The following is a 57,671-nucleotide window of genomic DNA, read 5'->3' on the forward strand; positions in this document are numbered from 1 at the left end:
TAAGCATGCCAGAGCAGGGGAAGTACTGCTAACTAATTTTGGCTGTAATGCAGGGGTGGCCTCAATTATAGGAGCACACCATGGACTTGCAACAAATGATGCCAAAAGTGAGGCGATAAATACCTATCCCAAATACTACGGTGCAAAAGTTGCACAATGGACTAAGGTACAGGCACAATTATTTACAATAGCATTGGAGCTGGGAGAATATCAGTTGACAGCAGAAGAAATACCATTGATTTCTAAATCGGCACAAGTAGTATTGTGTGGATTATTAATTATGGCTGACTGGATTGCCAGTAACGAGACATTTTTTCCTTTAATTGATTATGAGCAATGTGCTGATCATATTGATGAAGAGTGTAGGATTATTAGTGGCTGGCATAAATTTAAGTTAACAGGTCATTGGCAAAGTAAAAACTTAAATAATTTGTATAAGGATAGATTTGGTTTCACGCCTAATTTGATGCAACAAACTGTAGAAAGTATTGTAAAAGAAATAAAAAGTCCTGGATTATTAATTATCGAAGCTGAAATGGGACAAGGAAAAACGGAAGCAGCATTAGTGGCAACAGAATATTTTGCCAACAAAACAAATTGTGATGGTGTATACTTTGCTTTACCTACTCAGGCAACTTCAAATAGTATGTTTGTTCGCTTGAAGGAATGGATAGATTGTTTAAATGATGGTTTTGGGCATTCTGTTAATTTAGCTCATAGTAATGCCTGGTTAAATGATGATTTTACTGAGTTGTCACACATAGGTTCTAAAAATGGCATGATATATGATGAAGATGATAACTTGAAGAAACATACATCGTCTTATATTGAAATAAATGACTGGTTTACTGGACGAAAGCAAGGATTATTGGCTGATTTTGTGGTAGGAACTGTAGATCAACTATTGATGATGTCGCACATAAGCAAACATATATTCCTGAGACATTTAGCATTCTTAAATAAGATAGTTATAGTAGACGAATGTCATGCTTATGATGCATATACCGACGAATATTTAAAAACAACACTACGTTGGTTGGGCGCGTATCAGATACCGGTTATTCTCTTATCAGCTACATTGACAAGAAGTTTAAGAAAAACGTTAGCGGAAGAATATGCCAAAGGAGCAGGTAATATAGAATTAACAGAAAGTATCTTATCATTAACATATCCGCTTATTACGTATACGGATATATTAAATGATCGTGTTAATGTTTATAATACAACTGTCAGGAACGAAAGAGTTAAGAATATTGATATTAAATTCGTTGAAGGGGAAATAACCGATAATCTGAATTTGGTAGAAAAGTTGTACTATGAGGGCGGTTATATTGGCATTGTGGTAAACACAGTAAACAAAGCACAGCAGTTATATGGGCTGTCTAAAGAGAAATTTGGTTCTGATAATGTTGAACTGTTTCATTCCCGGTTTTTAGCAGCAGATAGAAGTAAACGTGAATCTGCATTGATCAAACAAATTGGCAAGAGTAATAAGAATCACAGCAAGGCCCATAAGGTTATTATTGGTACACAAGTATTGGAGCAATCCTTAGATATTGATTTCGATGTGCTGATCACCGAAATTTGCCCTATTGATTTGTTCTTTCAACGTATTGGGCGTTTGTTCAGACATACGGTAATAAGACCAATGCATAAACAGCGGCCATTGTGTTATATAATGGGGGTAAGCAACCAAGGAAAAGTTGAGGATGAGGGAAGTTTGCACGTGTATGATCAGTATATACTTGAACGTACATATGAATTACTGCATGTACGCCAAAAAGTTACGTTGCCAATCGATATTCCTTCTTTAATAGATGCAGTGTATGAAATACAAGATTTTAATGCAGAGAATAAAGGTTTGTGGAAACTGTGGCAGGAAAAAATTGAAAATAAGGGAAATAAATCTCGAGGATATATGATAGAGTCACCTAAAAAGTTAAATAAATTGAATAAAACATTAATTGGTTTTACTAAAAATTCAGATTCAGACAATGATGATACTGGTGTTCGTGATAGTACCTTAAGTCAGGAAATTATCTTATTGCAAGAAAAAAATAAATATATATATTATTTTGAAGGGGAACAAGTACCGGAAGAACAAACTGCGCAACGGGATAAACGAATTGCTTCCCAATCGGTGGGGTTGCCACGAATACTTATAAATGATACCGTATTAGAAAGTATTAAGGAAACGACAGTTCGTTGTGGTTATTTGTTTAATAATTCGCCGGTATTAAAATATGCGCTTGTAATGTTGGTGGATGAAAAAGGACAAGCTGAATTTGGCGATTATATCGTATCTTATTCTAAGGAGGAAGGATTGACATATGAACGACAAAGAATTTAACCTGCTAACAGAACCTTGGATTAAAGTATTAAAGTTAGATGGCAATGAAGATATGGTTTCACTTAAAAACGTATATGAGCATGCTCATGAATACAGAGCCTTAGCTGGTGAGGCTGTTACGCAGGATGTGGCTATGCTACGATTTTTGTTGGCAGTGTTACATTGCGTGTATGAAGGAAATGATGCGAATGGTAAGCCATTGACAGATGCAGAAGATACTGATGATATTTATGATACGTGGCATAGTTTGTGGGAATGCAAACGATTTGAAGTGAGGCCTATTCATACGTATTTAGACAAACATAGTGAGCATTTTTGGCTGGTACATCCCCAATATCCTTTTTATCAGGTTAGTGAATTCAGGAAAAATGCCAAAGTGAAGAAAGTCAGTCTAAATAAACTAATTGGTAACATAGCAGAGAGTAATAATAAAAGACGCTTATTTAATCACCGACCTAATTGTGAATCCATATCTATGGCAGAAGCAACTCGTTGGTTATTAAACTTACAAGCTTGGGATGATACTTCTAATAAAGGCGGATCAGGTACGGGTTGGTTAGGACAAATAGGTTCTATCATGATAGAAGGAAATAATATGTTTGAAACACTTCTTCTTAATTTGATTCTAGTGCCAGATGGTTCAGAGGGGATATGGGGTAGGGGAGAAGCAATTTGGGAAAGACAGCCTGTTAATCATAAGGTGAAAATACCATTACCAGCTAATCCCAAACTTTTATTAACGTTACAATCCCGCTGTGTGAAATTACGGTGTAAGGAACATTGCGTAATAGGTTATGTGACGGCAGATAAAGATGCCGGGGAATATTTTGCAGACAATAATAAACATTTGTGTTTTGCAGAACAATTTACTACATGGAAAGAAGTGGGACATAAAAACAAAAAAGAAATAGTCCCTATGAAGTATTCTATTGATAAGCGTTTGTGGCAAGGGTTTGTCAGCTTGATTACTTTAAAACAACAAACAAGTGGCAGACATAATCCTGGTATTCTGGCATGGTATAGCAAATTGGTCAATGAAAGATACTTACAAGGAACTAGGATAGTAAAAATAGTGTGTGTAGGCATAGAATATGGGAATATGAATATGTCTGTACTAACCAGTGTAGTTGATACACTGGCCTATCCGGGTAATCTTTTACAAGAACGTTATGATAACTGGGGAGAACGAATTATTGCGATTGTTGCTGTTACTGATCAGTTGGTAGGGGCATTAAAGCGTTTTGTAAGTGATATAGGCTTAGATAATCAGCATATATCTGAGCAAACTTATGCAAGGTTAGATACACCATTTCGACGCTGGCTGATTAATATTAATCCTGATCAGGACGATATTGATGAAGATATGAACCAGTGGTATATGCAGGCACAACATATCATAAGAATGTGTGGTAAAGAAATAGCTGGCCTTGAGAATAACTCCCGCTATATACGTTTAGTAACTTCTAGGCAGGAAAAGAAACGCAAAATTAGTGTATTAAGTGTCAGTGAAGCATATAACGATTTTTTATATAGAACACCGAAACAACAAGACAAATTAGCTAAGCTTAAATAATACATGAAGGGAGAGAACATTGATGGGAAAAACAAAACTGTTGACAAATTTTGTAACACAAAGAGTGGAACAGTGGTCTCATACGCTGACACATCCTGCTACAAGAGTTGCTTTAGCCAAGTTAAGACGCGGCTTGGGTAAAAAACCAGGTACATTGCCAGATTTATGGGAATATACGCTTGAAGGTTTAGATGACGAATTATTGTCTCATACAGAAAATCCAACTTATGAAGAATGGGCTATTTATTTAGCCTTAACCTTATATGCATACCATCAGCGGGGTCAAACAAGGAGTATGCATAAGCCCGGTGCCAGCTTTGGTGATGCGATGCGGTTGCTTGCTACGGAAGGCAGCATTGGTAAGCGTAGTGAAGCAGTAACACGGAGAATGCAGGCATTAGTGAGCGCAGATAGCATAGAATCTATTGCTATTCATCTGCGTAGTTTAGTGGGGCAGTTGCGTTCACATGCTATACCTTTAGATTATGTTCTGCTGGCCAAAGACCTTTATGGTTTACAATATGAGGATAGTAAAGATAAGATCACTTTGCATTGGGGACAAGATTATTACAAAAAATATGTAAAAAAAATGGAGGATGAAAATCATGACTGAAAATTTCAACCAAGGGAAACGATTATTCTTAGATATACATGTTTTGCAAACAGTACCGCCTTCTTGCATTAACAGAGATGATACGAATTCACCCAAGACTGCTGTATATGGCGGAGTAATGAGAGGCAGGGTCAGTTCACAGGCTTGGAAAAGAGCGGTGAGAAAACAATTTGTGGAACAATTACCCGCTGATAAAGTAGGAATTAGAACTTTACATTTAGTTGAATTATTAACTAAGGAATTGATGGGAGAAGGAAAAGAAGCTGAAGAATCTGAAAAAACGGCTCGTAAGCTTTTATTAATTGCTAATATAATTAATAAAAAGGAAATTGATGAAAAAACAGAAGATAATGAGATGGACAGTACGGATAATGTTAAGGCGTTATTCTTTATCAGTCCGGCACAAATCAAAGCGATGGCTCAATGTGATTTAAGTGAATTAAATATTGCAGAAGCCAATGTCCAAAATGTACCTAAAAAATCCGAAGAATTAGAATTAGCGAAAAAAGAATTAACTAGGGCAAATAAAAACTTGACCAAGAAATTACGAGAAGCTATTAATGTTGCGCCAACTATTGATATGGCTTTATTTGGCCGGATGGTAGCGAATGATCCTACGATGAATGTAGATGCCAGCTGTCAAGTGGCCCATGCTATCTCTACTCATAAAGTTAGTACGGAATTTGATTATTTTACTGCAGTAGACGATATTCAGGAGGCTCAGGGGGAAACGGCGGGTGCTGGCATGATTGGTACGGTGGAATTTAATTCTTCTACTTTGTATCGGTATGCTACTATTGCATTACATGAACTGAATAAACAACTGTCTGATAATAAAGGTGCTGTAGCTAAAGCGGCAGAGTGTTTTGTGGACGCCTTTATTCGGTCTATGCCCACGGGTAAGCAGAATACCTTTGCTAATAGAACGTTGCCTTTTGCAGTTATGGTAACTTTGCGGGAAGATCAACCAGTTAATTTAGTTGGTGCTTTTGAAAAACCGGTTGTTGCGAACGGAGGATATGAAACTCAATCTGTTCAGGCTCTTGACCAGTATGCCAAATCTGTTTATGCTAATTTTGTATCTGCTCCTCAATATAGTTGGGTGATAGGGGATACAGATTTAAAAGATTTAGGGAAAAAGACTGCATTAAAAGATTTACTTACTGATGTGGAACAGGTTATTAAGGAGCAATTATAATGAAAACATTATTATTGTTGTTTAATGCTCCCTTGCAAGCTTGGGGAGCTCCTGCTAAATTCGATTATCGTGAAACAGAACGGGAAGTAACAAAAAGTGGTATGGTGGGGATACTTGCTGCGGCTTTAGGAAGACGGCGCAGCGAGCCGATAACGGATTTGGCAAAACTCAAATTTGGTGTGCGGGTATTGCGAGAGGGACATGTGTTTTATGATTTTCAGATGGTTACAAATCCTGATAGAGCAGCAGATAATACATTAAAATATAGTTATTATCTTGCAGATGCTGTATTTTTGACAGCTATAAATGGGGAAGATAATTTTATTTTTAAACTGGCGGAGGCTATTCGTAAACCATACTTTCCTCTCTATTGTGGACGTAGGTCCTGTCCGGTTACACCAGAATTATATGCGGGGATATCTGAATTGAGTGTGGAAGAAGCTTTAACAAGTTATCATCCAGTTATGAACAATGATACTATTCAACGATATATAGTCGATGTTGGTGCTGATGATAAGAATGCTGTATTGTCCCGTGATTTGCCGGTTACCTTTGACCGTACATATAGGCAATACCAATATCGGAATAAAAAAGAATATATGGACCAAATAACCCATCCAGAGGAACATGATGCTTTTGAAGCGGTATAAGGAGTGAGAAAATGTATTTATCCAGAATTGAATTATATACCAATAATCGCATAACACAAAAAATCATGTCTTCTCCATCACGGATTCATGGTGAATTGGAAAGGTGTTTTATCGGAAATAGGCAGAGTGCAAGATGGCGTATAGATCAATTACAGGGAAAGACGTATCTGCTATGCTTAAGTGAGGACAAACCTACTTATCCTTTTTCTAAAGCAGAGTGGGACATAAGGGATTATAATAACTTATTGTGTAAGTTGGCTGACGGACAGCAATGGTACTTTAAATTATGTGGGAATCCGGTAAAATGTATAAAAGGAAATAGGATACCCTTAGTAGGAGCAAATAACTGGGTAGATTGGCTGGCTAACCGTAGCAAAACCATGGGGGTTACTTTTCTTAGTGTGACCATTACATCATTTGATAAGCTGAAATTTAAAAAAAGTAACGCCGCAGTTACGTTACAGACAGTTACATATCAAGGAAGTTTGCGTGTTAATGATATTAATAAATTAAAAAATACATTAATACAGGGTATAGGACATGGTAAAGCGTATGGTTGCGGACTTTTAACCCTTGCATAATATTAGGAGATGCCATGAGTATAGATAAAGTCACACTGCAAGAAATTCCTGTAATTAAGGACAGAATTACCTATGTGTATTTGGAACATTGCAAAATAAATAGACAGGATGGGTCGATTACTGTTTTAGACATACGGGGAACAGTTCATATACCGGCAGCGGTATTAAGTGTTGTTATGCTTGGACCAGGTTCGAATATTACCCATAGAGCAGTACAGTTGTTAGGAGAAGCAGGGGTATCCATACTATGGGTAGGTGAGGAAGGAGTACGATTTTATGCTTATGGTTCTCCTCTAACACATAGTTCGAAGCTTTTGATACGTCAAGCTGCATTGGTCTCTAATGTTCATAAAAGAGCGGCAGTTGTCAAAGCAATGTATAAAATGCGATTTACTCATTTAGATGACAGAAATTATACTATACAGGAATTACGAGGAAAAGAGGGAGCACGTATGCGTTCCCTTTATCGGAAACTGTCGAAAGAATTTAATGTACCTTGGGATGGCAGAAACTATGATGTAGATAATTTTAGTGATGGAAGTCCAGTTAATCAAGCACTATCGGCAGGAAATGCCTGTTTATATGGTTTATGTCATAGCGTGATATTATCCATGGGATGTTCGCCAGGACTGGGTTTTGTGCATAATAGTCATGAACGGTCATTTGTATATGATATGGCAGATTTATATAAGTCTCAATATGTTATACCGTATGCTTTTCAGTTGGCTGCTCAGGCAGTAGAAGACATTGGTAGTGAAATGCGTAAGTTGTTACGGGATAAATTCAGAGAAAATAAGCTTATTGTTCAAATAGTAGATGATATTCAGTTTTTATTAAATGTGTCAAATGACAATTTGGTTCAAGCTAATCTGTTAACTTTATGGGATAATAAACAAAGCAATGTGCCCAGCGGTGTGTTATATACAAATGAGAATAATGTCGGAGGAAAAGGACAAGAATGATTGTTATAACTTTGACGAAATGTCCACTTAATTTAAGAGGTGATCTAACTCGGTGGTTATTTGAACTTGATACGAATGTGTATGTAGGCAAAGTTAGTTCGCGGGTGAGAGATCTTTTGTGGGAGCGTATTGTAAAAAACTTAAAATCCGGAATAGCAGTCATGGCTTATAGTATTAACAATGAACAAGGTTTTACTTTTAGAACCCATGGTAATACATGGAAGATTGAGGAATACGAGGGATTGCAACTAATGTTACGACCTAATTTTGAGCAAATAACTGCTGATATTGATCCCGATGCCTTAAAAAAAGGTGTAGCAGCTTTGCGTTATAAACATAGATACAAAGTAAAAATAAATAAAGACGCTGTGACTTTGAAGCAATCAAAAGTGTTATCAGGGAATTATTGGGTAGATAATTATGTGGCTTTTGATCTTGAAACTACGGGCCTTTCTGTCAAAAAAGATTGTATTATAGAAATAGGCGCTGTTAAAATATGCCAAGGTCATATTCAAGCAGAATTTTCTAAATTGATAAATATCGGAGAGACATTGCCGGTAATAATTGAAGAAATGACCGGAATAAATTCTAAGGAATTGGTTACTAAAGGTGAAGATTTATCATATGTATTAGATGATTTCATTGATTTTGTTGGTGATAATGTGTTAATAGCACATCATTCTGACTTTGATAAAAACTTTTTAGAAGAGGCACTGAAAAAAGAAAGAATGCATTTGCAGACAACTTATTTTGATACCGTCATGCTTGCTGAAGCTGTGCTTCCGCAATTAGTATCATATAAATTGGGTAACTTGCTTAAGTTTCTTAATATTGATAGTAAAATAAAACATCGTGCGTTAAATGATGCACGAAACGTATATTTACTTTATGAGGCGTTGAAGAAAATTAGTACTGCATCTGCTAAGAAGTAATAAAAAAAATAAGGAATTAATAAAAGCACTAAGTACTTATCAGCATTTTTTGCTATAGTCCCCGCGCAAGCGGGGGTGATTCTCACTTGGCAGATCAGGAGAGATTTTGAAGCAAATAGTCCCCGCGCAAGCGGGGGTGATTCCATTGTTTCCACTAACGACCTGTACGACACCGCATAGTCCCCGCGCAAGCGGGGGTGATTCTTGAGCAGAAAACGGATACACACGTTACGGTTGATAGTCCCCGCGCAAGCGGGGGTGATTCTATTCCGTTGTTTGCGATAGTTGGGAGTTGCACATAGTCCCCGCGCAAGCGGGGGTGATTCTATTAGCAAGTACATTTTCTAGTCCTTCTATTTATAGTCCCCGCGCAAGCGGGGGTGATTCTTTGATATCGTTGTTTACGGAATTACTGTGCAGATAGTCCCCGCGCAAGCGGGGGTGATTCCTGGTACCATCAGAGCCTCTGCGTGCATTGAGCATAGTCCCCGCGCAAGCGGGGGTGATTCCAGGCTTCATTGTTTCTGATATTTTATATTCAAATAGTCCCCGCGCAAGCGGGGGTGATTCTACTTAAATAGTCATATAGGCGGTCAGGGGATAGATAGTCCCCGCGCAAGCGGGGGTGATTCCAAATTCTTCCTGTCGTATTTCTTTGAAATGCGATAGTCCCCGCGCAAGCGGGGGTGATTCTTATTGCAATTAGAGAAATGCTAGGTATATCGCATAGTCCCCGCGCAAGCGGGGGTGATTCTAAGCTATTATACTGGTATGCGTATTGGAGAAGATAGTCCCCGCGCAAGCGGGGGTGATTCCAAGGGATACTGTACAATGACATTGCTAATAAAATAGTCCCCGCGCAAGCGGGGGTGATTCCACTGGCGGCGTTGGGATTGCTTTATGCTGCGCATAGTCCCCGCGCAAGCGGGGGTGATTCTTATTTTCAGATTAGAAGAAGAAGTTTATCAACATAGTCCCCGCGCAAGCGGGGGTGATTCCTGCTTCGATTGAATGCGGCGGTCGGCTGTCAGATAGTCCCCGCGCAAGCGGGGGTGATTCTAGTAGTGCTTGAAATATCAGCAGATGCACGGCATAGTCCCCGCGCAAGCGGGGGTGATTCTTAAAGGATAATATCTTAATGATGCTGGATAAGATAGTCCCCGCGCAAGCGGGGGTGATTCTAAAGCCCGTTGTTTCAACATAAGCCATTTTTAATAGTCCCCGCGCAAGCGGGGGTGATTCTCCGCTTATGCGCAGATTTGGTGCTTGATTCAAATAGTCCCCGCGCAAGCGGGGGTGATTCTGAAGCCTTAAATAATGTATATGCTATCATAAAATAGTCCCCGCGCAAGCGGGGGTGATTCTTTATTTTCGTTTTTTGCATAGACACCATACATATAGTCCCCGCGCAAGCGGGGGTGATTCTCACCCTTACACAAAGCAACTTGGGGATATTACATAGTCCCCGCGCAAGCGGGGGTGATTCTCATATTGTTTATATTTACTTTCCATTTTTTCTATAGTCCCCGCGCAAGCGGGGGTGATTCTCCTTGACACGGACTGCCACCTAATAATAAATCATAGTCCCCGCGCAAGCGGGGGTGATTCTAAATTTGAACGTGAAATTGAAGCTACAAAAGTATAGTCCCCGCGCAAGCGGGGGTGATTCTCCGTTACTACGACTTGGCAGTTACAAGCCCATATAGTCCCCGCGCAAGCGGGGGTGATTCTACGACTGTAATTCCAACGTTGCTTGGCATCAGATAGTCCCCGCGCAAGCGGGGGTGATTCCGCCACTGAATTCATGGCACGCAACAAAAATAAATAGTCCCCGCGCAAGCGGGGGTGATTCTACTCCAGCCTTCTCTTTGTAATTCTGTGTGATATAGTCCCCGCGCAAGCGGGGGTGATTCATAGACCTAAGCTCATAAAGCAATTAAAAGAAATATAGTCCCCGCGCAAGCGGGGGTGATTCTTGACTTAGACAAATACAACTATTCAGCGATAAATAGTCCCCGCGCAAGCGGGGGTGATTCATGGTGACACGAATGAAATGTTGGACGGTACATATAGTCCCCGCGCAAGCGGGGGTGATTCTTGTCCGTGTATCCTTATCTCCTTTTTATTATCATAGTCCCCGCGCAAGCGGGGGTGATTCTCGGCTTTGGAATCCTCAAAAACACCCCTGTTTGATAGTCCCCGCGCAAGCGGGGGTGATTCTCAGGGTACCCTAGTCTTGTAACCAGACGTTTCATAGTCCCCGCGCAAGCGGGGGTGATTCCTATGATAAACTTTAATATTAAAAAGGAGTCTTATAGTCCCCGCGCAAGCGGGGGTGATTCCAAGGCGTCTGATCGCAGTTCCCATTCTTTGTTATAGTCCCCGCGCAAGCGGGGGTGATTCTATAAATGTGCCATTGCTAAACTCGACATGATTATAGTCCCCGCGCAAGCGGGGGTGATTCTTTGCTTATCAAAGAATCGACTGAGCTTGATGGATAGTCCCCGCGCAAGCGGGGGTGATTCCCGGCAGTAAATGACGACAAGGCGGCAATAAAAATAGTCCCCGCGCAAGCGGGGGTGATTCTGGACCGTCGGCATGGTTCCGTCCTTATAATCAATAGTCCCCGCGCAAGCGGGGGTGATTCTCCTCTTGATAAGCATAAGATCGCTTTTGATAAATAGTCCCCGCGCAAGCGGGGGTGATTCTTTCGCGTTCAAACAAATTTGAGCTTGGAATTGATAGTCCCCGCGCAAGCGGGGGTGATTCTCATCCGAGCTTGATGGTGCAGTTATTCAGGAGATAGTCCCCGCGCAAGCGGGGGTGATTCCACCTATGTGATTTTTAATTTTTGTCAGGAAAAATAGTCCCCGCGCAAGCGGGGGTGATTCTAGACATTGAAACATACAGCGATCTAGACATAAATAGTCCCCGCGCAAGCGGGGGTGATTCCGCAGAAGTGATCGACTGGGCTGAAAAAGCGAAATAGTCCCCGCGCAAGCGGGGGTGATTCTTAACTCACTTTCTTTCATCAGATAATAAATTTATAGTCCCCGCGCAAGCGGGGGTGATTCTTTAAAGCACTTGTAGATGCTATTGTAGCAGAAATAGTCCCCGCGCAAGCGGGGGTGATTCATTATGAATGTATAACGACAAATATTCATATATTATAGTCCCCGCGCAAGCGGGGGTGATTCTCCATTTTTGTAAATATTGATTGTAGTGATACAATAGTCCCCGCGCAAGCGGGGGTGATTCTTATGCCCCCATGGGAATAATCTAATCTGTTGCATAGTCCCCGCGCAAGCGGGGGTGATTCTTTCCCCCTCGGCATGCTGTTAAGGTGGCTGATATAGTCCCCGCGCAAGCGGGGGTGATTCCAGTTTCAACGATAGTTACTTTTAGATCTAAAGATAGTCCCCGCGCAAGCGGGGGTGATTCCACTTATTTTAATATATTTTACCATCTGCTGTAATAGTCCCCGCGCAAGCGGGGGTGATTCCAGTTCTCAGTAAATTTCACACGACGGAATTAAATAGTCCCCGCGCAAGCGGGGGTGATTCAGTAAACCACTCAGGTCGCACCTGAAAGCCTTGATAGTCCCCGCGCAAGCGGGGGTGATTCTTTGTTATTAAAGCGTCCTTTGCCCATTGATAAATAGTCCCCGCGCAAGCGGGGGTGATTCTTACTGCATGAAAAGCTCAGATATTAGGTTCATATAGTCCCCGCGCAAGCGGGGGTGATTCCTAATAGAAGCACAATAAGGCTTTAAACTAGTTATAGTCCCCGCGCAAGCGGGGGTGATTCCATGCTTGAATACCTCGATACACAGAAAGAAAAATAGTCCCCGCGCAAGCGGGGGTGATTCTTAAATGAGCAGCAAAAGCTATTCTGTATATACATAGTCCCCGCGCAAGCGGGGGTGATTCTGAGTGTGCGTGCAACGGGTGTTTCTGATAGATATAGTCCCCGCGCAAGCGGGGGTGATTCCTTATTACAATATTGGTGAAAGCATTTGATATTATAGTCCCCGCGCAAGCGGGGGTGATTCCATTTTAATTTCTCCTTTTTTTAAGAGGCGGCCATAGTCCCCGCGCAAGCGGGGGTGATTCCAAGGTATGTGCTGTCTGCGGCAAACCTGCCCAATAGTCCCCGCGCAAGCGGGGGTGATTCTGTGACAGTGGTAAGAAAATGTCTAAAAATAAGATAGTCCCCGCGCAAGCGGGGGTGATTCCTATTTTCCATGAGCCGGCATTAAATTGTTGTCATAGTCCCCGCGCAAGCGGGGGTGATTCTTAATAATACAAGCCCCTTATAAAAATATTGAGATAGTCCCCGCGCAAGCGGGGGTGATTCTGATTGTGGATTTATAAATCCTGAAACTACCAAATAGTCCCCGCGCAAGCGGGGGTGATTCTCAACATATACTTACCTTCGTTAATACAATATAATAGTCCCCGCGCAAGCGGGGGTGATTCTCCAGACTAGTTCCCATATAGGCAATTCCATCCATAGTCCCCGCGCAAGCGGGGGTGATTCCATAAAGCCCATCTCCTTTTCATTTTATATAGGATAGTCCCCGCGCAAGCGGGGGTGATTCTCAAGGTAAAATTTCTAGATCAGAGTTAAAATAATAGTCCCCGCGCAAGCGGGGGTGATTCTTATATTTCTGCGGCGAACTTGGCAGTGTCAAAATAGTCCCCGCGCAAGCGGGGGTGATTCTGATGTAATTGACAACAATGTATGGCTGCATATATAGTCCCCGCGCAAGCGGGGGTGATTCCATAGAATGCCCGTTTAGCGAATCCGTGTACATATAGTCCCCGCGCAAGCGGGGGTGATTCTACTTTAGCTGATTTTTGTGGATTTACTAGCACATAGTCCCCGCGCAAGCGGGGGTGATTCTTATTTTTTTTAAGCCTGACGCCTACAACAAAAATAGTCCCCGCGCAAGCGGGGGTGATTCCATGGACTACAGAGGACGCTGCTACCCAATTCCATAGTCCCCGCGCAAGCGGGGGTGATTCTAATTTTGTTGCACCGTCTGATGCGTTATTCGGATAGTCCCCGCGCAAGCGGGGGTGATTCCTTGTAACAGTATTTTCTGAGTTTAAGCGTGTGATAGTCCCCGCGCAAGCGGGGGTGATTCTTCAACAGCTAACAACGGTACCGGCGTTTACGGATAGTCCCCGCGCAAGCGGGGGTGATTCCATGCCTGCCGGACTATGTGCCGATCTGGAGCGATAGTCCCCGCGCAAGCGGGGGTGATTCCTGCAATATAAGCTCGAAGGATATTACGAGAAAATAGTCCCCGCGCAAGCGGGGGTGATTCCAGTAATCTGCCCGTCAAGCATGAGCTTATACAATAGTCCCCGCGCAAGCGGGGGTGATTCATTGATGCAGCAGCTCCGCCAATACCACCGTAAGATAGTCCCCGCGCAAGCGGGGGTGATTCTTATCTGCAATGTATTGCCCTTATCATCAATACATAGTCCCCGCGCAAGCGGGGGTGATTCTTATCTGCAATGTATTGCCCTTATCATCAATACATAGTCCCCGCGCAAGCGGGGGTGATTCCCTGCTGATTAAGAGTACGACGTTTCTAAGACCATAGTCCCCGCGCAAGCGGGGGTGATTCTCATTGTAATAACTATATTGTGCGTATATACCGAATAGTCCCCGCGCAAGCGGGGGTGATTCTCTACTGCTGCGCAATTAAAAGATGCTATAGCCATAGTCCCCGCGCAAGCGGGGGTGATTCCACGTTTCACTAAATCCGGTATCCTAGAATAGCATAGTCCCCGCGCAAGCGGGGGTGATTCCCAAGCATCCTGAATTAAAGCATAAAATATGGCATAGTCCCCGCGCAAGCGGGGGTGATTCCAACGCATAATCATCATCGGATAATTTAGAGAAGAGTACCTGAAATTTAAAAGGAGAAGTGTATAGAATGGAATTGATAACAATAGATCAAGAAAAATGTATTCAATGCGGGGCCTGCGTTAAAGAATGTCCATCATTTGTTTTAAGTATGGGGTGAACCGGTCCGGAGGTAGCAGCGCCCCAATCCTGCATTGCTTGTGGTCATTGTGTTGCCATATGTCCACAGGCAGCAATTGATTATAAAAAAACACCATTGTCTAAACAACTGGAATTAGCTGATTATCCCCAATTGAATGCGAAAGAATCGGAGTTATTTTTGCGGTCCCACCGTTCAATTCGCAGTTATTTAGAAAAAGCAGTTCCAAGAGAAGAATTGGTTAAACTTGTTAATATAGCTCGATTTGCACCAACAGCAAGTAATTCACAAAGCATATCATATGTAATTATTGATGACAGGAAAATATTGGATGCGTCAGTTGAAATAGTAATTGATAAATTGGAAAGTGATAATACATTAAAGCGGAGATTTACGCACTATTTGAATGAATACCATGAAAATGGAGTTGATGTTATTCTCCGTGATGCACTCAGTCTCATCTTAGCAACAGCTGATATTAATTTCCCGCGAGGTAGAGAAAATTCCATTATACTTGGAATTATATGCGCCAACACTTGGCCTTGGTTCATGCTGGGCTGGAATTTTAGAAGTTTCAGCGCTTGATATAAAATCTCCTTTGCTTAAGTTATTTCATATTACTGAGAGTAGAAAGATTACCGGAGCAGTAATGGCAGGATATCCTCAATACAAATATAAGCGATTAGTGGAAAGAAATCCGTTGAATGTTGGTTTTTATGAAGAAATGTCAAGGCCAGAATAAAATTGACGATAGCATATAATGAAGTTCGCAAAAGAGAATAGGAAAAACCATCGGTAACTCCGAAAAAAGGTAAGTGACCAAACAAACCCAAAAGGAGTTGAAAACCGATGGCTTACTCCCATTCTAACGTACCTTTGGAAAAAATGCTATTACAATTCATGACCGAAGACGATCCCCTGCTCGTTATGCTCAAGTGGCTTTGTGAAAAGCTCATGGAAGCCGAAGTGGATGCAAAGATTAATGCTGCCAAGTCGGAAAGGACTGATGTTGTACAATAAAAATTGGCACCCTATTCTTAAGGATTGTGATATATAATTGATAGAGAATAGGAGAAATAAGATGGCAAAACGAATTATAAAAACTTATGACCAAGAATTTAGATCACAGGCTGTAAAATTAGCTCAGGAGATTGGTGGACACAAAGCCGCAACGGAACTGGGGCTTCCTGATAGTACTATCTATACATGGGTTAAAGCCTTCAAAGGAGGTAGGTTGGAGGCAAAAGACGCTGTTCATACTCCTTCCAATGCCTTATCTCTTAACGAGGAACTTATTGAACTTAAAAAGCGTGTTAAAGAACTGGACAAAGAGAATCACCATCTTAAAGAAGTGAATGAATTTCTTGAGGAAGCAAGCGCTTTTTTCGCCGCCAGCCGTCGGAAGTCAACAAAAAACAGAGATTGATATTTATTGCAATAAAAACTGAAGACGGCACTATTAAAGGTAAAATTTTATTCTATTGTAAAAGCCTATGCGTAACCAGACAGGGATTTCACAATTATCTTAAATATAAAGATAAGCCTTGGAAATATCAGTCTCTTGCAGATGCTATGTTAGATATCTGTACTGAAGATGAATGCAATGATGCCTACGGACGAATCAGAATGCATCAAGCTTTAGAGCTAAAAAAGCCTGCTGGTATTGAGATTCCGAGTGAACGGACTGTATACCGTGTTATGGAAGAAATCGGTATTAGCCATAGACCAAAAAGAAGACCTAATGGAATCACAAAAGCTGATAAAGAAGCCAGAAAATCTGATGACTTAATTAAACGTGATTTCTATTCTGATAAACCGTTAAGCAAGTGCGTAACAGATATGACTGAAATAAAGTGTCTGGATGGAAAACTGTATGTATCCGCAGTTTTTGACTGCTTCGATTCTGCAGTACTGGGATTAGCAATGGATACAAATATGAAAGCCACGTTATGTGAACAAACAATAATTAATACATATAAAGCATATCCAGAAATTCGGGGCTGTATCCTGCATAGTGATAGGGGAATACAGGTGCGACAAGAAGTCGCATGATATATTGCCGAAAGGCTGCCCCATCCATTCGGGGTAACCCTATTGTGACTAGCGTGAATGGTAACATTTGGGTTAGAAAGTTCACAAGACAATGTGGAAGTTCGAGTAGCCTAAAGCTGGGGCAACTGCTAGGGTAAGAAAGCTACTGTAATTTTATTTTAATATTTTTTAGGAAAATTCTCATTTTATTTTGCTCTATTTATATACTAGCACCAAATGCCCGTTGCGAAAGCATGTGGGCAAGATTAAAGGAAGAATTAATCTATAATCGATATAATGCTTCAAAAACAACTGTTGAACATATGAAAACAATTATATGGAGATATTTCATTAGTTACTGGAATAACCGAAGAATCTGCTCCACCAATGGAGGATTACCTCCAATGATTAAGAGACAACAGTATTACCGCTCATTGAAGGATGCAGCGTAGATCCAATATCCTCGAGGAAAAAGTGTAAAGAGATATTGACAATATCATTACGACATACCTAATCGAATATAGCGAAGACTGGTCAATGAGTCACTGCTACATTAAGCCGGATACACTGCAACAGGTTCAAGAAAAAAGGCAGAAATCGGTCGCTTAACCTCTTTGGAGTTACCTTGAATTTTGCGAACTACCATTGACACTAACTTTATAATTGTGAATACATTGTTGTTTTTGATAACATAAAAAATGTTATCAAAATTTTTTGGACATAAAATTATTAAAGGATAATAAAATACCTCGAGTCCCGGTATATATTATATATACCGGGACTCGAGGTATTTTATAGTAAATAACTGTTCAAAATAATCCACCGGCTCAGCCGGCGGAATTGAAGGTTTTGATTTTAGTCGAAAAAAAAGTCCCTGTTATAATAAATGCAGGTCTAGCTAATCGCATAAAAATAACAGGGAGGACTTTATCATAAAAGATAAAGATACACAAAGTTTAGAACATACAAAGTGGAGATGTCAATATCATATAGTATTTTCACCAAAATATCGTCGAATGGAAATTTATGGAGAATTGAAAAAAGATATAGGATGGATATTAAGAAAACTGTGTGAGGATAAAGGTGTTGAAATTATAGAAGCAGAAGCTTGTCCAGATCATATACATTTATTGTTGAGTATTCCCCCAAAGTATAGTGTTTCAAGTTTTATGGGATATTTAAAAGGGAAAAGCAGTTTGATGATATTTGATAGGCACGCAAATTTAAAATATAAGTATGGAAGCAGAACCTTTTGGTCAAGAGGATATTTTGTAGATACAGTAGGAAGAAATAAGAAGCAGATAGAGAATTACATTAGAAATCAGTTACAACAAGATCAAATAACAGATCAGATAAGTTTAAGGGAATTTCTAGACCCGTTTATGGGAAGCAAGAAGTAAAAGGCAAATAGGGGTCGCCCGAAAAAGAAAAACGTTGGTTAGACCTTTCGGACGCCCCTTGAGGAGCTTATGTTAGTAATATGCCCTTCCAGGGCTAGAACAAGCCTCCAGTTTACTGGAGGTCATGACTGGTTAATTACCATGCAGCAAATAAAAAATTGATATTAATTAAACTCAGATATCTGAACTGAAAAGTGAACCAACTGCTGTGGCATTACTTGTAGATGAATCATTAAATTTGTCCAGCTGATTGATCGATGATAAGCTGGTGTTGGAATTTCCGTTGGAATCATTTGAACTTGGCGGGGGAACTTTTGTTTCTGAAATGATCTTTTTTCCTTGTGTGACGACAATTAACAAGGAACCATCGGATAGTGTTTCTGTGGTGGTCGTGACAGTGTTATCTCCTTTAGAGCTGCCGCCTGATGGAGATGATGCCCCATCAGATGATTTAGTGGACATTGTATCGGTTGAACTTTTTGCTGATGATACTCCTGTCGTTGGCTGAGTATGAGCTGCCAAAATTGAAGATAAATCACTAAGTGCATTAATACTGCTCATTATATTAACCTCCTTTTACAATTTATTCCCATTTTTAAAAAATGGGTTGTAAATTATATCAACAAATATTGATATATAAGGAGTACCGCAGTCATTGCGGATTGGCAATATAAATATTGTCATGTATTCTTACATCATGTTTAAAACTCCATTAACTATATCGTAATTAGTAATGTGAATCTTAATATCAGCAGTAAAATAATTTTAAATTTATAGATCAATAAGAATTTGTGCTGTGATATTCACAATTAGATTATTCACAACATGTTTGAATATATATCGATGGGCACTTGTAAGACTGCTGTTGTGAAAGTTTGTAAAAAAATGCCGATCTATTTTACTTAAATTTCTTGTTATTCTTGCGGTATAAACCACAGGTCATTATTGATTTATATATTGTTTAAATTCGTTGGAAGGATAGGCTGCGAACTTCCGGCGATACATGTTGAAGTGCATCTATCCTCTGTTTTTTCACAGTAAAAATTTTACTTATATCGACAAATTTGATCATATTAACAACCTCAGGTTTTTATTTTTTTATCTGTTCGAGTGCATGAACTGCCAACTGGGCCATATAGTTGGCAGCAGGAAAAAGCGCTGCTGGATCAATCTGGAAATGAGGATTATGGTTTGGATAAGATAAACCTGTTCCGATTTGGATAAAGGCTCCTTTTATTTTTTCCTGATAAAATGCAAAGTCTTCACCACCCAATGAATTCGGTGATGGTTCAACAGTTAATCCGTTTTGCTGTGCTATTTTTTCAGCAAATTTTGTCCATTTTTTGTCATTGTCCGTTGCCGGCGGACCATCGTACCATCTGATTTGTGCTGTTGCTCCAAATGCCTTGGCAATATGGTCTGACAAATCATAAATCCTTTGCCGGACCATACTGCGATCCTTTGCTTTTAAAGTGCGTGTAGTACCCTCTAAGCAAGCTTTTTCTGGTATGACATTCCATGTATTACCGCCCTGAAAATGAGTGATACTGATGAGGTCAGCTGCGAATGGATCCGCGTTGCGACTTATCACAGACTGGACTGCTGTTACAAAAGCAGAAGCTGCCACAATGGGGTCAACGCCTTTCTGTGGATGTGCTGCATGAGTCCCCTTGCCATTGAAGATAATTTCGAAGCGATCCACCGCAGCTGTAACGGCCCCCTCCCTGACAGCGGCAACTCCCACTGGAAACAGTGAAGAGCTGTGCAGTCCAAAAATGACTTGTACATCTTCCAATACACCTGTTTCTAAAATCTTCAGTGCTCCTCCCGGAGCTTCTTCACCCGGCTGGAATATAATGCGTACAGTTCCTTTTAGTTCTTTTTCATGTTGCTTTAATATATATGCTGCACCCAATATGGAGGCTGTGTGGAAATCATGGCCGCAGGCATGCATTTTCCCGTCTATTTGTGATTTATACGACAAATCTGTCTCTTCCTGAACAGGCAGAGCATCGATATCGCAGCGGATTGCCACAATTGGCGGTTGACCGGTACCCACTTCTGCAACTAATCCTGTCTGCAGTGGCAGATTAATAATATTGATTCCTTCTGCCTGCAGATTTTGTCTGATATGCGCTGTCGTATCGAATTCCTCATAAGACAGTTCAGGATGTGCGTGAAACCATTGGAATTGACTTGTTATTTTTTCCGTAATTTTTTTAGTATCCATAAAATATTTGACCTGCTTTCTTTAATAATAAACAATACAGAAAAATTCTTTAAAATAAAAGACCGGGTCATAAGGTATGCACTATAGATGGCATCAAAATGTCATCAATAATGTACTTTACAGCCCAGCCTTCATTTTTTATGATCAACCGTGTTTAATATATTTATAATATTAAACATTATACTAACTGAATACTTTTTTTTTGTCAACAATAAACTTATTCTGAAGAGGTTAGAATGGCAGATTTTTCAGTATCGCAGTCATTATATAATTTCTAATTTAATGAGATATGGAATAAGTGGATATTGGAATAATTATTCCGTTTATTTTTTATATATTATTACCGTATTCATCGATAATATCAATAGTTTCGATTATAATAATAAAACGGACCTTATTGTGAGGTCCGTTTTTATGTAAAATCACAATTTACCGCTGATTAAATAAGTAAGGGGTGTTATAATCAGCAATAAATTGGTGATGATGGCTATAATTTAATTATCTGATGTTCAATGATTAAATTATAGCATTGTCATATTGTAAATGTATGACAGTAATGTGACATTTTCCTGAAAATAAAGTGAAATTTATGAAAGAGCGCTTTCCTGGATACAAAAGATTTTTTTACCAGCATCCATATAGACTTTTGTCCCTTCCGGGATAGTAATGTTATATCGGCCATGGCCTATAGGAAGTCCCGTAAGGATAGGAATATTGAGTGGTAATAACCTATCCGTTATTATATCTTGTACAGTAAAATCTCCCATTTCTTTCGCTGTACAATTAATCCATTCACCAAGGATAATACCACGCACTTCCTGAAGCTTACCCGAACTTAAAAGTTGTGTCAGCATTCTATCAATCCTATAAGGAGACTCACTTACATCTTCAAGAAATAATATAGCATTTTTGGTTTCAATTTCGTAAGGAGTAGCCAATAAAGCGGTTATCAAAGACAAATTACCACCGATAATTTTACCACTGGCGGTACCGGAGGATAATGTTTGCAGTGGCGGCATATCGTTTGCGGTATTTATCTGACCAATTGGTTCACTTGAGCAGAGCGCTTTAGTCAAGTACTCCATATTATAGTCAGCATAGCTTGAGCACAGCTGATTGGACATGGGACCGTGAAAGGTAATAAGACCGCATTTTTTTTGAATGGCAAGATGAATAGAGGTGATATCACTGAATCCGATAAATATTTTAGGATTATTTTTTATTGCCGTATAGTCTAATTTATCTAAAATTCGTGTGGCTCCATAACCACCACGACTGCAAAATATGGCATCAACAGTATCGTCCATAAAAAAATCATTGATATCGGCAACCCTGTGCTCGTCTGGTCCGGCTAGATATGATTTTTGTTCATAAGCATGTTGCCCAATTTTGATTTTATAACCTTTCTTTTTTAATGTTTCTGACATACGTTTAATCTCATTTTTAGCAATACTACTTGCCGGGGATACTATACCTATTGTATTTCCCCCTGTTAGTCTTTGGGGTTTTATCATTATACATGCTTCCCTGTAATTATTTTTTTGATGTATTATTTGTTGAATTTTTAGCGGCAGTCCGCAGTTTTACAAACAGGTAAAAAGGAATACCGCTGAGCATAAGTAAAAATCCCCACATAACAGCTTCAGCTCCGGTACAGTATACTGCATATATGGAATATAATAAAGCCAAAAGAGGAACAAATCCATTTTTAATGAAATTAAGGATGGTGATTTTATTACCTTGTTGCCGTGCAATCAAAATATCAGCAGCAGCAACAAATATATATGGTGGTAAGGCGGCCATTGTTGCCAGCAGCATAACAAATTCATAAGCGGCGTTGAGACCTTTGAAATAATTCATAGAAATAAGTGCTATAGAAAGAAAACTGCTGATTATAATAGAGGCGGCAGGCGTATTATGTTTTTTGTCCAGTTTGAAAAATATTGGAGGAAATAGGTTGTTTTTTGCTGCGGAGAAGGCGGAGCGGGAAGCAACTATTATTCCACCATTGGCGCAACCAAGGGTGGAGATGATTACAGCAATTGCAATAAACATTCCACCCCACATGCCACCGGTCATTTTGTCCAGCATATCGGCAATGGGGGCCTGAGATTGCGCAAGCTGATCCTGGGATAATATGCCGGTTGATAAAGTACTGATTAATAAATAAATTATAACTAACCCCAATGTTCCTAATATGGTTGCCCATTTAATGTTTTTGCGTGGATTTTTAATTTCACCGCCGGCCGTTGTGGCACTTTCTATGCCAGTGAATGACCACATAGTAATAGCAATTGCAGCCGATAATGAGATAAACGAATTTGAACCATTTTTTTCAATAGACATTTGCGAAACCGTATGAAAACTGGCCGGATCAAAATAACATGCTGCAAGGATCACAAATAATAATAATGGCAGCAATTTGCATATGGTTGTTATATTAGATACCAGCATACCTTGTCTTATTCCTTTTATATTTATGTAAGATAAGCAGCAAAACATACCACTGCCAACTAAAAATGCCAGCAAATTATTGGTACTGAGTATGGGAAAAATTTTACTCATATATCTTAAACAAGCAATGATGAGTGTAGCTCCGCCGGTTGTCTGGGCAATCCAATAAAACCATGCAACAAAGAAAGCAGCAAGATCTCCAAAAGCGGCATGAGTATATTCCACACAGCCACCTGTTCTGGGAATTTTATTAGCCATGTCAGCAAAACTCAAAGCAATCATGATAGCTCCCAATGCAGTTATAATCCAGGCGATTATTGAAATATCGGGAGAAGATGCTTTAGCCAGATTTTGTGGAGCTAAAAATATTCCTGATCCCATTGTACTGCCAATTACAAAAAGCGTAGCAGTACCAAGCCCGATTTCTCTTTTTAATCCGTCATCGGTGTGTATGTTTTCCATTTGACTGCCATTCCTCTCTAAGTGATCAAATATAGTATAAGAATAAATAAAATAATATAACGGTTTGATTATGAATAATATTAATTTTTAATTATTCTAGCACTTTTTATTGAGAAATAAATGGTGTTTAATGCTTAATCATTTAGCATTTTTTGCAATATAACATACTAACATAATGAAAAATATAAACATATATTGAAATGTTAGGGGAAATTATTTTTTGGCAGTATACAGCAGTTTACCCAGTATATGCAGACCGGTGCCGATTTGTTGCAGGGAAAGTGTTGCAAAGCTTATCCTGACATGTTGCTGGTCGGTATGGCGTGGATAAAAATTAGAACCATCAGTTATCAGCAGTTTGTTAAATTTAGCTAACTGACACAGTTTAGCTGCTGTTATATACTCAGGCAGCTTTAGCCAAAAAGAAAGGCCGCCTTGTGGATTATCCCATTTTACAGATGGCGGCAGACACTGTTGGACAGTGTTACGGGCAAAGTCAAATTGGATATTATAGATTCGGCGGATATCGTCGATATGTTTCTGCCATAATCCTTCCCGCAGATATAGATCAAAGATACGCTGTGTGAAGCCTGATGTAGAAATATCAGCGATATATTTGGCTTCCAGTAGTTTTTGGGACAAACCTTCGGGCATGTTTAAAAAAGCTAAACGCAACCCTGGCATGAAAATTTTAGAAAAACTTTTAATATAGATTATCCTGTCGGTGCGATCCAATGATTTTAGCGGGAACAAAGGATTTTTACGATAGGATAGCTCACTTATATAATCATCTTCTAAAATGAAAATGTTATAATAATCAGCAAGCTTTATTAACATATTTCTTTTTTCAATACTATAAGAACAACCGGTCGGATTTTGCAGTACGGGCATTATATAGATAAGTTTTGGATGAAATTGTTTTAGTTTGTTTTCCAATATATCCAAATCAATACCGTCTTTTTCCAGAGGAATGTCTACTATTTTTGCTCCGTTGGCAAGAAAAGAGGCAATGGCACCGGGATAAGTGGGAGATTCCGTAAATACATAGTCGCCGTGGTTAAGCAATGTACGGGCAACAATATCAATGCCCTGTTGTGCACCAGAAATAATTTGGATATTATTAACATTTGTTTTAATATGGTTTTTTCTTAAATAGGTAGTTATAGATTCACGCAATGGAATAAAACCCTGACTTTCTTGGTAACTAAAAGCACGTCCTTGATCGCGGTCCAATATTTTTATAAGGATTTTTTTCAGTTCTTCAACAGATACAATATCAGGATTAAGGGCAATGCTGCTCATATTGATAGTACCGACGGTACTGTCCTTATCAGTTATGTCGGTAAGATATATATTGGAAGTGTCAAATTCATAGGAAAGGGCCGAGTGAGCAGTCACTGGCTGTTCGGAAACGTAATTGCCGCTGCCGACTGTAGAAAAAATGAACCCGTTTTTCTCAAGTTCCTTGTAAGCATTTACAACAGTACCGGTATTGATGGACAAATAAGCAGCTAGTTTGCGTACAGGGGGTAATTTGTAACCGGGAGCAAAATATCCGGAACGGATCATTTGCAAAAGTTCATCATATAACTGTATATATAAAGGTTTTTTATTTTTTTTAGATAATTGTATCGATACAAAATTGCTATTCATATTGTATATTCTCCACCATTTTGCTAAAATAAGAAAATTTATTAAAAAATGTACTATATTGTATCAGTACACTTGTAATTTTAATAGATTTTAATAATTTGTCAATAAAGGAGACAACGATATGGAAGAAAGATATCAATTAAACAAGAATTTAGCTCAAATGCTTAAGGGCGGGGTGATAATGGATGTGACTAACGTCGAGCAGGCAAAAATTGCTGAGAATGCGGGCGCCGTGGCAGTAATGGCTTTAGAACGGGTTCCGGCGGACATTCGCCGGGAGGGCGGAGTCGCCCGGATGTCAGACCCAAAAATGATTCGTGAAATAAAAACAGCAGTTTCCATACCGGTTATGGCTAAAGTAAGGATTGGACACTTCGTTGAAGCACAGATTTTGGAAGCTATAGGAATTGACTATATTGATGAATCGGAGGTTCTCACTCCGGCTGATGATGAAAATCACATTGATAAAGCAACCTTTAAGATACCGTTCGTCTGTGGAGCAAGAAATTTAGGTGAAGCCCTGCGGCGCATTGGAGAAGGAGCTTCAATGATAAGGACTAAAGGCGAAGCAGGTACAGGAGACGTTATCGAGGCTGTAAGACATATGCGCACGATGACAAATGATATGCGTCGTGTACAAACGGCTTCACAAATGGAACTTATGCATATTGCCAAGGAATTTGGAGCACCGTTTGATCTAATTAAATATGTGCATGATAACGGAAAACTGCCAGTGGTAAATTTTGCTGCCGGTGGTATTGCTACTCCGGCAGATGCGGCACTCATGATGCAATTGGGAGTGGATGGTATATTTGTTGGTTCGGGGATTTTTAAATCCGGTAATCCGGCCAAAAGAGCTAAGGCCATTGTGGAAGCTGTTACTTATTATGATGACGCAGTAAAGTTAGCCAAGATTTCTGAAGATTTAGGGCCGGCTATGGTCGGTATCAATATTGAAGATATTCCGGCAGAAAATCATTTGGCCAATCGGGGCTGGTAAAATGAAAACCATTGGGGTATTGGCGCTGCAAGGAGCCGTAGCAGAACATTTGGATAAATTGGAGCAGATTGGGACAATAGGGAAAAAAGTGCGGACAATCAATGAATTGCAGCAAATAGACGGATTAATAATACCTGGTGGTGAGTCAACTGCGATAGGTAAACTGCTGGATGATTTTGCTTTGACTGAACCCTTGGCAAAATTAATTAAAAATGGATTGCCGGTATGGGGAACATGTGCCGGGATGATCTTATTGGCAAAAAAAATCTATGGACAGGAAAAGACATATTTGAATGTAATGGATATAAGTGTCCGGCGTAATGCCTATGGCGGGCAGCTGGATAGTTTTATTACAACACAGCGGATACCTGTGATTACGTCCGGGAAATTACCATTGGTATTTATTCGTGCACCATATATACAAGATATTGGCAAAACTGTAAAAATATTAGCTGAGGTTGGAGAAAATATAGTAGCGGCAAGACAGGACAATATGCTGGTGACCTCATTTCATCCGGAATTAACTGCTGTAAACGATTTTCACCAATATTTCAGGCAAATGTGCTGTCAGTAAGAATATGAAAAAAGAAACGATTGGATTTTTGTTAATTTATGTTATAATTAGCATAAAAAGAATAACAGATATCGGTTATCTTATTTTATGCAATATGAATTGACAGAAATCATAGTAGGTGACAAGGTGTTGCTTCATTTTATGTTTTTATTACTGAACAGACAGATTTTTATTGAATTATACTATTGATATTTTATTGACAAGCCTAAAATAGATGGTATAATCAATAGATAATAAATGTGTTTGACTAATTAGAAAACTAAAGGTCGAAGCGTACAATGGTATGCTTTGGCCTTTTTTCTTTCACATTTAATGAAATAGGGAAAAGGGGTAATAAGATATGAGTGAACATGAATACAAATTTGAGACTTTGCAGCTGCATGTAGGGCAGGAAAAAGCCGATCCGGCGACAGATTCACGTGCAGTACCGATTTACCAGACAACATCATACGTTTTCAAGGACAGCCAGCAGGCTAGTGACAGATTTGGCCTTAAAGATGCGGGAAATATATATGGACGTCTTACCAATACGACCCAGGATATTTTTGAACGGCGTATTGCGGCACTTGAAGGCGGTGTAGCGGCATTGGCAACGGCTTCCGGTGCAGCTGCCATAACATATGCGTTTCATGCTTTGGCGCATGCTGGAGAGCATATAGTTGCAGCAACGACTATCTATGGTGGGACATATAACCTTTTGGAACATACTTTACCAGACAGAGGAATAACAACTACTTTTGTAAATCCTGATGATGGTACAGCTGCCTTTGATGCAGCTGTGCGCGAAAATACCAGGCTTATCTTCATTGAAACTGTTGGCAATCCTAATGCTGATATTATTGATATTGAAAAAATAGCGGCTGTAGCACATAAACATAAGATCCCATTGGTTGTTGATAATACTTTTGCTACACCTTACCAGGTTAAACCATTTGATTACGGTGCTGATATTGTTGTTCATTCAGCAACAAAATTTATTGGCGGGCATGGGACAACTTTGGGTGGAGTACTTGTTGACAGCGGTAAATTTGATTGGATCGCATCGGGTAAATTCCCTCATCTTGTAGAACCTAATATAAGTTATCATGGTATAAGTTTTGCCAAAGATGTAGGAGCGGCAGCTTTTGCGGTATATGCAAGAGCACTACTGTTGCGTGATACAGGTGCATGCATTTCACCGTTTAATGCATTTTTGCTTTTGCAAGGGACTGAAACCTTGTCATTGCGCGTGGAACGACATGTGGAAAATTCTTTGAAAGTGGTCGATTTTCTTAGTAAACATCCTAAAGTTGATAAAGTAAATCATCCATCGTTACAAAACCATAAAGACCACGAACTTTATAAAAAATATTTTCCTAATGGAGGAATTTCAATATTCACTTTTGAAATAAAAGGTGGGGAACAGCAAGCTCGTAAGTTTATTGACCATTTGAAAATTTTTTCTTTGCTGGCTAATGTTGCTGATGTAAAATCATTGGTTATCCATCCTGCCAGCACCACTCATTCGCAGATGAGTGTGGAAGAACTGCAGCAAAGCGGTATAACACCGTCGACGGTTCGTCTGTCAATTGGTACGGAACACATTGATGATATAATCTGGGATTTGAGTCAGGCTTTTGATGCCATATGATCATTGATTAGAATAACTGCTGCATTGATGTTAACCTTACATTTCAGTGCAGCAGTTTTGTTATTTGCAAATACATTTATGAGAGGTGGAAGAAAGTGATTCAAAAAAAAACAGTGGCTGTTGCAATGAGCGGCGGTGTGGATAGTTCAACGACAGCAGCTATTTTGCTTGATAAAGGTTATGATGTATTTGGCGTAACAATGGTTTTGAGTGATGAAGGGCGTGGATTTAGTAAAGAAGATACATGTGATCAGTTAAGCTCAGTGCATGATGCAAGGGAAGTCTGCAAGTTGCTTAATATTGAACATTATGTTATGGATTTTAAAACAACATTTAAAAAAGAAGTCAGTGACTATTTTATAAATGAGTATTTATCGGCGCACACACCAAATCCATGCGTAAGGTGCAATCATTATATAAAGTTCGGTTGTCTGCTGCAAGAGTGTTTAAAAAAAGGTGCAGACTATATGGCAACCGGTCATTATGTGACCATTGAGCAGAATGAAGCTGGACGTTATCTAATAAGACGTGCCAGTGATTCGCATAAGGATCAGTCTTATGTCATGTATCATTTATCACAAGATGTTTTGCAGTATATAATGTTTCCGCTTAGCAGCTATACTAAACCTGAAATAAGAGAAATGGCAAAAAAATATAACTTGCCAGTCGCGAATAAGCCGGAAAGTCAGGAAATATGTTTTATACCTAATGATGACTATAAAGCTTATCTGAAAAAAAATACAACAGGAGCCTTTAAAAATGGCGATATAGTTGATATAAAAGGTGAAAAGCTTGGTGAACATAAAGGGTTGCCTTTATATACAATTGGGCAGAGAAAAGGCTTGGGAATTGCAGCGGAAAATCCGTTATATGTAGTGCGTCTTGATTCTGAAAAAAATCAGGTAGTTGTAAGCAGTGATAGCAAAGATGTCTATTCGAAGGGACTTATTGCTAAAAATTTAAATTGGATACCTGTTGACAGCCCAATATTTCCTTTGCGGACTTCTGCTCAAGTGAGATACGGCAAAAATATAAGTACGGTTACTGTGACGATGATTGATAGCAATACTGCAAAGGTAGTTTTTGATGAACCTCAGCGTGCTGTTACACCAGGACAGTCTGTTGTTTTTTATGATGGAAATATATTATTGGGCGGTGGAATTATCATCACACCGATTGCTGAATGAATGTTTTGACTGAATTACTTAAAAATTTTTTAATTGTATAAAGGCGAATGATATTCTAAATAAAATATATAATTGTCGGCTATCCGACTTACATAAAACTAAATATACATTATACTAAATTCCAATATCGAAATATATACTGCGTTGAGCAGAATACTGCAGACGAGGATGTTCAGGCAATAATGCCTGAATATCCTCTTTTTGTTTATTCGGTAGCTGTTAATCCGGCAATGGCGCTACTTAATGGTAAGGCTTGCTGAAGACGCATCCAATTTATGATATTATTGGATTAAAACAAGCTGAACAGCAGAATTTTTGACTTTGAATTAAAATTTTGAAATTGATAGATGAATGTTTGTTGCTGAAGGATAAACTAGTATGATTTTAACTTGGTTTATATTTTGGTATGAATATGATTAATGCTGAGCAGTAAACTGCAAGCCGCATATTTCTTAGGAAATATTGCGGCTATTTTTTTAAGGAGTGGTAATTGATGCAAGCAATAAAATGGACGTCAGAAGAGTTGGAATTATTAAAAGCGACTTCTTGTATTAAATCATTACCAGCTCATAAAATAATTTTTAATGAAGACAGCCCGGCAGAGTATATTTACTATATTCAAAGCGGTCATATCAAATATTATCATAACACAGCTGCCGGCAAAGAAGTTATTGTTTCTATCTATGGAGGCGGAGAAATAATAGGCTTGACAGCTGTTTTGCATGGTGAAAATTGTGATATTTTTGCTAAAGCTATGGAAAATTGTGTTATCTGGCAAATGTCACGGGAAAGTTTTATTAAACTGATTGAAGAAAACACTGGTATTTCAATAAAACTAATCAGAATTTTATGCTCATATGTCAGAAATTATGAGTATCGGCTTGAAGAATTGCTGGCAACAAGTACAGAAGCTAAAGTGGCTAGCCTGCTCTGTCATCTTGCAGAAAATAAATTTGAAGCCGGGAACAAGTGCTACATTGATTATCGAATAACACATCAGGAAATGGCCAATATGATAGGAGCCTGTCGACAGACAGTTACAGAGATTTTAGGCAGATTTCAAGAAAAAGGCTTGATTCGTACTCATAAACGCAATGCCATAGAAATATCGTCATGGGATGAGATTCGCCATATTAATTCATTATATTAAAAACGTATTTGTCACAGCAAAGTAAATCGAAAGGGGTGTTGGTATGAGTTATAAAATAGCGGCAGCATCTTCTGACAGAAAGCAGATTGACAGGCATTTCGGCCATGCTGATGCATTTTTAATTATAGAAGTCACTGATACTGGCAAACATCATTTTTTGGAAACGAGAAATGTAAAATCACCGTGTAATCATGGTGTACACGATATGCAGATTATAAAAGAAGCAGCACAACAGTTGTCCGACTGTAAATATATATTATGTGAAGCTATTGGTTCGGGGGCAGCTGCTGTACTTGGCAAATATCATATTGTGCCGCTGGAAACAGACGCGATTATAGATACGGCTATTGATAATATTGTTTTGTATGAGAAACGGGTTAAGCGTCTGCAGCATGCTGTACCAAAATGATATCAATGCACACTAATAGGGGGGAGCGGGTTATGAAACATATAGATACCATAAAAAATATGCATCCTTGTTTTGGCGCCGAACACAATCGGGGCCGAATGCATTTGCCGGTGTGCCCCGGATGCAATATATTTTGCCGGTTCTGTGAACGGAGTATCAATGATTACGAAAACAGACCAGGTGTTGCGGCTAAAGTTATTACACCGGAGGAAGCTTGCACTTATGTGGAACTAGCTTTGAAGTTTTGTCCGGACATTACAGTTATAGGCATAGCCGGACCGGGTGATACATTGGCCAGTGATAATGCTATAAAAACCTTTGAACTTATTGGCAGTAAATTTCCTAATTTTTTGAAATGCATGAGCACTAATGGATTATTGCTTAAGGAAAAAATAAATGATATCGTCCGTGTGGGCATAGATACACTTACAGTTACTGTGAATGCGATTGATCCTGATATTGAAGCATTATTGAATGACGGAATAATATATCATGGGGAAAAAATAATTGGCCGCGACGGAGCAAAGATACTCATTAAAAATCAATTGGCAGGTATTAAAGCGGCAGCTGAAGCAGGAATAACTATCAAGGTAAATACCGTACTGGTAAAAGAAATCAATAGATTCCATATTAAAAACATAGCAAAGGCAGTAGCTGATTGCGGCGCATCTATTTACAATATAATCCCGCTGATACCGCAGTATAAATTAAATGAAATGGAAATACCATCCTGTGAAGATATAGAGAGTGTGAGAAAAGAGGCCGGCAAACATATTGATGTGTTCAGGCATTGCCAGCACTGTCGTGCTGATGCAGTAGGAATTCCAGGAAAGAATAATTTCAGCAGAGAGGTTTACATGGGTGGGCTTCAAGTAAAAGAAACTTTTTCACATGGATAATTTAAATAAAAGGAGCATAAGTTTTATGAGAGACAAAAAAATTCGTCAGATTGCAATATATGGCAAAGGCGGTATAGGAAAATCAACCACTACACAGAATCTGACAGCTGGGCTGGCTGAACAAGGAAAACATGTAATGGTGGTGGGGTGTGATCCAAAGGCCGATTCTACAAGACTGTTGTTAGGTGGTTTGGCACAAAAGACTGTTTTGGATACATTAAGATAAAAGGGGAAAATTCAGGATATTAACAACATACTGAAAATAAAATTTAAGGGTATACGATGTGTGGAATCAGGTGGACCAGAACCCGGAGTAGGATGCGCAGGCCGCGGTATTATAACCTCGATAGGTTTGCTCGAACGTATGGGAGCCTATACGGATGATCTTGACTATGTATTTTATGACGTGCTCGGCGATGTTGTTTGCGGTGGTTTTGCAATGCCGATAAGAGAAGGTAAGGCAAAGGAAATATATATTGTAGCAAGCGGTGAAATGATGTCATTGTATGCAGCAAATAACATTTCCAGAGGCATACAGCGTTATGCACAAAAAAGCGGAGTCCGTTTGGGCGGCATCATTTGCAACAGCCGCAATGTCGACAGGAAAATTGAATTAAGGTTATAAAAATATCTGATCAGGAGGCTTTGGAGCAAGTAAGTTTGTTGGCCAGACAAGAAGGTATCTTTGACGGAACATCATCTGGGGCCGCGCTGTCAGCAGCTGTAAAACTGGCTGATAAAATAGAAAAAGGAAATATAGTGGTTATTTTTCCTGACCGCGGTGATCGCTATTTCAGCAAAAAAAATATATGGATAGGTGATGATGAGGTTGGCATTTATCGAAATTCATAATTTAGAAAAAAGCTTTAATACCGGACAATCATCATTTAGAGTGCTAAATAATATTGATTTAAATATAAATAAAGGCGATATTTTTGGAATTGTCGGATTCAGCGGAGCCGGAAAATCGACGTTGATACGATGCTTGAATCGACTTGAAGAACCTGACAGTGGAACAGTGATTATTGACGGCAAAGAAATAACAGCACTTTCTTTGGACCAATTAAAAGCAGAACGTCGCAGTATTGGTATGATATTTCAATCGTTTAATTTATTTGACAGTAAGACTGTATCAGAAAATATCGCTTATCCCTTACAGGTAGCAAAACTTAAAAATAATGCAGTCAACGATAGAGTAACTGATTTGCTTAAACTGGTAAAATTAGAGCATCGCGCCAAGGCTTATCCTGGGCAGCTTTCTGGTGGCGAAAAGCAGCGAGTTGGCATAGCAAGAGCTTTGGCCAACGAACCTAAAGTCCTGCTTAGCGATGAAGCAACGAGTGCTTTGGATCCGCAAACTACTTTTTCTATTTTGGAATTATTGCAGGAAATAAATAAAAAATTGGGATTAACAATTATTCTTATAACGCATGAATTGTCAGTGATTCAATATATATGTAATCAAATGGCTGTGCTTGAAGGTGGGAAAATAGCTGAACATGGTAAAACTTGTGATGTTTTTCGCACTCCGTCAAGTCAAACACTGCAAATGTTTATGAAGGTCAATCAGCAGTTTAAAAAACAGGCTTTATTTATGGAAGGCGAAGGAATATGAGTTTACGAACACATTCTTTGTGGGAAGTATTGGTTAGTGCATTTGGACCAGACGTTTGGAAAATAGTTTTTCCAGCTATTGGGGATACATTGTATATGATATTTTTTGCAGCGGTTTTTACATTTATTATTGGCATAAGCATAGGATTGTTTTTATCAGTTACAGCTGATGACGGTTTATTTCCAGTACCGATATTATATCGTTTTTTGAGTACGATTATCAATGGATTGCGTTCACTGCCGGAAATGATAATGATAATTTTAATGCTGCCGATAGCCAGAATAATAATAGGCAAATCTTACGGACCAAATGCATGCATAATAGCGTTAGTAGCAAGCTGCGTTCCAATGTACGCAAGGTTAGTGCAAAGCAGCCTTGCGGAATTGGCAAAGGGTAAAATTGAAGCTGCTGAGGCAATGGGAAGTAATGTTTGGAAAATAATTTTTACTGTTATGCTGCCGAAATCAATGCCAGCATTGATCAGATCTTTTACGGTAGCTATGATTGCAATAATTTCTATGACCGCTTTAGCCGGCAGCTTTGGTGCCGGCGGTTTGGGCGATATTGCTGTCCGGTATGGATTTAACAGGTTCCAGCATGATGTATTGATTGCCACTGTTTTGTCTTTGGTAGTAATAGTGCAAATTGTGCAGTTAATAGGGGATATATTGTCAAGATTAATATTAAAAAAACGGCATATGCTTTAAAACGGGGGAAATAAAATGAGAAAGACATTAATATTTGTATTATTGGGATTATTTATAGGAATGCTAACATCAGGATGCGCAAATGGAGATTCGTCGCAAGTTTCATCTGGTAGTCAATCATCAGACAAACAAACAATAAAATTAACGGTATTGTCTGATTTGGTGCCGCATACGGAATTATTAGAATTTGTAAAGCCTAAATTGGCAGAAAAAGGGATTGATTTAAATATAGTTTCTGCGGCATCTGATGGAACATGGAATTCACGTGTGGAAAGCGGTGAGGTAGATGCTGCCTATTTTGAACATGAACCGTTCTTGAAGGAATGGAATGAAAAAAACAATGGACATATTGTCAATGCTGGTAATATACATGTTGAACCCATAGCTGCTTACTCTACGAAATATAAGAAATTAGATGAAATTCCTGACAATGCATCAATCGTTATACCTAATGATGCAACTAATGAGTATAGAGCTCTGAAAATTCTTGAACAAGCTGGATTTATAAAATTAAAAAACAACCTTACCTCCCTTAGAGCAAGTCTCAGCGATATAGAACAATATGTAAAACCAGTTACAATCAAGGAAATAGATTCTGCACAAATAATCAATATGGCAAGTGACTTTGATGTTTATATAACTAACACAAATAAAATATTGGAAGCAGGTATAGATCCAACGACAAGCTTGTTCAAAGAAAAAGGCGATTCTCCATATGCTAATATAATTGCCGTGCAGAAGGGCCATGAAAATGATCCTGCTGTAAAAGCACTTGTAGAAGAACTGCGGTCTGATGCAACGAAAGATTTTATAAATAATAAATATAAAGGTGCCGTAATACCAGCAATATAATTATTGTCGGTTTAAATATGGAATCTATTGGTGGCACCTAATCATAAGGGGCAGAAAATGAAAAAGAAAATAAATCTCGATATGTCTGAAGTACAACCGCGCGAACAACGATTGGGCACGATTATAGCCTGGGACGGAGATGTAGCTGAATTACATAAACAGTCAGATTTTGTCGGAAGGGCAGGCTGTGGAGACGGCAATAACTGTCGCTTGTGTGAATTACAGGGGCCGTTTTTACAAGGATCGGTGTGCAGTGAGCAGATGGTCGAGTGTCAGGCAGGTAATGTCAGAGATGCGGTGTTGATTCAGCATGCACCAATTGGTTGCGGGTCGGGACAGGTACCATATAATTCAATTTATAGAAATGGGTTGGCTATGCGTGGGTACCGCGTAGAAAATATACGTATAATTAACACAAACTTGGGTGAAGAGGACGTAGTGTTTGGAGCACTTGATAAATTACGCAATGCTATTGATGCAGCTTGGAAACGTTACGAACCTAAAGCTATATTTATTGCTACCTCATGTGCTACGGGGATTATTGGCGAAGATGTAGAGAGTATTGCAAGAGAAAAACAAGAAGAAATAGGAATACCAGTTATACCAATGGCTTGCGAGGGTTTCAGATCAAAGCATTGGAGCACTGGTTTTGATGCAACACAGCATGGAATATTGCGTCAAATTGTAAAAAGAAATCCTGAGAAACAAGAAGATCTGGTTAATGTAATTAATTTGTGGGGGTCAGATGTTTTTACACCAATGCTTGCTAATTTGAATCTCAAAGTTAATTATGTTATTGATTTGGCGTCAGTTGATGATTTAGCCCGTATGTCGGAAGCGGCGGCAACAGTTGGTTTTTGTTATACGCTATCCTCTTATTTAGCAGCAGCATTGGAACAACATTTTGGTGCTCCTGAAGTAAAAGCACCAATGCCATAAGGATTTGCTGGTACAGATGCATGGCTAAGAGAACTTGCCAAAGTTACACATCGTGAGGAATTGGCAGAAAAATATATTAAAAAGGAACATGAAAGAGTCAAGTCGCATATTGCTGAACTGAAAGAAAAACTAAAAGGAATAAACGGATATGTAGCGACTGGTTCAGCATATTCTCACGGACTTATTCAGGTGTTGCGTGAACTGGGAATAAATGTTAATGGTTCACTTGTTTTTCACCATGATCCAGTCTATGACAGCGGTGATGAACGGGAAGATTCATTAGGTCATTTACTAAAAAATTATGGCAATGTGGAAAATTTTCATATAAGCAATCGTCAGCAGTATCAATTGTATGCTTTTTTGCAAAAAGTCCATCCTGATTTCATGCTTATCAGACATAATGGATTGGCTCCGTTAGCATCACGCTTGGGGATACCTGCGGCTCCGCTTGGTGATGAACATATTGCTATGGGTACAAGGAATAATCAACCTTGGAGAAACGATATTGGATATCTTAGCACGTAAAAAATTCCATGAAAGTATTAAGGCACATGTTAAGCTTTCATACACAGACTGGTGGCTTAAACAAAAAGATGCATATGTTTTAGCACGATAAACTATATAAGAATTTGCAGATAGAGAGGTAGCAATATGGATACATACAATAACACGCGGGCGGGTTCTATAAATCAGGTCAGATACGGATGCGCATTAGGCGCACTGTACTCAGTAGTGGCGATACCGGGAGCAATACCAATTGCGCACTGCGGACCGGGCTGCGTTGATAAGCAATATATGAGTCTGGGATTTTATAATGGTTTTCAAGGTGGAGGCTATTCAGGAGGAGCAGTTATTCCGAGCACTAACCTTTCAGGAAAATGATGTTGTTTTTGGTGGGACAAAAAGATTAACTGAGTTGATAGAAGCTACTCTGAAAATTCTAAAAGCCGATTTGTTTGTAGTTTTAAATGGTTGTATCGGTGAGTTGGTCGGTGATGACACAGGGGCTGTCGTGGAAGAATTTCAAAAACAAGGTGTACCGGTCAATGCTGAAACGGGTGGTTTAAGGGCAATGATTTTATCGGTCATGAAATAGTAGTAAAGGCTATAATTGACCAATTTGTTGATAGATATGCCAAGCCAAATATTAAACGTCGGAACGGACTAATTAATGTATGGTCAGAGTTGCCATTTCAAAATACATTTTGGCGCGGAGATCTTGATGAATTGAAACGAATTCTTGAAGGAGCAGGCTTCGAAGTTAATATACTGTTTGGCAATAACTCAGGTGGAGCGGAGGAATGGAAACGCATACCTGAAGCACAATTCAATCTTGTGGTTTCACCTTGGCTGGGATTATCAATAGCGCAGTATTTGGAAACTAAATATAAGCAACCTTATCTGCATATACCTGTTTTGCCGATAGGCGCTGAACAAACTGCTGAATTTTCTGGGGTAAATATAAAATCAACCAATGATTTTATTGCTGCTGAGGAAAAGGAATATTATTACTATCTTGAGCATTTTACGGATTTTTATGCTGAATATTGGTGGGGATTGCCGTCTTCATATGCGGTAGTCGGTGACAGTGCATATAATTTGGCAATAAATAAATTTTTAGTAAAGCAGCTGGGATTAATTCCGTCAACGCAGATTATAACAGATAATCCACCGGAAAAATATCGTCAGATGATATCAGCTGAATATAAAAAACTTGATTTAGATGTTTCGGCAAAGGTAGTTTTTCTGGAGGATGGATATGAAATAAACGATTTATTGCAACATTTGGATTATGGACATCGTCCGCCGATTATTTTTGGTACGACATGGGAACGCGATACTACGAAAAAAGTAGGAGGAAGCATAGTAGAAGTTGGATTTCCGGCATCATATGAAGTCGTTTTGAATAAGAAATACATTGGATATCGCGGAGCGTTAAGTCTTTTGGAAAAAATATTCACAACGGTCATAAGTAAATCAGCATGATTTTATGGTCGGATTATAAATATTTTTTAGGAATGGAACTGTTAGAGTTGGTTATTAGGATAATTGTGGGGTTTTGTTATGAAAAAAATAAATTTAGATATACCGGAAGTTGCCGTAAGAGAAATTCGCTTGGGTTCTATAACAGAATTTCAAGGAGATGCACAAAATTTAGTGCATTGTTCTAATAATGGCAAATTATGTGATAAAAAACGTTCCTTCAGTCAGTGCCTTGATTGTTCCATAAGCAAGGCCGTTTGCATGGTGGCGTTAATTCAGGATGCTGCAGTTATCTGTCATGGACCGGTTGGATGCGCTTCATGTCTGCATGAATTCGCATTTACCTATCGCGTAAACGCACCATTACGTGGTGTGGCTCATCCGACACAACGTAAAATTTTCTCCACAAATATAGCTGAAGAAGAAACTGTATATGGTGGCACGCAAAAATTAGCAGATGCAATAAGGGAGGTGTATACACGTACACATGCACATGTGATATTTGTATTGTCTACTTGTGCTACTGGAATTATAGGTGATGATGTAGAAAGTGTTGCAGATGAGGCAGAAAAAGAATTAAATGTTCCTGTTATTGCTATATTTTACGAGGGATTTCGTTCAAAAGTATGGACTAGCGGTTTTGACGCCGGATATCATGGAATAGTTCGTAAATTAATTAAACCGGCAGTAAATCATAAAAAAAATGTAGTTAATGTAATAAATTTTTGGGGGAGTGACGTTTTTTCTGAATGGCTTGCAGACTTTGGCGCGATACCAAATTATATAACACCATATTCTACAGTAGAAAGTTTGGCACATTCATCAGAAGCAATTGCTACTATTCAGGCATGTCCTACTTTAGGTTCATATTTGGGGGCAGCTTTAGAACAAGAATTCGGTGTTGTAGGGATAAAAACGCCGCCACCATATGGAGTGGCACAAACTGACAGATGGTTCCGCGAACTCGGAAAATTATTAGGAAAAGAACAAGAAGCGGAAAACTTGATTGCAGAAAAAAAGAAAAATATTTACCACAAATAAAACAGATCCGGGAAAAATTATATGGCAAAAAAGCATATGTAACTGCTGGTGCGGCACATGGACATGCACTGTTGGCTGTTTTGTGTGAATTGGGCATGAAAGCTGTGGGAGCGGCTATATTTCATCATGATCCAATATATGACAGCAATACAAAAGACTCTGACGCTTTAGCGCAGGTGATTCGTGACTATGGAAATGTGTCTAATTATAATGTTTGCGATAAACAGGAGTTTGAATTAGTTAATATGCTGTATAATTTGCGCCCGGATATATTGTTAGCCAGACATGGAGGTATGACGCTATGGGGAGCAAAATTTGGCATACCATCTCTTTTGATAGGCGATGAACACTTTAGCATGGGATATGAAGGACTGGTGCGATATGGTGAGCGTATTATAGAAACAATAGAAAATGATGAATTCGTCAAAAATCTCTCTCAGCATACGATTAATCCTTATACAAAATGGTGGATGACGATTTATCAATGAAAATCCTATACACAGTGAAAAAAAGACAGTTAATATATTTGCATCCATACCGTATCAAGATCAGTTTTGGAAAGGAAATTTGAAAACTTATAAGGAACTGCTTGAACATATAGGTTTCAAAGTCAATGTGCTATTTGGCCCAGAGTCTGCTGGTGTAAAAGAATGGCAGCAGATTCCAAGAGCAAATTTTAATATATTGATTTCACCATGGTATGGGCAAAGCATAGTTGAACATTTGCAGGAATTGTATGGTCAGCCATTTTTTAAGTTTCCGCATATTCCGATAGGAGCCAATGAAACAGAAAAATTCTTGGCAGGAGTATTAGAATTTGCCAGACAATATGACACAGGAATTGATTACGAAAAAGCTCAAGCTTATATAAAACATGAAAGCAGGGCATATTATGAAGAGATAGACAATTTGGCTACGTTTCTGCTGGAATTTAGATATGGACTGCCAAATCATGTACATGTAATTCATGACGCCGGATACGTGGTTGGATTGTCAAAATTTCTTCTCCACGAAACAGGTATTGTACCAAAAGAGCAATTTATAGTTGATAATACACCGGATGAATTTCAGCAAAGTATAAGAATGGATATGAATAATACTTCTGATAAAAAGAAAATCCCACTTGTTTTTTAACCGGATGCTGGGCAGGTACAAAACATCATTCGTAATATTTCACATAAAGGAAGAGGCCTTATTATCGGCAGTGGATGGGATAAGGAACTGGCAAAGGAAAAACAATATGATTTTCTGTCAGCGTCAGTTCCGTCTACATATCGTTTGGTGCTTAGTACTGGATATGCTGGGTTTTATGGTGGATTGCGTGTAATGGAAGATATTTTTAATGTTGCATTGACAACATATAAATGATATTTGAAAACATTTAGAAACATTATTAATAGAGGCGGGTCAAAGTGTTGACACACGTAAGCCTGTAATGTAAAATTTTTTAAATGTGGTTATTATTTAATAATCATGTTGCAAAGAAAATACTATACAGGAGAAAACTAATGAGAAAAAAAATAGGTATAAGCGGGAATCTTTTGTTCGATACTGGTGGGATGTTTCCTGGATATGCGCGTGCCTATGTTAATGACGATTATGTTGACGCTGTAATAATGGCAGGCGGCACGCCTGTGATTTTGCCGGTAAATAAAGATGCTGATGTAATTGATGAGCAATTAACCGGAATAGATGCACTGATATTATCAGGAGGGTATGATGTAAATCCGCAGCTTTACGGAGAAGAGCCGCATGTTTTGCTTGGCGATGTTTGTGATAGGCGCGATTGCTTTGATGCGATAGTAATACAAAGGGCAATGGAAAAAAGATTGCCTATTTTGGGCATTTGCCGTGGAATCCAGATATTGAATGTAGTTTTTGGTGGTACACTTTATCAGGATTGTTCTGAAGCTGAGGGCTCATATATCAAGCATAATCAGGAGCATATTCCTAATCGCGTTTCGCATAGTGTTCATATAGTGCCGGATACTGAACTGTCATACATTATGGGTGATAAAACAACTGTAAATTCCTTTCATCACATGGCAGTGAGAGAGGTTGCCCCTGGATTTCGCGTTTCTGCTGTGGCACCGGATGGAATCATAGAAGGAATAGAAAGCACGAATGATAATTTTGTGTTGGCAGTACAGTGGCATCCGGAAATGCTGCATCGTAAGAACAGTGAGATGCTGGCGTTGTTCCAGCTTCTTGTAGCGAAGGCTGAAAAATAAAATCTTGCAAAAGGGGTGAACCTTTATGGCTAAGAATAAATTTGGTTTTTGGAGCATTGTGTTGCTTGGAATTAACGCAATAATCGGGTCAGGAATATTTCTGTTGCCAAATAAAGTGTATGAACTTATGGGTACGCTGTCTTTGGCAGTAATATTTTTTGATATGCTACTGGCAATAGGCATGGCACTTTGTTTTGCTGAATTAAGTGGTTTGTTTAATAAAAATGGCGGACCATATGTGTACGCCAGAGCGGTTTTTGGTAATTTTGTTGGGTTTGAAGTAGGTTTTATGAAGGCGGCAGTTAGTATTATTGCATGGGCGGCAATGGCAAATGGTTTTGCCACTGCACTTTCCGCTGTGTGGGCACCAGCTGCTGTACCTTGTGTTATGCAAACAATTATAGTAGTATTATTGGCAGTCCTTGGGATATTAAATATATTAGGTGTACAGTTTTCCAAGCTGTTAAATAATATAGTTACTGTCGGGAAATTATTACCATTGATATTCTTTATAGTAATAGGTGCATTATTTATTGATGGCGGTAACTTTACAATGACGTTGCCGGAAAATGTTGAAACGGGTTCATTTGGTGCGGCGGCATTGCTGATTTTTTACGCTTTTACTGGCTTTGAATCTATTGCTACAGCGGCTGAAGATATGGATAATCCACAAAAAAATCTTCCAAGAGCTATATTGATGGTAATGCTGATAGTATCAGCATTTTACTTGTTTATACAGACAGTTTCCATAGGGGTTCTGGGAGCATCGCTGGCATCAACAAAAACGCCTATTGCTGCAGCAGCAGGAACTTTTATGGGTTCGGCAGGAGCAATATTGGTTACAGTTGGAACATTGATATCTATTGGCGGCATAAATATAGCATCGTCATTTTTGACACCGCGCACAGTAATTGCAATAGCCGATGATCATATGCTGCCACCGGTTTTTTCACGCTACAATCGTTTCGGGACACCTTATGTGGCAATCGCATTTTCCACTATATTGGCGATAGTGATAGCACTTTCCGGCTCTTTTACTCAGCTGGCGGCAATAAGTGTTGTTTCTCGTTTTACGCAATATCTGCCAAGCTGTCTGGCTGTTATTGTACTTAGAAATAGACAACCTGACAGAATTAGTTCCATGCGGTTACCTTTAGGACCGTTCATTCCGCTTATATCTGTCATTGTCAGTGTGTGGCTTCTGGTTCAATCTGATATGCAGAAAATTATCATTGGATTAGGGGGGCTTTTGATTGGTGTGCCATTTTATTTTATTATGAAAAAACAATATCTTAACAAATAACAGATGAAAATGCTTGTGGGTATAGTGAGACAAAAGCAAAAGCTATTAGCTATCAATAAATTGGTAAAAGTACTTAAAAATATGCAACAGGTTAACAATTATAATAAATGGTAAGCTCTTATAAATACTTAATAAAATTAATGATAAACAGTATGACTGTACTAAATTGTACATATATATTTTTTTGCATAAAAAAATATATATGTATTTTATGAATTGACTTTTATAAAAATAAGTGTTAAAATTTGTAAATGTGTTACTAATTTAATATTGTGATTCGGATGAAGATATTGGGAGAGAGACTATATAGTCCGCCGAAGATGTTATACTTTCAGGCAAAAGAACCATTATCTGACGAACCTCTGGAGAGCCTCAATAGAGCACCGAAGGAGCAAATCGGCATTTTGCTGATGAATCTCTCAGGTAAAAGGACAGAGTCAGTAAGGTCAGCTATCTTTGGAGGTCAATTTACAATTGTATTTTGGCCTCTTTCTTTTTGGCAGCCGCAGAGGAATTTTAGTAATTATTCTAGAGATAAAAGGCGGTATTAGTATGACAGAAAAACAAAATTTATCAAGAGAGTTAAAGAATCGCCATGTTCAACTTCTGGCTATTGGCGGGGCGATAGGCACAGGGTTGTTTCTGGGATCAGGACGATCTATTCACTTAGCAGGGCCATCTATTTTATTAGCATATATAATAACTGGTGTGGCGTGTTTTTGGGTCATGCGGGCGCTTGGTGAATTATTGCTTTCCAATTTAAATTATCATTCTTTCGTAGATTTTGTTTATGAGTATTTAGGTGATAAGGCTGCTTTTATAACTGGATGGACATATTGGTTTTGTTGGATATCGCTGGCAATGGCCGATTTAACAGCAGCAGGAATGTATATTCAGTACTGGGTGCCGAGCATTCCTCAATGGATCCCCAGTTTTATTGTACTGATTGTATTGCTGATTATGAATCTTACGGCAGTAAAAATATTTGGTGAAATGGAATTTTGGTTTGCACTGATAAAGGTAATTGCGATAATGTCATTGATAGCAGTGGGGATCATCATGATTGTCAAGGGTTTTTCTACTGATATTGGCGTATCGACTTTTGCCAATTTATGGAATAACGGCGGATGGTTTCCCAATGGTTTAAGTGGTTTTATTCTTTCTTTTCAAATGGTGGTATTTGCCTTTACCGGTATTGAGCTGGTAGGTATAACGGCCGGTGAAACTAAAAATCCGTCTAAGGTAATTCCATCAGCTATCAATAATATTCCTATAAGGGTAATTATATTTTATATTGGTGCATTAGCGATAATCATGAGTATATATCCTTGGACGGAGATCAGTCCTGATAGGAGCCCGTTTGTACAAGTGTTTGCAGCAGTGGGAATAGCCGCAGCTGCCGGAATTGTAAATTTTGTTGTGCTCACGGCTGCGGCATCGGCATGCAATAGTGGTATTTTTAGTACCAGTCGTATGGTTTATTCATTATCGCAAGAAGGAAATGCACCGGAATCAATGAAAAAATTGACACATAATAATGTTCCGTCTAATGCTACATTGTTTTCAGCAGCAGTGATTTTGATTTCAGTAATTTTGAATTATATTATGCCAAAGAGTGTGTTTGTCTTGATTACCAGTATATCGACGATTTGTTTTATTTATATTTGGGCGGTTATGGTTATCTGCCATATGAAATATCGCAGGGCAAAACCAGATATAGCATCAGGTATAAAATTTAGAATGCCCTTGTATCCATTTAGCAGCTATTTCATTTTTGCTTTTTTTGCTTTTGTTATAGTTATATTAGCGTTTAATGACGAAACGCGGGTAGCGCTTTTTGTGACACCGCTGTGGTTTATTATGCTGGCATTTATCAAGGCCAGAATGAAAAGCAAAGATATTGTTGAAGGTGACTGGGTACGGCCGTAATGTGACAATGTAGAAATTAATAATATTACAGTGCACTTTTCCATTAATTTGATTGGAAAAGTGCATTATTTTTATAAATCTGTTTTGCATTGAAATAAATAATAAAGTAAAATAAATCTTTATATGGCTAATTTATGTGTTTGTTTTATATTATGTGATAATGGAAAAATATAGTGGAGGACAGTAAAGCGTGCAGCAATTACCAAGTATTCAGCAGTTAGAAAATTTTATTATTTATGCTCGGGTAAAAAATTTCACCGCAGCGGCAAAGGAAGCTAATATAACTCAGGCAGCTTTTAGTTTTCAAATGAAAAAACTGGAAGAGTTACTCGGTGTTCAATTGATAACACGAACTAATCGAGGTAGTGAATTAACTGCATCAGGAGAACAATTTTTGCAGCGCGTACAAAAAATTATCAATGAATTATCGAAATGTGTATATGATGTAAAAAAACTGCAAGGTAGAATGATCCCATTGAATGTTGGTACGTTGATGTCATTGGGAGATGTTTTGATGAATCAGCATTTAGCATACTTTCAGGAACATAATATAAATTTGCCGATAAATGTATACAATTTGGAAGCATATGAGTTGCTGCACCAGTTGAAAATTGGCAGGCTGGATGTAATATCGACTTTTTCCCTGCCTCAATTAGATACGACAGGATATGAAAGAGTATTTTTTGCTGATGAGAAGATGGTATATTATGCTCCACAGCTTTGTTTAAAAATAGAAAAAGTAGAAACCGCAGTTATTACTTCATATCCATTGGCACAATATGCACCACAGTATTTAATGAATTCGATAATTCATGATTATCTTATGATCAATAAGGCAGTGCCTCATGTACAGGCATGGTTGTCAACACCTTATGCAATAATGCATTATTGTCAGCAAAATGAGACAGGGGCAATCCTTTCTGAGCGATTGCTGAATGCAATGGGAATAAATGAAGGTTATTATGACATGCAGCCAGAATTTATTCTTAAATGTTACTTGATGTATAAATCTGATAATCCTAAGTATAAAATAATGAAAGTATTTATTGATCATATAAGAAATTTGTACAAAACATAATATAAAAACAATAAAGTCTTTCATTCTTCGAAAGAAATGATATCTGCCATAAGATTATATTATGGCAGATATCATTTTCTTTTGTTATACAAAGTTATTTTAAAAGTATATAATGGGCGATGTTAACTCATTTTAAAATAAAAGTGGAGATGGAATAATGAAGGGCAGGTCCTTGTTTAACAGAAATTTTATGCTTGATACGGGTATAAATTTTGTTGTGTATCTTATTTATTATTTATTGATGGTTATAATAGCTGTTGTGGCTAAAGATCAGCTGAAGGCTTCTTTGAGTGAAGCCGGACTGGCTTCAGGAATTTATATTTTAGGAACACTGATGGCCAGATTACAATTAGGAAAAGAAATTGAACTATATGGCAGGAAAAGAACATTATATTTTGGCATATTCTTTTATTTAATAACTACATTGATGTATTTTTATATTCCTAATTTAACTATGATGTATATAATACGGTTTTTGAACGGAATGGCTTATGGTGTTATTTCTACAGCCACAAATACGATAATTGCCAATTGCATTCCGGAAGAGCGCCGCGGTGAAGGCATAAATTATTATGGATTAAGTACCAGTTTAGCTGCGGCTATCGGACCGTTCCTCGGCATGCTGTTGATGATAGTGGCCAATTTTACGGTTATAATTGTCACTTGTGTGGTACTTATTGTGTTATGCGTAATAGGATGTTTTGCGCTTGATGTAAAGGAAATAAATCTTACGGCAATTCAGCGTAAACAGATGAAAAAGTATACATTTGATAATTATGTAGAATCACGTGTATTGATCATTTCAGTAATTGGCTTTTTGATGGGATTTGCCTATTCCAGTGTGTTAAGTTTTTTGGCTGCATATACTAGAGAGATAAATTTGGCCGACGCAGGTACGTTCTTTTTTGTAGTTTATGCAGTAGTGATTACAGTTACACGTCCGATTACGGGGGTCATTTTCGACCGTAAAGGGGAAAATTATGTTTTGTATCCCTGCTATGTTTGTCTGGCGGTCGGATTGTTTTTACTTAGCATTACGCATACATCGCCGATTCTATTACTTGCAGGTGTGTTTGTCGGACTGGGATATGGGACATTCATGTCTAACGGTCAGGCAGTGTGTATAAAACTCACCCCATCACATCGGGTAAGTGTAGCTTTATCGACTTACTTTGTGGCACTTGATTTTGGATTGGGAGTAGGTCCGTATATTTTGGGAAGCCTGCATTCAACATTGACTTTTCAAAATCTTTATGTTGTAGCTGCTTGTACGGCAGTAATATGTTTGATATTGTATTATTTGCTTTACGGCAGAAGAGTAGGTGGGCAGGCAAGAATGGCCGCGCAGGAAGATACTTTGATTGATTACGAATGATTTGATATATTTCCCGATAAATTGTTTGGAAAGATATGGACAATATTTCGTATGATGGTTTTGTCCTTATAGTAAAAGCGCTGATAAAAATACAAGGCTGTTTCCAAAATATGGGGAACAGCCTTGTATTTATGTAAAAAGGATGAAAGTTGAATATATGTGAAATATTATGAGAAAGTATGTTTGTAAACTGGGAGTTTTTTAATTTATTGCTCTTGCGGAAAAACTGACAAGCTGTCATAATATGAAATGATTTATATAAGCCGGGAGGTGTTGAACATGAAACGCATTGTTAGTAATTTCAAGATAAAGGCAGCCATCGCAGGAATCATTGTAATTTTGATAAGTTGTGGTACATTATACTGGTATTTCGGTTATTATGTAAAAACACCTGATTATGCAATAAAAAAGATTGGAACTTCTATAGCTGAGCACGATGTAAAAACATTTAACAAATATGTGGATAGAAAAGCTTTGCTTGATGATTTGGCCGATTCCGTGACAGAAAGTATTGTCCATGCTGATCAGCAGTCAGTGGACGGTACAGGTTTTGCAATGCAGGAATATTCTTCAATATTTAAAAAAGCTTTCATAAAAGGGTTTGATGAAGCCTTAACTGATTATGTGACATACGGTGAAGTGGCAGTTAAGCAGAATTCTGATGATCAATCAACCGGAACATCTGACTATGCTGATTTGTTACAAACCTCAGGTTTAAATAATTTGACTTACAATAGTTATAAATTGGTAAGCATTGATAAACAGACCAAGAAAGCTTTACTGGAAGTCGATGTAGTGCAAAATGAAATTGATGAACCATTTGCCTTTAATGTTACTATGGAACAGCAGGCTGACGGACATTGGGAAATGGTAAAAGTAGAAAATTTTTCTGATTTTTTAAAACTCCTTAATGAAAAACGTCGTCAGGAAATGCTTTCCTATGTGAGTAAGACAGATGCATTGATGACCGAACATGATAAAACCTTTAAGAACATTGACGGACAGCTTCAGGATATAAAAGATACGGGCAGTATTGGCAATAATGATGTGCGTAATAATTTAAAAAATATTATAAATGATAATATGTTACCGCATTGGCATATGCTGAAGGAAGCATTGGCTGCGGTCAGTGTGCCCAAATCAGCAGAAACGTTACAGCGGCTGCGTTTGAAAATTTGTGATTTGTATATAGCTTACTATGAAAATTATGTCAAATGGCTTGATGATAAGGAAATCAAAAGTCTGCGTGAAGCTGAAAGTAATTTAAAACGAGCTAAAACACTGGAAACTAATGAAACTGATTTAGTCAATATTATTAAGCGGGATTTGGCAAAATGAGCAATTTTTGACTAGGCTTTTTTATAAATATAAAAAATATAAGATTTTTTTCGATTGAAAATCATATTTTACGATTATAAATAATATGAATTTTAATTATTATTAGGAAAATTATTGTAAAATAAAGAAGTATAGGATATGAAAAAAATCATCAGCGTTGAGATACTGTTGGTTATCAAGTATAATAGTAGCTGTGAGGTGTGAGTCAAAATGAAAAAAAGTCAAAAAGAAGCAAGGGTGCTTTTGTATAATTTTATCGATCAGAATGATTTAGCTAAAACGTGTGAATTTTTTACTTTACATAATATAAAACAAACTATAGTTGATAAGGCTGATTTCAATCAGAAAGTGGGATTCCTGCTAAACCTTAAAGGCTTTTCAGGGGCAAACAATACAGGTGAGGAAGATTTTGATTTTAATCATAAGGTAATAATATTTCATAATATAAATAATAAACATTTAGATGAAGTTTTGGCAAAAATGAAAAATGCTGATATAATAAGCCCATACAAAGCAGTTGTAACTCCACTAAACCGTTTTTGGACATTGAAAAGGCTTTGTATTACTATGCAAAAGGAACATGGGGCAATGATTGAACTGCAAAAAAAGCGGGAGGATCATGAGTAATAATTCTAACGAAGAATTCGAAAATACCCGTAAAATTGAACCCGTTTCACAGCATAAAATTATTGGTGCTAAACGGCATGATATTGAAATAGAAGATGCGAACAATACTAAACATGGCAGATCATTACATTTTTGGCAAAAACGTATAAGTAGTAAGTCAAGGTTGATTATTCTGGCTGCGGTATTTATAATAGCACTTTTGTGTGGCTTTTTACTTTCATCTTACTATAATGATAAACAACAAATGGCTGAAAATGATAATATCCATCAGCAGCAAATGATAGATAGGCAGCGGTCTGACATAAAAATGCAGCAGCGCAGCTTGGAACAGCAGCGTCAGCATTTGGAAGATGAACGAAAAGAGCTGTATAAACAGTCGGATGAAGATACTCCTCAAAGTTTCGGAGAATGGCTGGGAAGTGTTGCTGATAAAATTTCGGGGAAAACTCCTGAACGGGAAAAAGCAAAGATCGAGGCAACTGCAAAGCGTACTACGGCTACTGTCGAAATACAGTCTAAGATTGATGAGATAAACAGTAGTTTGGCTAAATTAGAGACTACAGGACAGCAACTTTCGCAATTACAGCAAAATCTTAGTGATGAGTATCATAAAAATAAGGATGCGGTAACTCTTGTAAAAACATACTTACAGAGTATTCTTCCGTGAAAATTATGATAATATAGGTAAAGAAGGATAGGATGAATTGATATTTGAATAAACAGCATGCGCATAATGGACATCAATACTTTGATTATATATTAAAATACTTGTTTTTATTTATTGGTTCTATCATAACGGCAATTGGGCTGGAACTGTTCCTGGTTCCTAATAACATTATCGATGGCGGTGTTGTCGGCTTATCAATAATGGGCAGTTATCTTACGGGGCTGCCATTGGGAGCTTTCCTGACGGTCTTAAATATTCCGTTTTTATATTTGGGATATCGTCATATCGGCAAATCGTTTGTTATATCCAGTGTTTTTGCGATTATTTGTCTTTCTGGCTGGACAAGTGTATTTGTTCCAATAGCTGAGGTGACGGATACACCATTTTTGGCTACAGTATTCGGCGGGATAATAACGGGTCTTGGTGTTGGACTTATTATCAGAAATGGCGGCTCACTTGATGGAACGGAAATGGTTGCTATTATTTTAGATAAAAAGAGTGTTTTTTCCGTTGGCGAAATAGTTATGTTTATTAACCTGTTCATTTTGAGCGGTGCAGGACTGATATTTGGCTGGGATAATGCAATGTATTCCCTGGTAGCTTACTTCATAATTGCCCGGACAATAGATGTGGTTATTCAGGGATTAGAAGAATCTTATGCGGTAATGATAGTAACATCATGTTATGATCTGGTCGCTGATAAACTTGTCAACGAACTGGGAAGAGGTGTTACTTTACTGCATGGTGAAGGCGGATATTCCGGTGAAACGAAAAAAATTCTTTATTGTGTTGTTACCAGGCTGGAAATTGATAAACTTAAAACAACTGTTTTAGATGTTGACGATATGGCTTTTGTCACTATATATAAGGTCAATGATATAATCGGTGGACGATTTAAAAAGTAAATTATTGTTGAGCTATATATAAATTATTTTTATAATAGTTTATATATAGCAGCCAATTAGTGGGAATAAAAGAACTAAACAAAGTTTTTTTAACTATCAAAAATGCCAGATAACTTTAACCTGCAATTAGTTGACTTATGGAAATAAGTTATGATATAATAAATTCACTCAATAGAACTTAAACAAAAATTATAAAAATTACAAAAATTAATTATTATAGAAAAATAGTGTATTATAGTCAACATAGTTAAACGCCGCTGTGCAACGCAATAAAAAGAAGGGAGCGGGGAATAGGGAAGCCGTGTTGTGGGCGGACAGTTTTTATATTTATCAAGGGGGATTTATAAATGGATAATTTATTTGGAGAGTTTATTGGAACCGCCATATTAATTGTTTTTGGGGGCGGTGTTTGTGCAGACTGTACTTTGAAACATTCAAAAGGACAAAACAGCGGATGGATAGTAATAACCGTTGGATGGGGATTTGCAGTTATGCTGGGTGTTTATGCAGCAACTTCATTGGGGGCGCCACAGGGCGATTTAAACCCGGCAGTTACCTTGGCTAAGTTGCTTAAGGGCGGTATTTATACAGCCGATCAAGCAATAGTAACGATGCTTGTACAGATATTAGGTGGAATCGTTGGAGGCATAATTGTATGGCTTGCTTATCTGCCGCACTGGGGCGCTACTGAAGATCCGGCATCAAAACTTGGTGTATTCTGTACAGCACCGGCCATTAGAAGCTATGGATCAAACTTTTTATGCGAATTTATTGCTACATTTATGTTGGTATTTATGATTTTTTGCATGTTCAATGCTAATAACGGTCAATTCCCCGCTGGCGTTGGGCCTTATCTTGTCGGCATGCTTATCTGGGCATTAGGTGTCAGTCTTGGTGGTCCTACCGGATATGCAATGAACCCTGCCCGTGACCTTGGACCTCGTATTGCACATGCCATTTTACCTATAGCTGGTAAAGGCGGATCTGACTGGGGATACAGCTGGGTACCGGTAGCTGCACCAATGGTTGGCGGATTTGCGGCTTATGTAGTAGCTAAAGCATTTGGTATTATTTAATATATTTATTGATTTATAATTATAACTGATTTTTAGTAATGAGCCTGTTTAAGGCTCATTACTGGAATATATGAAATAAAGGGTATATAAAGACATATTATATTAGGGGGCTTTTTTAATGGAAAAAAAATATGTATTGGCTTTAGACCAAGGGACTACCAGTTCCAGAACCATTTTATTTGATCATGATTCTAATATAGTGGCTGTGGCTCAACGTGAGTTTACCCAAATATTTCCCAAACCAGGCTGGGTAGAACATAATGCCAATGAAATCTGGTCTACACAGGTTGGTACTATGTCCGAAGTAATTGCCAAAGCTAATATTGATCCCCATGAAATAGCAGCTATTGGTATAACTAATCAACGTGAAACAACTGTAATATGGGATAAAAATACAGGAAAACCTATATATAATGCTATTGTTTGGCAATCCCGCCAGACTATGGAAATTTGTGAAGAATTGAAAGCAAAGGGACTTTCTGATATATTCCATAGGAAAACAGGTTTACTTATAGATGCCTATTTTGCCGGTACGAAAATTAAATGGATACTTGATCATGTGGAAGGCGCCCATGAAAAAGCAGAAGCAGGAGATCTTCTTTTTGGTACAATGGACACATGGCTTGTTTGGAAACTGACTGGCGGCAAGGTTCATGTTACAGATTATTCCAATGCATCACGTACATTATTATATAATATTCGTGAACTAAAATGGGATGATGAACTTCTGGGTTATTTAGATGTGCCTAAATGTATGCTGCCAGAAGTTAAACCGTCTAGTGAAGTCTATGGAGTCACTGTACCAAGCGTTACTCAGGGTGTTGAAATACCTGTTGCCGGCATGGCAGGTGATCAGCAGGCAGCTTTGTTTGGACAGACATGCTTTAAAGCAGGCATGGCCAAAAATACTTATGGAACAGGCTGCTTTATGCTTATGAATACCGGTTCGGAAGTATATGATTCAAAAAATGGATTATTAACAACAATTGCCTGGGGTATCGATGGTGAAGTGGACTATGCACTAGAAGGCAGTATTTTCGTTGCCGGTTCTGCTATTCAATGGCTGCGTGATGGATTAAAAATATTGGATTCCGCACCGGATTCTGAATATTATGCAGGTAAGGTAGCAGATGCTGAAGGTGTTTATGTAGTACCGGCTTTTGTGGGTTTAGGCGCCCCGTATTGGGACATGAAGGCTCGCGGGGCTATTTTTGGCATAACCCGTGGTACTTCCAAAAACCATATAATTCGCGCCACACTTGATTCCCTGGCATATCAGACCAAGGACGTTCTTGATGCTATGCAGGCAGATTCGGGTATAAAACTCAATGCACTAAAAGTTGATGGCGGAGCTGTTGCCAATAATTTGATGATGCAGTTCCAAAGTGATTTACTGGGCGTACCAGTTGATCGACCTAAAGTCGTTGAAACAACAGCTTTAGGGGCATCTTATCTGGCAGGTCTTGCCGTAGGTTTTTGGAAGAACAAGGAAGAACTTGTCAAAAATTGGCAGCTGGATCGTCGTTTCGAACCTGATATGTCTGAAGATACCAGAAAAGAACTTTATCTTGGCTGGCTGAAAGCTGTACGCCGCTCCATGAACTGGCTTTAATTTAACTTTTTAAGTTATTTAAAGGATCAAGATTTAAAAATTAAATATTATTCCTGAACGGGTCTTTTATATGTTAAATATCTGCTTAGGATATGGTTTGAATTTTTAGTAAAAATATTAGAAAAGAAGTAGTCAAAGCCGCAGGAGTTTTAATGAATTTCTGTGGCTTTTGCTATTATTGTCTTCATAAGTAAAATATCGAACTTCATATGAAATGAATATTTTACTTATATGCATGTAAAAATTATTGCTATAAATTAGTTTATGATTTATAATAATAATCAAGTTGCCTTATATGTTCATCATGTTAGGGGCACGATGAAAACTTGTTAATGAATACATATAAGGTTATTTATGTTCATAATTGTCAACTGTTGATGTTGATAATTAAATCCTAATGTAATAAGAGTATATGTTATTCGGAATCTTTAGCCTTTAGCTTTAAAGCTGATTTTGGTAATATATAAACTCAAGGAGGAAAAGGGAAGAGCTATGTTAAAAACAACAGTAGTGGTTATAGGCGGTGGAGCTACCGGTGTTGGCATTTTGCGTGACCTTTCAATGCGCGGAGTAGACACTATTTTGGTAGAGCGTGATGATCTTGGCTATTGGACAAGTTCAAGGTTTCATGGATTACTCCACAGCGGTGGTCGTTATGCTGTGAAAGATAAAGAAGCAGCAAAGGAATGTATTGAAGAAAATACTATCCTGCGCAGAATAGGACGTCATTGTGTAGAAGCTACAGAAAGTATTTTTGTGCGTGCTCCGGAAGACAGTGAAGAATATGAACACGAATGGGTGAAATCGTGTGCTGAATGCGGTATTTCAGCGATACCTATTTCTATGGATGAGGCTTTTAAACTTGAACCTAATCTGAGTAGAAAATTATTGTCGGCATATCGTTGTCCAGGTGCAGCTATTGACGGATTTCGGTTGTTATGGCAGACTGTAGCATCAGCTAATAAGTATGGTGGCAAAGCCATGACCTATATGGAAGTTACCGGCATTGAAACGGAAAATGGTGAAGTAGTTGGTGTGAGGATACGTGACAGATGGACAGGCAGGGAAGACAAAATCGCTTGTGATTTTGTTATTAGTGCTGCGGGTTCTTTTTCTGGAGAAGTTGCCAAATTGGCAGGATTAACCGTAAATGTAAAACCCAGTAAGGGAACTTTGATAGCATTTAATCATCGCATTTGCAATCGGGTTATTCACCGTCTTCATAAATCATCTGATGCGGATATTTTTGTGCCGCATGGTTCAATAACGATATTGGGAACGACATCAATTGATAGTGCGCCAGATGATACCAGCACTGAAACGGCAGAAGTAGTGGAAATGATGAAAGTCGGTGAAGTTACTTTCGAAAATATTTATGACTATCGAATATTGCGTGTATTTGCCGGTACAAGGCCGTTGTACAGTGCTGATCCTAATGCAAAAGGACGAAGTGCATCACGTGGATTTGTTGCTTTGGATCACGCTCACGAAGGTGTTAAGCATTTCTTTAGCGTTTGTGGTGGTAAGTTTACTACGTATAGGTTGATGGCGGAAAAAGTTTGTAACATGGTCTGTGAACAATTAGGGGTAAATGAAAAATGTCATACAGCGGAAGAAAATCTTGTTGATGATCCATCTCCTGAATTAATAAACCGTGCTAAAGCTGTATTTCCAAGCTATGGTGCAGAACTGGCATCTTCTCGTCTTGGTAATGATAAATTGGAACGCGTGATTGAACGTATTGAAAAACAACCGGAAATGAAAGAGCTGGTTTGCGAATGCGAAAATGTTACGCGGGCTGAAATAGAAGAAATTGCCGGAGAACCTACAAGCCATACAGTTAGTGATGTGAGAAGACGCACTCGCTTGGGGATGGGAACCTGTCAGGGAACATTTTGTGCGTATCGCAGTGTTGGTGCTATTGACAAGGAAGATGTTCCATGGTCAAAGGATACTGTGAATTTATGCAAGGATTTCCTGGAAACACGGTGGAAGGGGATCCGTCCTGTATTGTGGGGGAATATGCTCCGTGATATTGAGCTTACGCGTGCAATTTATGATGCGGCACTGAACTTGAGCGGGGTGGAAGATATAAAATGAGAAAAAGTGATATATTAATTATTGGTAACGGAATATCAGGACTGTTTGCGGCCTGTATAGCTGCTGATATGGGTAAAAAGGTGCAGATATTATCTTATGGTGCAGGAACACTCACTATTGGCGGTGGAATAATTGATGTTTTAGGTTATACCGATGATGGCAAACCCGTTGAAAATCCTGTGCTGGGTGCGGATAAAATGGCATCTGGGCATCCTTATTCTAAGGTAGGCGCTCAAACTGTAGATAAGGCCTTAAGGGCTTTTCTTAAAATAGCTGAGTCAGAAGGTTTTCCATATATAGGCAGCCCGGATAAAAATCAATGGGTGCCAACGGCTATCGGCAATTTTAAACCAAGCTGTCTGGTACCGCGTACGATGAATTCACAAGCTATATTTGATGCAGAAAATATTCTGGTAGTTGGTTTTGATACTATGAAAGATTTTTATGCCAATATGGTAACAAAGAATCTAAGAAAACATTTAAAAGCAGATAAAAATATTGAAGAATTTGTTGTGCAGCTGAATTTTGAATATGGTCGTGATTTACGTGATATTTCGGCAATGGATGTTGCCAGATGGCTGGAAACTAAAGAAGGGTATAATGCGTTTGTTAATCAAGTAAAAGCGCATATTAAAAATAGTACAGCAATAGTATTGCCGCCTGTCTTGGGTCTTGATCCCAATTATCAAATACTTGATTCTCTGGAAAAAGATCTTGGCTGTAAGTTAGTTGAAGTGTCATCTTTGCCACCTGCTGTGACAGGGACACGATTGGATAAAATGTTGAATTCATATGCGAAAAAACATGGCGTTCAGATAATAGAAAAAGCACGTGTAGTTGGCTCAGAAGTGGCAGATGGTAAATGTCAGGCGGTTATAACAGAAGGCTTTGATCGGCAGAGAAAATTTTATGCAGATCAGTTTATTTTGGCTACTGGCGGTGTATACGGTGGAGGACTTATTGCCGGTATAGGTTCGATGGTAGAACCGGTTTTTAATATAAATATTGATGTGCCTAAAGTACAGACGGAATGGTCATATAAGCATTTATTTGCCGATAAAAAACAGATTTTTGCACAATATGGTGTAAATGTTGACAATGACTTAACACCTGTTGCAGCAGATGGCAGCAAAATAGCTTCCAATGTAAAAGTCGTAGGCAGAAGCTTGGCCGGATATGATTTTTGTTATGAAAAATCAGGTAATGGTGTTGCTCTGATAACAGCTTATAAAGCAGCTGCCGCATTTTGTGGGGAGGCATAAAAATGGCAATAAATAAACAACATGCGATAGATCCTGATAAATGTACCGCTTGTACTATATGTATTACTGCATGTCCGGTGACCGCAGCAACAAGAAAATTCCGTGGCCCTAAAATGACTGGGCCGGCTCTTACTCGGTTGAGAAAATTAGTATCTGATGATGATCCGATGCTTGATTATTGTTCTAATTGCAAGACGTGTGATTTAGTATGTCCGTCCGGTGTGCCGATTTCGACATTGAATATGATGGCCAAAAATGAATATTATAAAACTCATCCGCGTAAATCACGAGCGGATGACATGCTGGCACATAGCGAAAAGATGGGAAAATTGATAACGGCATTACCAATGGGATCTACTTTTGCCGGCATGGGCATGGCTATTGGAAAAGCGTTTAATATGATGAACGCAATGGGGATAACCCAAAATGCTAAGATGCCAACTTATGCCAGTGAATCTTTTATAAGTAGATTTAAGAAAATAAAGCAGACTTCTTATCCGCGAAAAGTAGTTTTTTTCTCCGGCTGTTATATTAATTATAATCAACCAGAGGTAGGCGTTGATTTAGTTAAGGTATATCAGAAAAATGAAGTGGAAGTTGCTGTGGATGAAAAGTTTGTTTGCTGTGGTTCCCCAATGGTGTCAGGCGGCTATATTGATGATGCCCGTATCAATGCGGCTAAAAATGTCAAATTGCTTAAAGGCTGGGTTGATAAGGGATATGATATAGTTACAGCCTGTACCAGCTGTGGATTAATGTTGAAACAGGAATATCAGGAGCTTTTTGATTTTGCAGGAATGGCTGATTATGCAGAACATATGTATGATTCCATAGAATATCTGGCAAAATTAAACGATGAGGGTAAATTCAACACTGATTTTGTTGAAAATAGCACAAAATATATTTACCACGCACCATGCCATTTAAAAGTACAGGCTATCGGCAGGCCATCTATGGAACTTTTGCCGCTTATTCCTGGCATGCAGATAGAAGAAGCTGATGCGGGTTGTTGCGGTATTTCAGGCAGCTATGGTTTTAAAGCTGATAAGAATGAAATAGCTATGAAAGTCGGTT

47 protein-coding genes, 4 pseudogenes, 1 CRISPR repeat array and 1 riboswitch (2 of these 53 only partly in view) are annotated in these 57,671 nt (G+C 38.5%); of the genes and pseudogenes, 46 read left to right on the forward strand and 5 right to left on the reverse strand.

What is annotated here, in order from left to right:
* The 14 genes and pseudogenes from cas3 to tnpA all read left to right on the forward strand — a co-directional run.
* Nucleotides 1-2,350, forward strand: partial view of a CRISPR-associated helicase Cas3' gene (gene cas3 / locus F8M42_RS02485; RefSeq protein WP_182187821.1) — the 3' portion only. It extends 350 nt beyond the left edge of the window; the window shows 2,350 of its 2,700 coding nt (coding positions 351-2,700); the start codon falls outside the window, past its left edge; it ends in the stop codon at nt 2,348-2,350.
* Nucleotides 2,331-3,923 (forward strand): type I-E CRISPR-associated protein Cse1/CasA, encoded by a 1,593-nt coding sequence (casA, locus tag F8M42_RS02490; RefSeq protein WP_182187822.1) that lies wholly within the window; start codon nt 2,331-2,333, stop codon nt 3,921-3,923. Before cas3 ends, casA begins: the two co-directional genes overlap by 20 nt.
* Nucleotides 3,924-3,945: 22 nt before the next feature.
* On the forward strand, nt 3,946-4,536 hold the full coding sequence (gene casB / locus F8M42_RS02495; protein WP_182187823.1) for a type I-E CRISPR-associated protein Cse2/CasB: 591 nt from the start codon (nt 3,946-3,948) through the stop codon (nt 4,534-4,536).
* Entirely contained in the window at nt 4,529-5,734 is a 1,206-nt protein-coding gene (gene cas7e, locus F8M42_RS02500; RefSeq protein ID WP_182187824.1) for a type I-E CRISPR-associated protein Cas7/Cse4/CasC, read from the forward strand. The genes casB and cas7e overlap by 8 nt, the downstream gene beginning before the upstream one ends.
* Nucleotides 5,734-6,384 (forward strand): type I-E CRISPR-associated protein Cas5/CasD, encoded by a 651-nt coding sequence (gene cas5e, locus F8M42_RS02505; protein WP_182187825.1) that lies wholly within the window; start codon nt 5,734-5,736, stop codon nt 6,382-6,384. Before cas7e ends, cas5e begins: the two co-directional genes overlap by 1 nt.
* 11 nt (nt 6,385-6,395) lie before the next feature.
* Nucleotides 6,396-6,965: a type I-E CRISPR-associated protein Cas6/Cse3/CasE gene (gene cas6e, locus F8M42_RS02510; RefSeq protein ID WP_182187826.1), complete on the forward strand. Its 570-nt coding sequence runs from the start codon at nt 6,396-6,398 to the stop codon at nt 6,963-6,965.
* Between the two features lie 14 nt (nt 6,966-6,979).
* Nucleotides 6,980-7,927: a type I-E CRISPR-associated endonuclease Cas1e gene (gene cas1e, locus F8M42_RS02515; protein ID WP_182187827.1), complete on the forward strand. Its 948-nt coding sequence runs from the start codon at nt 6,980-6,982 to the stop codon at nt 7,925-7,927.
* On the forward strand, nt 7,924-8,859 hold the full coding sequence (gene cas2e / locus F8M42_RS02520) for a type I-E CRISPR-associated endoribonuclease Cas2e (protein ID WP_182187828.1): 936 nt from the start codon (nt 7,924-7,926) through the stop codon (nt 8,857-8,859). Before cas1e ends, cas2e begins: the two co-directional genes overlap by 4 nt.
* Nucleotides 8,860-8,913: 54 nt before the next feature.
* Nucleotides 8,914-14,742: direct repeats of the CRISPR family, unit length 28 nt; unit sequence ATAGTCCCCGCGCAAGCGGGGGTGATTC.
* Nucleotides 14,743-14,809: 67 nt separating this feature from the next.
* Complete coding sequence (locus F8M42_RS13575) at nt 14,810-14,899, forward strand: 4Fe-4S binding protein (RefSeq protein WP_229711404.1); 90 nt, start codon at nt 14,810-14,812, stop codon at nt 14,897-14,899.
* 96 nt (nt 14,900-14,995) lie between these two features.
* The gene (locus F8M42_RS13580; RefSeq protein WP_229711405.1) at nt 14,996-15,463 is read left to right on the forward strand and encodes a nitroreductase family protein; all 468 of its coding nucleotides are present in this window, start codon (nt 14,996-14,998) and stop codon (nt 15,461-15,463) included.
* Nucleotides 15,464-15,727: 264 nt separating this feature from the next.
* A pseudogene (locus tag F8M42_RS02530) lies at nt 15,728-15,883 on the forward strand (IS256 family transposase); the annotation flags it as partial.
* Nucleotides 15,884-15,959: 76 nt separating this feature from the next.
* Nucleotides 15,960-16,304, forward strand: a complete 345-nt coding sequence (locus tag F8M42_RS02535; RefSeq protein ID WP_182187830.1) for a transposase — start codon at nt 15,960-15,962, stop codon at nt 16,302-16,304.
* A gap of 146 nt (nt 16,305-16,450) precedes the next feature.
* A complete protein-coding gene (locus tag F8M42_RS02540; protein ID WP_229711407.1) occupies nt 16,451-16,930 on the forward strand; it encodes a DDE-type integrase/transposase/recombinase in 480 nt (159 codons plus the stop codon).
* 908 nt (nt 16,931-17,838) lie between these two features.
* Nucleotides 17,839-18,309: an IS200/IS605 family transposase gene (tnpA, locus tag F8M42_RS02545; RefSeq protein ID WP_407672867.1), complete on the forward strand. Its 471-nt coding sequence runs from the start codon at nt 17,839-17,841 to the stop codon at nt 18,307-18,309.
* Nucleotides 18,310-18,483: 174 nt separating this feature from the next.
* Here the strand turns inward: tnpA and F8M42_RS02550 are convergent, their stop codons facing one another.
* From F8M42_RS02550 to pdxR, 5 genes are all read right to left on the reverse strand, one after another.
* Entirely contained in the window at nt 18,484-18,870 is a 387-nt protein-coding gene (locus tag F8M42_RS02550) for a hypothetical protein (RefSeq protein ID WP_182187831.1), read from the reverse strand.
* A gap of 529 nt (nt 18,871-19,399) precedes the next feature.
* Nucleotides 19,400-20,539 (reverse strand): amidohydrolase, encoded by a 1,140-nt coding sequence (locus F8M42_RS02555; RefSeq protein WP_182187832.1) that lies wholly within the window; start codon nt 20,537-20,539, stop codon nt 19,400-19,402.
* Between the two features lie 587 nt (nt 20,540-21,126).
* Complete coding sequence (locus F8M42_RS02560) at nt 21,127-22,053, reverse strand: S66 peptidase family protein (RefSeq protein WP_182187833.1); 927 nt, start codon at nt 22,051-22,053, stop codon at nt 21,127-21,129.
* Nucleotides 22,054-22,072: 19 nt separating this feature from the next.
* A complete protein-coding gene (locus tag F8M42_RS02565) occupies nt 22,073-23,455 on the reverse strand; it encodes an APC family permease (protein WP_182187834.1) in 1,383 nt (460 codons plus the stop codon).
* A gap of 213 nt (nt 23,456-23,668) precedes the next feature.
* A complete protein-coding gene (gene pdxR / locus F8M42_RS02570; protein WP_182187835.1) occupies nt 23,669-25,108 on the reverse strand; it encodes a MocR-like pyridoxine biosynthesis transcription factor PdxR in 1,440 nt (479 codons plus the stop codon).
* A gap of 121 nt (nt 25,109-25,229) precedes the next feature.
* Here pdxR and pdxS point away from each other — a divergent pair, with 121 nt between their 5' ends.
* From pdxS to F8M42_RS02720, 32 genes and pseudogenes are all read left to right on the forward strand, one after another.
* The gene (pdxS, locus tag F8M42_RS02575) at nt 25,230-26,108 is read left to right on the forward strand and encodes a pyridoxal 5'-phosphate synthase lyase subunit PdxS (RefSeq protein WP_182187836.1); all 879 of its coding nucleotides are present in this window, start codon (nt 25,230-25,232) and stop codon (nt 26,106-26,108) included.
* Nucleotide 26,109: 1 nt separating this feature from the next.
* Nucleotides 26,110-26,682: a pyridoxal 5'-phosphate synthase glutaminase subunit PdxT gene (pdxT, locus tag F8M42_RS02580; protein ID WP_182187837.1), complete on the forward strand. Its 573-nt coding sequence runs from the start codon at nt 26,110-26,112 to the stop codon at nt 26,680-26,682.
* Nucleotides 26,683-27,022: 340 nt separating this feature from the next.
* On the forward strand, nt 27,023-28,312 hold the full coding sequence (locus F8M42_RS02585; RefSeq protein WP_182187838.1) for an O-acetylhomoserine aminocarboxypropyltransferase/cysteine synthase family protein: 1,290 nt from the start codon (nt 27,023-27,025) through the stop codon (nt 28,310-28,312).
* Nucleotides 28,313-28,407: 95 nt separating this feature from the next.
* Nucleotides 28,408-29,499, forward strand: coding sequence for a tRNA 2-thiouridine(34) synthase MnmA (mnmA, locus tag F8M42_RS02590; RefSeq protein WP_326832815.1), 1,092 nt, complete (start codon nt 28,408-28,410; stop codon nt 29,497-29,499).
* A gap of 493 nt (nt 29,500-29,992) precedes the next feature.
* The gene (locus F8M42_RS02595; RefSeq protein ID WP_182187839.1) at nt 29,993-30,649 is read left to right on the forward strand and encodes a Crp/Fnr family transcriptional regulator; all 657 of its coding nucleotides are present in this window, start codon (nt 29,993-29,995) and stop codon (nt 30,647-30,649) included.
* 43 nt (nt 30,650-30,692) lie between these two features.
* Entirely contained in the window at nt 30,693-31,058 is a 366-nt protein-coding gene (locus tag F8M42_RS02600) for a NifB/NifX family molybdenum-iron cluster-binding protein (protein WP_182187840.1), read from the forward strand.
* A 32-nt stretch (nt 31,059-31,090) separates the two neighbouring features.
* Nucleotides 31,091-31,957 carry a radical SAM protein gene (locus F8M42_RS02605; RefSeq protein WP_182187841.1) on the forward strand — a complete coding sequence of 289 codons (867 nt, stop codon included), beginning with the start codon at nt 31,091-31,093 and terminating at the stop codon, nt 31,955-31,957.
* Between the two features lie 40 nt (nt 31,958-31,997).
* Nucleotides 31,998-32,573 (forward strand): annotated as a pseudogene (locus tag F8M42_RS02610) (AAA family ATPase); the annotation flags it as partial.
* Nucleotides 32,574-32,602: 29 nt separating this feature from the next.
* The gene (locus F8M42_RS02615) at nt 32,603-32,809 is read left to right on the forward strand and encodes a hypothetical protein (protein WP_229711409.1); all 207 of its coding nucleotides are present in this window, start codon (nt 32,603-32,605) and stop codon (nt 32,807-32,809) included.
* The gene (locus tag F8M42_RS02620; RefSeq protein ID WP_229711411.1) at nt 32,787-33,572 is read left to right on the forward strand and encodes a methionine ABC transporter ATP-binding protein; all 786 of its coding nucleotides are present in this window, start codon (nt 32,787-32,789) and stop codon (nt 33,570-33,572) included. The genes F8M42_RS02615 and F8M42_RS02620 overlap by 23 nt, the downstream gene beginning before the upstream one ends.
* Nucleotides 33,569-34,279: a methionine ABC transporter permease gene (locus F8M42_RS02625; RefSeq protein WP_182187842.1), complete on the forward strand. Its 711-nt coding sequence runs from the start codon at nt 33,569-33,571 to the stop codon at nt 34,277-34,279. The genes F8M42_RS02620 and F8M42_RS02625 overlap by 4 nt, the downstream gene beginning before the upstream one ends.
* A gap of 15 nt (nt 34,280-34,294) precedes the next feature.
* The gene (locus F8M42_RS02630) at nt 34,295-35,131 is read left to right on the forward strand and encodes a MetQ/NlpA family ABC transporter substrate-binding protein (protein ID WP_182187843.1); all 837 of its coding nucleotides are present in this window, start codon (nt 34,295-34,297) and stop codon (nt 35,129-35,131) included.
* 261 nt (nt 35,132-35,392) lie between these two features.
* Nucleotides 35,393-36,595: pseudogene (locus tag F8M42_RS02635) on the forward strand (nitrogenase component 1).
* 126 nt (nt 36,596-36,721) lie between these two features.
* Nucleotides 36,722-36,952 carry a hypothetical protein gene (locus tag F8M42_RS13585; protein ID WP_196595099.1) on the forward strand — a complete coding sequence of 77 codons (231 nt, stop codon included), beginning with the start codon at nt 36,722-36,724 and terminating at the stop codon, nt 36,950-36,952.
* A 34-nt stretch (nt 36,953-36,986) separates the two neighbouring features.
* Nucleotides 36,987-37,166 (forward strand): hypothetical protein, encoded by a 180-nt coding sequence (locus F8M42_RS13815; RefSeq protein ID WP_268233953.1) that lies wholly within the window; start codon nt 36,987-36,989, stop codon nt 37,164-37,166.
* 14 nt (nt 37,167-37,180) lie between these two features.
* Entirely contained in the window at nt 37,181-38,056 is an 876-nt protein-coding gene (locus tag F8M42_RS02640; RefSeq protein ID WP_268233961.1) for a nitrogenase component 1, read from the forward strand.
* Between the two features lie 258 nt (nt 38,057-38,314).
* A pseudogene (locus F8M42_RS13820) lies at nt 38,315-39,582 on the forward strand (nitrogenase component 1).
* 46 nt (nt 39,583-39,628) lie between these two features.
* Complete coding sequence (locus F8M42_RS02650) at nt 39,629-40,228, forward strand: nitrogenase component 1 (RefSeq protein ID WP_229711519.1); 600 nt, start codon at nt 39,629-39,631, stop codon at nt 40,226-40,228.
* Nucleotides 40,229-40,602: 374 nt separating this feature from the next.
* The gene (locus F8M42_RS02655) at nt 40,603-41,325 is read left to right on the forward strand and encodes a gamma-glutamyl-gamma-aminobutyrate hydrolase family protein (protein WP_182187844.1); all 723 of its coding nucleotides are present in this window, start codon (nt 40,603-40,605) and stop codon (nt 41,323-41,325) included.
* A gap of 25 nt (nt 41,326-41,350) precedes the next feature.
* Entirely contained in the window at nt 41,351-42,628 is a 1,278-nt protein-coding gene (locus F8M42_RS02660; RefSeq protein WP_182187845.1) for an APC family permease, read from the forward strand.
* Between the two features lie 352 nt (nt 42,629-42,980).
* A riboswitch (glycine riboswitch) is annotated at nt 42,981-43,073 on the forward strand.
* A 107-nt stretch (nt 43,074-43,180) separates the two neighbouring features.
* The gene (locus F8M42_RS02665; RefSeq protein ID WP_182187846.1) at nt 43,181-44,557 is read left to right on the forward strand and encodes an amino acid permease; all 1,377 of its coding nucleotides are present in this window, start codon (nt 43,181-43,183) and stop codon (nt 44,555-44,557) included.
* A 190-nt stretch (nt 44,558-44,747) separates the two neighbouring features.
* Complete coding sequence (locus tag F8M42_RS02670; protein ID WP_182187847.1) at nt 44,748-45,635, forward strand: LysR family transcriptional regulator; 888 nt, start codon at nt 44,748-44,750, stop codon at nt 45,633-45,635.
* A gap of 157 nt (nt 45,636-45,792) precedes the next feature.
* Nucleotides 45,793-47,010 (forward strand): MFS transporter, encoded by a 1,218-nt coding sequence (locus F8M42_RS02675; protein ID WP_182187848.1) that lies wholly within the window; start codon nt 45,793-45,795, stop codon nt 47,008-47,010.
* A 279-nt stretch (nt 47,011-47,289) separates the two neighbouring features.
* Nucleotides 47,290-48,348, forward strand: a complete 1,059-nt coding sequence (locus F8M42_RS02680; RefSeq protein ID WP_182187849.1) for a DUF2939 domain-containing protein — start codon at nt 47,290-47,292, stop codon at nt 48,346-48,348.
* Between the two features lie 210 nt (nt 48,349-48,558).
* Nucleotides 48,559-48,975, forward strand: a complete 417-nt coding sequence (locus F8M42_RS02685) for a DUF3783 domain-containing protein (RefSeq protein ID WP_182187850.1) — start codon at nt 48,559-48,561, stop codon at nt 48,973-48,975.
* Nucleotides 48,968-49,642, forward strand: a complete 675-nt coding sequence (locus F8M42_RS02690) for a hypothetical protein (protein WP_182187851.1) — start codon at nt 48,968-48,970, stop codon at nt 49,640-49,642. Before F8M42_RS02685 ends, F8M42_RS02690 begins: the two co-directional genes overlap by 8 nt.
* A 44-nt stretch (nt 49,643-49,686) precedes the next feature.
* Nucleotides 49,687-50,547 carry a YitT family protein gene (locus tag F8M42_RS02695; RefSeq protein WP_182187852.1) on the forward strand — a complete coding sequence of 287 codons (861 nt, stop codon included), beginning with the start codon at nt 49,687-49,689 and terminating at the stop codon, nt 50,545-50,547.
* Nucleotides 50,548-50,894: 347 nt separating this feature from the next.
* On the forward strand, nt 50,895-51,623 hold the full coding sequence (locus F8M42_RS02700) for an MIP/aquaporin family protein (RefSeq protein WP_182187853.1): 729 nt from the start codon (nt 50,895-50,897) through the stop codon (nt 51,621-51,623).
* A gap of 118 nt (nt 51,624-51,741) precedes the next feature.
* Nucleotides 51,742-53,235, forward strand: a complete 1,494-nt coding sequence (glpK, locus tag F8M42_RS02705) for a glycerol kinase GlpK (RefSeq protein ID WP_182187854.1) — start codon at nt 51,742-51,744, stop codon at nt 53,233-53,235.
* 492 nt (nt 53,236-53,727) lie between these two features.
* A complete protein-coding gene (gene glpA, locus F8M42_RS02710; RefSeq protein ID WP_182187855.1) occupies nt 53,728-55,335 on the forward strand; it encodes an anaerobic glycerol-3-phosphate dehydrogenase subunit GlpA in 1,608 nt (535 codons plus the stop codon).
* Nucleotides 55,332-56,597, forward strand: coding sequence for an anaerobic glycerol-3-phosphate dehydrogenase subunit GlpB (gene glpB / locus F8M42_RS02715; RefSeq protein ID WP_182187856.1), 1,266 nt, complete (start codon nt 55,332-55,334; stop codon nt 56,595-56,597). The genes glpA and glpB overlap by 4 nt, the downstream gene beginning before the upstream one ends.
* A 2-nt stretch (nt 56,598-56,599) precedes the next feature.
* On the forward strand, nt 56,600-57,671 hold the 5' portion of the coding sequence (locus F8M42_RS02720) for an anaerobic glycerol-3-phosphate dehydrogenase subunit C (RefSeq protein ID WP_182187857.1). It continues 143 nt past the right edge of the window; the window shows 1,072 of its 1,215 coding nt (coding positions 1-1,072); its start codon is at nt 56,600-56,602; its stop codon lies off the right edge, out of view.

The organism is Pectinatus frisingensis (assembly GCF_014076555.1).
In the GTDB taxonomy this organism is placed as follows: Bacteria; Bacillota; Negativicutes; order Selenomonadales; family Selenomonadaceae; genus Pectinatus; species Pectinatus frisingensis.

What these genes read in the sequence shown, in the direction of transcription:
- casA (WP_182187822.1), top strand. Translation starts at nt 2,331, where the DNA reads ATGAACGACAAAGAATTTAACCTGCTAACAGAACCTTGGATTAAAGTA.
- casB (WP_182187823.1), top strand. Translation starts at nt 3,946, where the DNA reads ATGGGAAAAACAAAACTGTTGACAAATTTTGTAACACAAAGAGTGGAA.
- cas7e (WP_182187824.1), top strand. Translation starts at nt 4,529, where the DNA reads ATGACTGAAAATTTCAACCAAGGGAAACGATTATTCTTAGATATACAT.
- cas5e (WP_182187825.1), top strand. Translation starts at nt 5,734, where the DNA reads ATGAAAACATTATTATTGTTGTTTAATGCTCCCTTGCAAGCTTGGGGA.
- cas6e (WP_182187826.1), top strand. Translation starts at nt 6,396, where the DNA reads ATGTATTTATCCAGAATTGAATTATATACCAATAATCGCATAACACAA.
- cas1e (WP_182187827.1), top strand. Translation starts at nt 6,980, where the DNA reads ATGAGTATAGATAAAGTCACACTGCAAGAAATTCCTGTAATTAAGGAC.
- cas2e (WP_182187828.1), top strand. Translation starts at nt 7,924, where the DNA reads ATGATTGTTATAACTTTGACGAAATGTCCACTTAATTTAAGAGGTGAT.
- F8M42_RS13575 (WP_229711404.1), top strand. Translation starts at nt 14,810, where the DNA reads ATGGAATTGATAACAATAGATCAAGAAAAATGTATTCAATGCGGGGCC.
- F8M42_RS02535 (WP_182187830.1), top strand. Translation starts at nt 15,960, where the DNA reads ATGGCAAAACGAATTATAAAAACTTATGACCAAGAATTTAGATCACAG.
- F8M42_RS02540 (WP_229711407.1), top strand. Translation starts at nt 16,451, where the DNA reads ATGTTAGATATCTGTACTGAAGATGAATGCAATGATGCCTACGGACGA.
- F8M42_RS02550 (WP_182187831.1), bottom strand. Translation starts at nt 18,870, where the DNA reads ATGAGCAGTATTAATGCACTTAGTGATTTATCTTCAATTTTGGCAGCT.
- F8M42_RS02555 (WP_182187832.1), bottom strand. Translation starts at nt 20,539, where the DNA reads ATGGATACTAAAAAAATTACGGAAAAAATAACAAGTCAATTCCAATGG.
- F8M42_RS02560 (WP_182187833.1), bottom strand. Translation starts at nt 22,053, where the DNA reads ATGATAAAACCCCAAAGACTAACAGGGGGAAATACAATAGGTATAGTA.
- F8M42_RS02565 (WP_182187834.1), bottom strand. Translation starts at nt 23,455, where the DNA reads ATGGAAAACATACACACCGATGACGGATTAAAAAGAGAAATCGGGCTT.
- pdxR (WP_182187835.1), bottom strand. Translation starts at nt 25,108, where the DNA reads ATGAATAGCAATTTTGTATCGATACAATTATCTAAAAAAAATAAAAAA.
- pdxS (WP_182187836.1), top strand. Translation starts at nt 25,230, where the DNA reads ATGGAAGAAAGATATCAATTAAACAAGAATTTAGCTCAAATGCTTAAG.
- pdxT (WP_182187837.1), top strand. Translation starts at nt 26,110, where the DNA reads ATGAAAACCATTGGGGTATTGGCGCTGCAAGGAGCCGTAGCAGAACAT.
- F8M42_RS02585 (WP_182187838.1), top strand. Translation starts at nt 27,023, where the DNA reads ATGAGTGAACATGAATACAAATTTGAGACTTTGCAGCTGCATGTAGGG.
- F8M42_RS02595 (WP_182187839.1), top strand. Translation starts at nt 29,993, where the DNA reads ATGCAAGCAATAAAATGGACGTCAGAAGAGTTGGAATTATTAAAAGCG.
- F8M42_RS02600 (WP_182187840.1), top strand. Translation starts at nt 30,693, where the DNA reads ATGAGTTATAAAATAGCGGCAGCATCTTCTGACAGAAAGCAGATTGAC.
- F8M42_RS02605 (WP_182187841.1), top strand. Translation starts at nt 31,091, where the DNA reads ATGAAACATATAGATACCATAAAAAATATGCATCCTTGTTTTGGCGCC.
- F8M42_RS02625 (WP_182187842.1), top strand. Translation starts at nt 33,569, where the DNA reads ATGAGTTTACGAACACATTCTTTGTGGGAAGTATTGGTTAGTGCATTT.
- F8M42_RS02630 (WP_182187843.1), top strand. Translation starts at nt 34,295, where the DNA reads ATGAGAAAGACATTAATATTTGTATTATTGGGATTATTTATAGGAATG.
- F8M42_RS13585 (WP_196595099.1), top strand. Translation starts at nt 36,722, where the DNA reads ATGGATACATACAATAACACGCGGGCGGGTTCTATAAATCAGGTCAGA.
- F8M42_RS02655 (WP_182187844.1), top strand. Translation starts at nt 40,603, where the DNA reads ATGAGAAAAAAAATAGGTATAAGCGGGAATCTTTTGTTCGATACTGGT.
- F8M42_RS02660 (WP_182187845.1), top strand. Translation starts at nt 41,351, where the DNA reads ATGGCTAAGAATAAATTTGGTTTTTGGAGCATTGTGTTGCTTGGAATT.
- F8M42_RS02665 (WP_182187846.1), top strand. Translation starts at nt 43,181, where the DNA reads ATGACAGAAAAACAAAATTTATCAAGAGAGTTAAAGAATCGCCATGTT.
- F8M42_RS02675 (WP_182187848.1), top strand. Translation starts at nt 45,793, where the DNA reads ATGAAGGGCAGGTCCTTGTTTAACAGAAATTTTATGCTTGATACGGGT.
- F8M42_RS02680 (WP_182187849.1), top strand. Translation starts at nt 47,290, where the DNA reads ATGAAACGCATTGTTAGTAATTTCAAGATAAAGGCAGCCATCGCAGGA.
- F8M42_RS02685 (WP_182187850.1), top strand. Translation starts at nt 48,559, where the DNA reads ATGAAAAAAAGTCAAAAAGAAGCAAGGGTGCTTTTGTATAATTTTATC.
- F8M42_RS02690 (WP_182187851.1), top strand. Translation starts at nt 48,968, where the DNA reads ATGAGTAATAATTCTAACGAAGAATTCGAAAATACCCGTAAAATTGAA.
- F8M42_RS02700 (WP_182187853.1), top strand. Translation starts at nt 50,895, where the DNA reads ATGGATAATTTATTTGGAGAGTTTATTGGAACCGCCATATTAATTGTT.
- glpK (WP_182187854.1), top strand. Translation starts at nt 51,742, where the DNA reads ATGGAAAAAAAATATGTATTGGCTTTAGACCAAGGGACTACCAGTTCC.
- glpA (WP_182187855.1), top strand. Translation starts at nt 53,728, where the DNA reads ATGTTAAAAACAACAGTAGTGGTTATAGGCGGTGGAGCTACCGGTGTT.
- glpB (WP_182187856.1), top strand. Translation starts at nt 55,332, where the DNA reads ATGAGAAAAAGTGATATATTAATTATTGGTAACGGAATATCAGGACTG.